The 57671-nt window shown below is 47.8% G+C and carries 48 protein-coding genes (2 of these 48 running past the window's edge); 25 read left to right on the top strand and 23 right to left on the bottom strand.

Annotated elements, in window-relative coordinates:
• Nucleotides 1-1573 carry the end of a S41 family peptidase gene (locus B5Z18_RS00650; RefSeq protein ID WP_079467489.1) on the top strand. 1694 nt of this gene lie to the left of the window's left edge, so only the last 1573 of its 3267 coding nucleotides appear in the window; its start codon lies off the left edge, out of view; it ends in the stop codon at nucleotides 1571-1573.
• 58 nt (nucleotides 1574-1631) lie between these two features.
• On the opposite strand, the gene B5Z18_RS00645 is transcribed toward B5Z18_RS00650, so the two are convergent.
• Nucleotides 1632-2615, bottom strand: a complete 984-nt coding sequence (locus B5Z18_RS00645; protein ID WP_143313452.1) for a DUF6268 family outer membrane beta-barrel protein — start codon at nucleotides 2613-2615, stop codon at nucleotides 1632-1634.
• Nucleotides 2616-2871: 256 nt separating this feature from the next.
• On the opposite strand from B5Z18_RS00645, the gene B5Z18_RS00640 reads away from it, so the two are divergent.
• Nucleotides 2872-4212, top strand: coding sequence for a DUF3472 domain-containing protein (locus tag B5Z18_RS00640; protein ID WP_079467487.1), 1341 nt, complete (start codon nucleotides 2872-2874; stop codon nucleotides 4210-4212).
• Between the two features lie 53 nt (nucleotides 4213-4265).
• On the opposite strand, the gene B5Z18_RS00635 is transcribed toward B5Z18_RS00640, so the two are convergent.
• Nucleotides 4266-5489 carry an alpha/beta hydrolase-fold protein gene (locus tag B5Z18_RS00635; protein WP_079467486.1) on the bottom strand — a complete coding sequence of 408 codons (1224 nt, stop codon included), beginning with the start codon at nucleotides 5487-5489 and terminating at the stop codon, nucleotides 4266-4268.
• Between the two features lie 159 nt (nucleotides 5490-5648).
• Between B5Z18_RS00635 and B5Z18_RS00630 the strand changes: the two genes are divergently transcribed.
• Nucleotides 5649-6218 carry a Crp/Fnr family transcriptional regulator gene (locus tag B5Z18_RS00630; RefSeq protein ID WP_079467485.1) on the top strand — a complete coding sequence of 190 codons (570 nt, stop codon included), beginning with the start codon at nucleotides 5649-5651 and terminating at the stop codon, nucleotides 6216-6218.
• Nucleotides 6219-6347: 129 nt separating this feature from the next.
• A complete protein-coding gene (locus B5Z18_RS00625; protein ID WP_079467484.1) occupies nucleotides 6348-6737 on the top strand; it encodes a RidA family protein in 390 nt (129 codons plus the stop codon).
• Between the two features lie 38 nt (nucleotides 6738-6775).
• Here the strand turns inward: B5Z18_RS00625 and fabF are convergent, their stop codons facing one another.
• The 3 genes from fabF to B5Z18_RS00610 form a co-directional block, all read right to left on the bottom strand.
• Complete coding sequence (gene fabF / locus B5Z18_RS00620; RefSeq protein WP_079467483.1) at nucleotides 6776-8017, bottom strand: beta-ketoacyl-ACP synthase II; 1242 nt, start codon at nucleotides 8015-8017, stop codon at nucleotides 6776-6778.
• Between the two features lie 6 nt (nucleotides 8018-8023).
• Nucleotides 8024-8581, bottom strand: a complete 558-nt coding sequence (locus B5Z18_RS00615) for a TetR/AcrR family transcriptional regulator (protein WP_079467482.1) — start codon at nucleotides 8579-8581, stop codon at nucleotides 8024-8026.
• A gap of 142 nt (nucleotides 8582-8723) precedes the next feature.
• Nucleotides 8724-11105 (bottom strand): ABC transporter permease, encoded by a 2382-nt coding sequence (locus B5Z18_RS00610; RefSeq protein WP_235015855.1) that lies wholly within the window; start codon nucleotides 11103-11105, stop codon nucleotides 8724-8726.
• Between the two features lie 282 nt (nucleotides 11106-11387).
• Here B5Z18_RS00610 and B5Z18_RS00605 point away from each other — a divergent pair, with 282 nt between their 5' ends.
• A complete protein-coding gene (locus B5Z18_RS00605; RefSeq protein ID WP_079467481.1) occupies nucleotides 11388-12710 on the top strand; it encodes a cytochrome P460 family protein in 1323 nt (440 codons plus the stop codon).
• Here the strand turns inward: B5Z18_RS00605 and B5Z18_RS00600 are convergent.
• Nucleotides 12707-15916 (bottom strand): AsmA-like C-terminal region-containing protein, encoded by a 3210-nt coding sequence (locus B5Z18_RS00600; protein WP_079467480.1) that lies wholly within the window; start codon nucleotides 15914-15916, stop codon nucleotides 12707-12709. The two genes, B5Z18_RS00605 and B5Z18_RS00600, sit on opposite strands and share 4 nt — an antisense overlap.
• A gap of 114 nt (nucleotides 15917-16030) precedes the next feature.
• On the opposite strand from B5Z18_RS00600, the gene B5Z18_RS00595 reads away from it, so the two are divergent.
• Both B5Z18_RS00595 and B5Z18_RS00590 read left to right on the top strand, forming a co-directional pair.
• Nucleotides 16031-17014, top strand: coding sequence for a glycoside hydrolase family 43 protein (locus B5Z18_RS00595; RefSeq protein WP_079467479.1), 984 nt, complete (start codon nucleotides 16031-16033; stop codon nucleotides 17012-17014).
• A 91-nt stretch (nucleotides 17015-17105) separates the two neighbouring features.
• Nucleotides 17106-19541: a TonB-dependent receptor gene (locus B5Z18_RS00590; protein ID WP_079467478.1), complete on the top strand. Its 2436-nt coding sequence runs from the start codon at nucleotides 17106-17108 to the stop codon at nucleotides 19539-19541.
• Nucleotides 19542-19588: 47 nt separating this feature from the next.
• Here B5Z18_RS00590 and B5Z18_RS00585 read toward each other — a convergent pair whose 3' ends face one another.
• Entirely contained in the window at nucleotides 19589-20836 is a 1248-nt protein-coding gene (locus tag B5Z18_RS00585) for an MFS transporter (protein ID WP_079467477.1), read from the bottom strand.
• Nucleotides 20837-20953: 117 nt separating this feature from the next.
• On the opposite strand from B5Z18_RS00585, the gene B5Z18_RS00580 reads away from it, so the two are divergent.
• A complete protein-coding gene (locus B5Z18_RS00580; protein WP_079467476.1) occupies nucleotides 20954-21841 on the top strand; it encodes a LysR substrate-binding domain-containing protein in 888 nt (295 codons plus the stop codon).
• 58 nt (nucleotides 21842-21899) lie between these two features.
• On the opposite strand, the gene B5Z18_RS00575 is transcribed toward B5Z18_RS00580, so the two are convergent.
• The 4 genes from B5Z18_RS00575 to B5Z18_RS00560 form a co-directional block, all read right to left on the bottom strand.
• Nucleotides 21900-22886 (bottom strand): helix-turn-helix transcriptional regulator, encoded by a 987-nt coding sequence (locus B5Z18_RS00575; protein WP_079467475.1) that lies wholly within the window; start codon nucleotides 22884-22886, stop codon nucleotides 21900-21902.
• Between the two features lie 25 nt (nucleotides 22887-22911).
• Nucleotides 22912-23976, bottom strand: coding sequence for a FecR family protein (locus B5Z18_RS00570; protein WP_159454131.1), 1065 nt, complete (start codon nucleotides 23974-23976; stop codon nucleotides 22912-22914).
• A 66-nt stretch (nucleotides 23977-24042) separates the two neighbouring features.
• Nucleotides 24043-24600, bottom strand: a complete 558-nt coding sequence (locus tag B5Z18_RS00565) for an RNA polymerase sigma factor (RefSeq protein ID WP_079467473.1) — start codon at nucleotides 24598-24600, stop codon at nucleotides 24043-24045.
• Between the two features lie 343 nt (nucleotides 24601-24943).
• Nucleotides 24944-26275, bottom strand: a complete 1332-nt coding sequence (locus tag B5Z18_RS00560) for a DEAD/DEAH box helicase (RefSeq protein ID WP_079467472.1) — start codon at nucleotides 26273-26275, stop codon at nucleotides 24944-24946.
• A gap of 96 nt (nucleotides 26276-26371) precedes the next feature.
• Here B5Z18_RS00560 and B5Z18_RS00555 point away from each other — a divergent pair, with 96 nt between their 5' ends.
• Nucleotides 26372-27298, top strand: a complete 927-nt coding sequence (locus B5Z18_RS00555) for an NADP-dependent oxidoreductase (RefSeq protein ID WP_079467471.1) — start codon at nucleotides 26372-26374, stop codon at nucleotides 27296-27298.
• 4 nt (nucleotides 27299-27302) lie between these two features.
• Here the strand turns inward: B5Z18_RS00555 and B5Z18_RS00550 are convergent, their stop codons facing one another.
• The gene (locus B5Z18_RS00550; RefSeq protein WP_235015854.1) at nucleotides 27303-27695 is read right to left on the bottom strand and encodes a winged helix-turn-helix transcriptional regulator; all 393 of its coding nucleotides are present in this window, start codon (nucleotides 27693-27695) and stop codon (nucleotides 27303-27305) included.
• A 99-nt stretch (nucleotides 27696-27794) separates the two neighbouring features.
• Here B5Z18_RS00550 and B5Z18_RS00545 point away from each other — a divergent pair, with 99 nt between their 5' ends.
• Both B5Z18_RS00545 and B5Z18_RS00540 read left to right on the top strand, forming a co-directional pair.
• Nucleotides 27795-28502, top strand: coding sequence for a DsbA family oxidoreductase (locus B5Z18_RS00545; protein WP_079467470.1), 708 nt, complete (start codon nucleotides 27795-27797; stop codon nucleotides 28500-28502).
• A 153-nt stretch (nucleotides 28503-28655) separates the two neighbouring features.
• The gene (locus B5Z18_RS00540) at nucleotides 28656-29612 is read left to right on the top strand and encodes an ion channel (RefSeq protein WP_079467469.1); all 957 of its coding nucleotides are present in this window, start codon (nucleotides 28656-28658) and stop codon (nucleotides 29610-29612) included.
• A 45-nt stretch (nucleotides 29613-29657) separates the two neighbouring features.
• On the opposite strand, the gene B5Z18_RS00535 is transcribed toward B5Z18_RS00540, so the two are convergent.
• Nucleotides 29658-31100 carry a sodium:solute symporter gene (locus B5Z18_RS00535; protein WP_079467468.1) on the bottom strand — a complete coding sequence of 481 codons (1443 nt, stop codon included), beginning with the start codon at nucleotides 31098-31100 and terminating at the stop codon, nucleotides 29658-29660.
• 174 nt (nucleotides 31101-31274) lie between these two features.
• Between B5Z18_RS00535 and B5Z18_RS00530 the strand changes: the two genes are divergently transcribed.
• The 3 genes from B5Z18_RS00530 to B5Z18_RS00520 all read left to right on the top strand — a co-directional run bounded on the left by B5Z18_RS00530 (nucleotide 31275) and on the right by B5Z18_RS00520 (nucleotide 34300).
• On the top strand, nucleotides 31275-32693 hold the full coding sequence (locus tag B5Z18_RS00530) for an MFS transporter (RefSeq protein WP_079467467.1): 1419 nt from the start codon (nucleotides 31275-31277) through the stop codon (nucleotides 32691-32693).
• A gap of 2 nt (nucleotides 32694-32695) precedes the next feature.
• Nucleotides 32696-33265, top strand: a complete 570-nt coding sequence (locus tag B5Z18_RS00525; protein WP_079467466.1) for a Crp/Fnr family transcriptional regulator — start codon at nucleotides 32696-32698, stop codon at nucleotides 33263-33265.
• Nucleotides 33266-33367: 102 nt separating this feature from the next.
• Nucleotides 33368-34300, top strand: coding sequence for a bifunctional helix-turn-helix transcriptional regulator/GNAT family N-acetyltransferase (locus tag B5Z18_RS00520; protein ID WP_079467465.1), 933 nt, complete (start codon nucleotides 33368-33370; stop codon nucleotides 34298-34300).
• Nucleotides 34301-34308: 8 nt separating this feature from the next.
• Here B5Z18_RS00520 and B5Z18_RS00515 read toward each other — a convergent pair whose 3' ends face one another.
• Entirely contained in the window at nucleotides 34309-34770 is a 462-nt protein-coding gene (locus B5Z18_RS00515; protein ID WP_079467464.1) for a DinB family protein, read from the bottom strand.
• Nucleotides 34771-34884: 114 nt separating this feature from the next.
• Between B5Z18_RS00515 and B5Z18_RS00510 the strand changes: the two genes are divergently transcribed.
• From B5Z18_RS00510 to B5Z18_RS00490, 5 genes are all read left to right on the top strand, one after another.
• Complete coding sequence (locus tag B5Z18_RS00510) at nucleotides 34885-36522, top strand: acyl-CoA carboxylase subunit beta (RefSeq protein ID WP_079467463.1); 1638 nt, start codon at nucleotides 34885-34887, stop codon at nucleotides 36520-36522.
• Nucleotides 36523-36591: 69 nt separating this feature from the next.
• The gene (gene rnhA / locus B5Z18_RS00505) at nucleotides 36592-37053 is read left to right on the top strand and encodes a ribonuclease HI (protein ID WP_079467462.1); all 462 of its coding nucleotides are present in this window, start codon (nucleotides 36592-36594) and stop codon (nucleotides 37051-37053) included.
• A gap of 69 nt (nucleotides 37054-37122) precedes the next feature.
• Complete coding sequence (gene aspT / locus B5Z18_RS00500) at nucleotides 37123-38838, top strand: aspartate-alanine antiporter (protein WP_079467461.1); 1716 nt, start codon at nucleotides 37123-37125, stop codon at nucleotides 38836-38838.
• Nucleotides 38839-39274: 436 nt separating this feature from the next.
• The gene (locus B5Z18_RS00495) at nucleotides 39275-42364 is read left to right on the top strand and encodes a SusC/RagA family TonB-linked outer membrane protein (RefSeq protein ID WP_079469924.1); all 3090 of its coding nucleotides are present in this window, start codon (nucleotides 39275-39277) and stop codon (nucleotides 42362-42364) included.
• Between the two features lie 11 nt (nucleotides 42365-42375).
• Nucleotides 42376-43866, top strand: a complete 1491-nt coding sequence (locus tag B5Z18_RS00490; protein ID WP_079467460.1) for a RagB/SusD family nutrient uptake outer membrane protein — start codon at nucleotides 42376-42378, stop codon at nucleotides 43864-43866.
• A 55-nt stretch (nucleotides 43867-43921) separates the two neighbouring features.
• On the opposite strand, the gene B5Z18_RS00485 is transcribed toward B5Z18_RS00490, so the two are convergent.
• Nucleotides 43922-44773: a hypothetical protein gene (locus B5Z18_RS00485; protein WP_079467459.1), complete on the bottom strand. Its 852-nt coding sequence runs from the start codon at nucleotides 44771-44773 to the stop codon at nucleotides 43922-43924.
• Between the two features lie 123 nt (nucleotides 44774-44896).
• Nucleotides 44897-45460, bottom strand: a complete 564-nt coding sequence (locus B5Z18_RS00480) for a methyltransferase family protein (protein ID WP_079467458.1) — start codon at nucleotides 45458-45460, stop codon at nucleotides 44897-44899.
• 97 nt (nucleotides 45461-45557) lie between these two features.
• On the opposite strand from B5Z18_RS00480, the gene trxA reads away from it, so the two are divergent.
• Nucleotides 45558-45854: a thioredoxin gene (trxA, locus tag B5Z18_RS00475; protein WP_079467457.1), complete on the top strand. Its 297-nt coding sequence runs from the start codon at nucleotides 45558-45560 to the stop codon at nucleotides 45852-45854.
• A 153-nt stretch (nucleotides 45855-46007) separates the two neighbouring features.
• Here the strand turns inward: trxA and B5Z18_RS00470 are convergent, their stop codons facing one another.
• The 4 genes from B5Z18_RS00470 to fbaA all read right to left on the bottom strand — a co-directional run bounded on the left by B5Z18_RS00470 (nucleotide 46008) and on the right by fbaA (nucleotide 49862).
• On the bottom strand, nucleotides 46008-47159 hold the full coding sequence (locus B5Z18_RS00470; protein ID WP_079467456.1) for a tetratricopeptide repeat protein: 1152 nt from the start codon (nucleotides 47157-47159) through the stop codon (nucleotides 46008-46010).
• A 46-nt stretch (nucleotides 47160-47205) separates the two neighbouring features.
• Entirely contained in the window at nucleotides 47206-47643 is a 438-nt protein-coding gene (gene smpB, locus B5Z18_RS00465) for an SsrA-binding protein SmpB (RefSeq protein ID WP_079467455.1), read from the bottom strand.
• Between the two features lie 101 nt (nucleotides 47644-47744).
• On the bottom strand, nucleotides 47745-48593 hold the full coding sequence (gene accD, locus B5Z18_RS00460; RefSeq protein ID WP_079467454.1) for an acetyl-CoA carboxylase, carboxyltransferase subunit beta: 849 nt from the start codon (nucleotides 48591-48593) through the stop codon (nucleotides 47745-47747).
• Between the two features lie 201 nt (nucleotides 48594-48794).
• A complete protein-coding gene (gene fbaA / locus B5Z18_RS00455) occupies nucleotides 48795-49862 on the bottom strand; it encodes a class II fructose-bisphosphate aldolase (protein WP_079467453.1) in 1068 nt (355 codons plus the stop codon).
• Between the two features lie 136 nt (nucleotides 49863-49998).
• Here fbaA and B5Z18_RS00450 point away from each other — a divergent pair, with 136 nt between their 5' ends.
• Nucleotides 49999-50811 carry an alpha/beta fold hydrolase gene (locus tag B5Z18_RS00450; RefSeq protein ID WP_079467452.1) on the top strand — a complete coding sequence of 271 codons (813 nt, stop codon included), beginning with the start codon at nucleotides 49999-50001 and terminating at the stop codon, nucleotides 50809-50811.
• Here B5Z18_RS00450 and B5Z18_RS00445 read toward each other — a convergent pair.
• The 3 genes from B5Z18_RS00445 to B5Z18_RS00435 all read right to left on the bottom strand — a co-directional run bounded on the left by B5Z18_RS00445 (nucleotide 50808) and on the right by B5Z18_RS00435 (nucleotide 53457).
• Nucleotides 50808-51245 carry a QcrA and Rieske domain-containing protein gene (locus B5Z18_RS00445; RefSeq protein WP_079467451.1) on the bottom strand — a complete coding sequence of 146 codons (438 nt, stop codon included), beginning with the start codon at nucleotides 51243-51245 and terminating at the stop codon, nucleotides 50808-50810. The genes B5Z18_RS00450 and B5Z18_RS00445 overlap by 4 nt on opposite strands.
• Before the next feature lie 67 nt (nucleotides 51246-51312).
• Nucleotides 51313-52089 carry a helical backbone metal receptor gene (locus B5Z18_RS00440; protein ID WP_079467450.1) on the bottom strand — a complete coding sequence of 259 codons (777 nt, stop codon included), beginning with the start codon at nucleotides 52087-52089 and terminating at the stop codon, nucleotides 51313-51315.
• A gap of 9 nt (nucleotides 52090-52098) precedes the next feature.
• Nucleotides 52099-53457, bottom strand: a complete 1359-nt coding sequence (locus tag B5Z18_RS00435; protein ID WP_079467449.1) for a pyridoxal-phosphate dependent enzyme — start codon at nucleotides 53455-53457, stop codon at nucleotides 52099-52101.
• A gap of 253 nt (nucleotides 53458-53710) precedes the next feature.
• Here B5Z18_RS00435 and bioD point away from each other — a divergent pair, with 253 nt between their 5' ends.
• The 4 genes in view from bioD to rnr are tightly spaced (at most 12 nt apart) and all read left to right on the top strand, a layout consistent with a single transcriptional unit that may run on beyond the window.
• The gene (bioD, locus tag B5Z18_RS00430; RefSeq protein ID WP_079467448.1) at nucleotides 53711-54355 is read left to right on the top strand and encodes a dethiobiotin synthase; all 645 of its coding nucleotides are present in this window, start codon (nucleotides 53711-53713) and stop codon (nucleotides 54353-54355) included.
• Nucleotides 54352-54927 carry a 5-formyltetrahydrofolate cyclo-ligase gene (locus B5Z18_RS00425; RefSeq protein ID WP_079467447.1) on the top strand — a complete coding sequence of 192 codons (576 nt, stop codon included), beginning with the start codon at nucleotides 54352-54354 and terminating at the stop codon, nucleotides 54925-54927. Before bioD ends, B5Z18_RS00425 begins: the two co-directional genes overlap by 4 nt.
• 6 nt (nucleotides 54928-54933) lie before the next feature.
• Complete coding sequence (lpxK, locus tag B5Z18_RS00420) at nucleotides 54934-56007, top strand: tetraacyldisaccharide 4'-kinase (protein ID WP_079467446.1); 1074 nt, start codon at nucleotides 54934-54936, stop codon at nucleotides 56005-56007.
• Nucleotides 56008-56019: 12 nt separating this feature from the next.
• A protein-coding gene (gene rnr, locus B5Z18_RS32660) for a ribonuclease R (RefSeq protein ID WP_200817181.1) crosses the window boundary here: on the top strand, nucleotides 56020-57671 show its 5' portion. The gene runs 1384 nt beyond the window's last position; 1652 of the gene's 3036 nt are visible here — the first part of the coding sequence; it begins with the start codon at nucleotides 56020-56022; the stop codon falls past the right edge of the window.

Raw genomic sequence — 57671 nt, 5'->3', positions numbered from 1 at the left:
AGAGAAGAAGGAGAAGCCTGCGGAAGAGAAAAAGGAAACCGCCACCAGCATCGACCTGGACAACATGGAAGCCAGGATGGTACTGTTGCCGGTGCCAGGCGGCAACTACTCCCGCCTCAGTGCAGTGAAAGGCAAGATCCTGTTCATTAGCAGCACGCCGCCCAGCGACGAGGAAAGCAGCGGTGAAGCCACCCTGCAATACTATGATATCGCCACCAAACAGGTGAAAACCATCATCAAAGATCCGGGCCAGTACGAACTTTCCGCCGACGGGAACAAAATACTGATCAATAACGGACCCTATGGCGTGATCGATGTAGCGGAAAATCAGAAAATTGATACCGCCATGCGGGTGGAAGAAATGGAAATGACCGTGAACCCCGCAGAAGAATGGAAACAGCTGTTTATGGACACCTGGCGCATGGAACGCGACTTCTTCTACGATCCCCGCATGCACGGTGTAAACTGGAACAATGTAAAAGATAAATACCTGCATCTCCTGGAAGGCGCCCGCACCCGCGAGGAAGTGAGCTTTGTGATCAATGAAGTGCTGGGTGAAATGAATGCGTCGCACACGTATAACTTTGGCGGAGATATTGAAGATGGCAAACATGAAAATGTAGGCTACCTGGGTGTGGACTGGCAGGCAGATGGTAAATACTATAAAGTTAAACGCATCATCCGCGGTGCGGCATGGAATGCGGAAGCCCGCAACCCGCTTGACGAACCGGGTGTAAACATCCACGAAGGCGATTACATCCTGGCCGTAAACGGTGAGCCGCTCACCACCGCGCAGGAACCTTACAGTGCGTTCCAGTCGCTCGCCGGGAAAGTAGTGGAGCTTACCTGGAACAGCCGTCCTTCGCTGGAAGGCGCTAAAACGGCGATTGTAAAAACTATCGGCAGCGAATACCGCCTGCGTCACCTGGCCTGGATAGAAAGTAACCGCAAACGTATTGCGGATGCCACCAATAACCAGGTGGGATACATCTTTGTGCCAAGTACCGGCATCGACGGGCAGGATGAGCTGATCCGCCAGTTTAACGGTCAATGGGATAAGGCAGCCCTTATCATTGATGAACGTTTCAACAACGGCGGACAGGTTCCTGATCGTTTTATTGAAATGCTGAACCGCAAGCCACTGGCTTACTGGGCCACCCGTAACGGTACGCCCACCCAATGGCCTTCTTATGCGCATTTCGGACCGAAGGTGATGCTCATCAACGGCTGGAGCGGTTCCGGTGGCGATGCGTTCCCGGATTACTTCCGCAAAGCAGGACTGGGCCCTATCATCGGCACCCGTACCTGGGGCGGCCTCATAGGCATCAGCAACACACCGGGGTTAATAGACGGCGGCATCATCACCGTACCATCGTTCCGGATGTTTAACAACGACGGCACCTGGTTCCGCGAAGGACACGGCGTAGATCCGGATATTGCAGTAGATGAAAATCTCGGCGATATGGCCAAAGGTGTTGATCCACAGCTGGAACGGGCCATCACAGAGATAAAGAGCCTGTTGCAAACAAAGCCTTACAAGGCGCCTGCACAGCCTCCTTACGAAGTGAGATAGAGACTTAATATAACTGAACGGTCGCTGTTTGTCTTAAACAAACAGCGACCGTTTTTTTTTATTGCTTGCGTGGCTGGAAATTCCACCGCAATCCGCCACTGAAAAAGTAGTTGGTGGCAAAGCGATGCATCGGCTTATCCGAAAACATCTCCGATAAATTCTTCTCCCGGAAAGTAGTACCGCTGTAAAGGATACTTCCGCCCGATGCCACAAAATCTATATGCCTGTTCAGGTGCCACGTATTCTCCAGTCCCACGCTTATTTCCGCATAACCCATCAGCCGTTTTTTATCCGGTGCATTTTCCACGTCGTACGAGGAACCGCGCATACGGAACGCCAGCGCCAGGTCTGTTTGTTTATTCAGACTGCTGGATACACTGATCTTCTCCGGGAAATTAACATCTATCCTGAACCTGCTGTCTGTTTGATACTTAATGAGCAATGCGGGCAACAGCATAGGCGTACCAAAGCTATTGGTAAACATAGCGCCTATACCATAAGAGAACCGCCGGTTATGTTGTTTTACAAATAATACGCCTCCGTTTATAAAAATATCTTTCCCATTGATCTTTTCCATATCGGTGAAAACCCCGCCGGATAACACACTCAGCATACCCCAGCGGTTACCGATACTCCTGAAATGTTGCAATGCCAGTTGTGTTTCCAGCAGTTCTTCCGGGAAGATGCGGTGATCATAATCTTCGTTAATCAGCTTGGTATAGCTGCCGGAGGCCGACAGGCTCCAGTTACGGACCTTTCCGGTAGCGGTATCCACATAGCTGCTCAGCATAAATACGGCGCCGAAATTATAGCGCTGCTGCGAGGTGGTGGACTTTGTTTTTACACTGTCTTCCGGCCTGATATAACGGGAGGGAGGCAGGTAATCCACGCTGATCCCTATACCGGGGCCATTAAGCGAAGTGGCGCCCAGCTGGGCCCACAGGCGTTGTGCGGGAGTAAATGCAAATAAGGCGAGTAACAAACAGGTATATCTTTTCTTTCGTTGCACTGGCTGTTGGTATATGCGTTGCTGATTCATCATGAAGGTGATATTTATTGCTTTAGAGGAAGACACCATGTACCCGGTGTACCCCTATGTCATCACCGTATTTATTTTTGGGAGATAAATAACACAATCGGCCCGCTTCTTAAAATACAGGCGTCATTACAATGTCATAATTGGCAGTTGTTATTTCCGTATAACTGTTGCAGTAACTAAATTCAAGGTATACCACGTAGAAGAGCGTACGAAAAAATCTGTGAGCCCATTTGTCTTTTTTAACCAAACATACAGTGCAATGAAACCAAAATTATCGCTTGCGTTCGCATTCGGATGCCTCACCCTCGCATCCTGTTCAAAGAACTATTTTGCCTCCGGCGAATCCCCGAAAGACAGTCTGTCGCCCGCCACTGTTAAGGCTTCCGGCATTACGGATATTGCCGTGGCATTGGGCAGCAACGCCTGGTTAACACAAAGCAGCGCCGGCGCTGCGGAAGTAGTGGTAGACTATGGCCTGGCCAACTGGACCAGCAGCAGTTCCGTATTCAGCGCTTACTTCCGCACCAGCACTACCGGCACGCTGCATCTGGCGTTGCGAGGAAAAGTACCCGGTGGCAGCAGTCAGCTGAAAATAACAGCAGCGGGCCAGTCGAAAACTATTACCGCTTCCGGCGGCAACTACCACACGATTGATGTGGGAGATTTCAACCTAACGGATACCGGCTATGTGAAAGTAGATTTCCAGGGCGTATCCAAAACAGGCAGCTACTTCGCCGACCTGTCTGACCTGTACATCAGCGGCACCGCCACCAGTGGCCGGCTCAACTACATTCAAACCGATGTATACTGGGGCAGAAGAGGCCCCTCTGTACACCTGGGTTATACACCGCCCGCAGGTAAAAGCGTTGAATGGTTTTATAATGAAGTAACGGTGCCCACCGGTCAGGACCCCGTTGGATCTTACTTTATGTCCAATGGCTTTAGCCAGGGATATTTTGGCATACAGGTAAACAGTACAACAGAAAGAAGGGTATTATTTTCAGTTTGGAGTCCTGCCGATACAGATGATCCCAACAGCATCCCGGATTCACTGAAGATAGAATTACTGCGCAAAGGCCCCAATGTACAAACAGGTTCCTTTGGCAATGAAGGCGCAGGCGGACAAAGCTACCTGGTATACAACTGGCAGGCGGGTACTACTTATCGCTTTTTAACTCGTGCTGTGCCGGTGGCAAATAATAAAACGGAATTCACTTCCTGGTTTTATGCCCCTGAAACCGGCGCCTGGCAGCTGATTGCCAGCTTCCGGCGTCCGCAAACCAACACTTACTTAACAGGGTTGTATTCTTTCCTGGAGAATTTCTCTACTGAAACAGGTTACATCGGCAGGAAAGCACAATACGGCAACCAGTGGGCAATGGATACCAACGGTACCTGGTATGAGTTAACAAAGGCGCAGTTTACAGGCGACGCTACTGCTGCATCCCAATCCCGTATGGACTTTGCCGGTGGCGTGGAATCTACAAAGTTTTACCTGCGTAACTGTGGTTTCTTCTCCAATTTTGTAAAGATCAATACACCGCTTACCCGTACACCGTCGGGTACAGCGCCGGTGATTAATTTTAATACCTTACCATAAACAAATAAAAAGGGGCTGTGACTGCAGCCCCTTTTTTCAAACAATAGTAACCCTCAACGTGACGGAGTGTTATTTACCATCTCCATCTTATCTTTAATTTCCTTTGTAAACCGGATGCTCAGTGCTTTTTTCCAGAAGATGTTGGCACGGACAGTATCTTTCATCTCCAGGTAATAATCTCCCATACCATCATAAGTGTTAAAGCTCTCCGGGTAATAATCTATGTTCAGCTGAAAGAACATTTTAGATTTATCAAAATTTTTCCGTTGCAGGTTAGCGTACCCGAATTCATTCATTGTAGTTTCGTAGGGACGTACGCGGTAGCCCATGTCTTTCGACAAGGTATTGAAGTGCGTGGTGATAAGTGTTTTCAGCGAGTCTGCCGGGCAGCTGTTATCAGTATAGAGATAAGTAGGAAAACGGTAATGCGGAAACAGGAATCTTAACCCGTCGTATTCTCCCACAAATGGTATCGAGTTATGGTCATCATCTTCATAATATTTATAACTCCATTTTAACTGGTTGCCGGGAAATTTTCTCAGGAGGTCTGTTAAGGTAAGGATAGCGCAGGTATGAACAGATCCCTGTGAGGTATCTTTTCTTAATTGCACGGTATCCAGTCCGGGTTTCATGGTATGCGCCACGGCCAGGTATAAACTTTTATTTTTAAATGGCTGTTGTAATTGCCGGGTGGCCTGTTGCAGTATCTGGCCTTTGTTCCAGAAAAGGCTCGGATCTATTGCAATGTAACCATTAAACAGTTCCCGGTGATGCAACAGGGTGTTCACTACCATCAGTCCGCCGAGGGAGTGCCCTATCAGTGTGCGGTAGGGAGCAGTAGCGTATTTTTTATCGATATAGGGAATGAGTTCTTTGCCGATAAACTCGGTGAAAGCCTCGCCACCGCCGGAGCCGGCATACACGGAATCGCGTGTGGGAGTGAGGTCGCGCGTACGGTTACGGCCCGTGTTCGGAATACCAACAATGATCATCCGCGGCAATGCGGTATTGCCGTTGATGGTACTGAGTTGCAGGATCATGGATTGAAGGGAAGAGAAGTGGAAGTCGCCATCCAGCACATACACCACGGGATAGGCGGGCTTTACAAAGTAGCTGGTATCATCCGGTGGCGTGTATATCCATAGAGGTCTGTTTTCTTTCAGCACAGCAGAATAGATGCTGTCGGGTTGCCCGAAGGAAACCAGGCTTTGTTTCAACTGGGCTGTTGCGCTGATGAAAGCACACAGTATAAAGAATGCCAGGGATAGTTTTTTCATACCGGGTTATTATTTATGGAAAGATGAAATTTTTAGGGCAGGTATTTCCCGGGTTGTGATGCAGGCAGGAATTAATGTGACGGAGTGCCGGATTTGTGGGATAAAAAGGTGATTGATATCAGCGGTTACTATAACTTTGTGACGCTATATTGCTGATATATGCTGGAAAAACTAAGGGAACATATAAAAAAAATAGTGCCGCTTACCGATGAGGAATTTGCGTTTGTGCGCGCTCATTTCACTATTGAAAAGTATAAAAAGCGTGAGTTTCTTATACAGCATGGGGAACGTGTAAAGTACTCTTATTTTGTAGTGTCAGGACTGATCATGCTCGTGTATGACGACGACTCAGGCAGGCAGCACATTGTTTCCTTTGCGATGGAAGATTGGTGGGAGAGTGATTTCCTGGCCTATTTCAATCAAACCAAAGCTACCATGTCGTTGCAATGCCTTGAAGATACGGCCGTGTTGTGTCTTTCGCTGGAGGACTACGAAAAGCTATGTGCCGGTCTTCCAAAGATGACCTATTTCTTTCTCAAAAAAGCGAATGGCGGTCACATTGGGTCGCAGCAGCGCATCTTGTCTTTCCTTACTTCCAATGCAAAGGAGCGCTATGAACAACTCCTTACACGATATCCTTCTTTATTTCAAAGAGTACCTAAAACCCTGCTGGCTGCCTACCTGGGCGTTTCGCGTGAAACCCTTAGCAGGCTTTGGCGTCCGTCCTGATCTTATTCTCCGCGGTTTATAATTGTGATGTTTGTCACACAAAGGAAGGGGGCATTGTTCTCATCTTTGCAGTGTACATTTTTTATTAACTGTTGTGCCGGCAGTGGCACAAACTAAAAGGATCAGCAAATGGAAAAACAGGTTATTAATCCGTGGCAGTGGCAGGATAAACGCAGTTATGTGCAGGCCGTTGAAATAAAACAGGCGGCAGGCACGCTTTATTGTTCAGGTCAAACGGCTATAGACGCCGACGGGCAATCAAGTAACGCTGACATGAAAACCCAGGTAATACAGGCGTTGGAAAATCTGGAAAAAGTGATCAGTGATGCAGGATACGAGTGCAGCGGTATTGCGAGGTTGAATGTATATACTACTTCATCCGCTGAGTTTTTGGACTGCTTTGATGTTTTCCAGGACTGGATAGCCAAGCATGGTATTAAGCAGGCGCTCACTTTGCTGGAAGTGAAGAGTCTTTTTGAAACATTAAAGATTGAATTTGAAGCTACGGTGGTGAAATAATGAAGAGAGAGGCCCGGTACGCTGCCGGGCCTCTTTTATTAAGCTTTTCTGAAAACAACAATACCATTGTGTCCGCCGAAGCCGAACGTATTGCTCATGGCTACGTTTACTTCTTTTTCTATTGCGGTTCCCAGTACAATCTGTAAGGTAGAAGGAATGGCGGCATCCAGTTCCTGCGTATTGATAGTAGGAGGGATGATGCCTTTCTGAATGCTCATGACGCTGACAATAGCCTCTATAGCGCCCGCGGCGCCCAGCAGGTGACCGGTCATGGATTTGGTGGCGCTGATGTGCAGGTGTGCCGGCGCGGCGCCAAACATTTTGCCGATAGCGGCTATTTCACTCAGGTCGCCTACCGGCGTAGAGGTAGCGTGCGCATTGAGGTAATTCACTTCTTCTTTATTCAACCCCGCGTCTTCCAGTGCCAGCTGCATCGCCCGCAGGGCGCCCAGTCCCTCCGGATGGGTAGCTGTCATGTGATAGGCATCGGCGGTCATAGCGGCGCCGGCAACTTCAGCATAAATATGTGCGCCCCTGGCTTTGGCATGTTCATACTCTTCCAGTATGAGCGCGCCGGCGCCTTCTCCCATTACAAAGCCATCGCGGTGTACATCAAAAGGACGTGAAGCGGTAGTGGGGTCATCATTGCGCACCGACATCGCTTTCATGGCGCAGAACCCGCCTACGGATGCAGGCGTAATGGGCGCTTCAGAGCCACCGGTTACAATTACCTTCGCCTTACCCAAACGGATATACGTTAACGCATCCATGATAGCGGTATTGGAAGTAGCGCAGGCCGATACCGTTGTATAGTTAATACCCATCAGGCCATATTTAATGGAGATCATGCCCGATGCCATATTGGTGATGAGCTTGGGTACAAAATAAGGGCTGAAACGGGGATTAAAATCGCCGGAAACATATTCGGTGACCTGCTCCTCGAACGTTTGCATACCGCCCTGCCCTGAGCCCCAGATCACGCCGGTATCAAAAGGGTCCATTGTGCTGAAGTCCAGCCCGGAATCTTTCACCGCCTGGTCGGCTGCTACCAGGGCATATTGTGTAAACGGATCGGTTTTGCGCACTTCACCTTTATCCAGCAATGCAGTGGGATCAAAGCCTTTCAGCTCATGCGCAAACTGTGTGCGGAAGCGGCTGGCATCAAAATGGCTGATGGTGGCAGCGCCGCTTTTACCGTTAACAAGACTATTCCAGAAATCAGTAACATTGTTACCGACAGGGGATACTGTCCCCATTCCTGTTATGACAACTCTTTTCATAGCTGGTTATTTATGACACAGGTCGTCCAGCAGCTGTTCCGCAATATGGCGGAAAGCCGATGGTCCCATCACCCTCGATAAAAGAAGGGACGCCTGCAAATTGGATATGATAATGAGCGCCCGCGTCTTGGCGGCGCCTTTAAAGTGAATACGTTTCTTTTTCCGGCCTTCTTCGAGGCAATGGCTAAGCCAGGCGAGGATGCCGTTGGCCATTTCCTGTACTTTCGCCTGCATAGCCGGTTCCAGCGTCTCAAAATCTGGTGCGAGAGAGCCCATCAAACAGATATTACCTTCCTTGCTGTGCCGCCGGAATACGTCTATCAGCTTCACCAGCTGTTCTTCTTCCGGCAAACTTTTCCACCTGTTTGTTTGCGCAATAAATTTCGCAACGTCCTGGTCCACTATTTCCACGCCCAGGTCGGCCTTTGCCGGGAAATGATAATGTACCGCTGCATTTTTTATTTCGAGCGGTCCTGAAATGTCCTTGTAACTAAAGGCATTAAACCCTTTAGTCCTTACCAGGCGGTCGGCCAGCGCCACTATTTTATCTTTTGTTTCAGACATATTTTGCCGTTTGCGGCACAAATATACTTACTTAGTAGTAAGTAAACAAATGTGCAGCTTTTTCACTTCTCAATGGCCCATAACAAAACGGGGAGGTTTGAGCCAAACCTCCCCGCAGGAACTATTGATATACGCGATGGCGTTATTCTGCTTTTAAACTGCTTACGGGATTCATCAACGCCGCTTTTATGCTCTGGAAGCTGATAGTGAGCAGGGCTATCAGCATGGCGGCGATGCCGGCCAGCACAAACACCCAGTAATGAATGGAGATGCGGTAAGGGAATTTCTGTAACCACTGGTCCATCGTATACCACGCCACCGGGAAGGCAATCAGCGCTGCAATACCCACCAGCTTCAGGAAATCGGCGGAAAGCAGCCGGGTAATACCGGATACACTGGCGCCAAGCACTTTACGGATGCCTATTTCTTTGGTTCTGCGCTCGGCGGTATAGGCAGCCAGTCCGAATAATCCCAGGCAGCTGATCACAATAGCCAGTGTGGCAAACAACCGGGAAAGCTGCTGCATCAGCGTTTCATTGGTAAACATGGCGTTAAACTGGTCGTCTACAAACTGGTAAGTAAACGGATAAGCCGGATTCAACTGCTTCATCACGTCGCCGATTTTATGAAGTGCGGCTTCCTTGTCCGCCCCTGTATTCATACGTACATACATCAGGTTGGCTTCATCAGGCATACAGTAAAATACCACGGGATCAGGCGTGCCATACATATTGCCATATACATAGTTTTTCACTACGCCGGCTACACGGGAATGAATTACAGAATCGGCACTGAATGGTGTGTTAATAGTTTTGCCTACGGCGCTTCCTTTACCCATCAACTGTTCCAGCGACTCTGTTATCAATACATCCATGCCGTTGGCAGCGGTTACGGGTTTAAAATCACTGCCTGCCACGATTTTCATACCCGCCGTTTGAATGAATTCCGGGCTCACGACCCGCTGCGAAATAAGAATGTTATCGGTGGGAGATTTCCCGGTCCAGCCGATATCACTGGTGTTGTTGCCGCCATACAAAGGAACATGATCCGCCAGCGCCGCATTTTCTACCATGCCGGTGGCCAGCAAAGCCGTTTTGATAGCTGCAAAGTTTTGCTTCATCGTACCCTGAAGCTGCATGGAGATAAGATTATCTTTATTAAGACCGAGGTTCCGCTTCTTCACATGCTGGATCTGCTGGTAAATAATGGCTGTACAGATAATGAGTGTAATGGAAATACTGAACTGCGCAATCACCAGCCCTTTGCGGATAAAGGCCGCGCTGCCGGTCTTGGATTTAATACCCTTTAACACAAAAACCGGGTTAAAGGAAGATAGGTACAGTGATGGATAGCTGCCTGCCAGCACGCCACATATCACCGTAATCCCCAGCAACCAGATGAGATGTACCGGCCTGTCCAGCCCCACGCTAAGGTGTTTATCTACCAGCGCATTAAACCCCGGCAACACCAGGAATAACAATAATACGGCCACCCCGGCCGCCAGCAGGGACATAAACAATGCCTCACTGATAAACTGTGTGATCAGCCTGCCTTTTCCCGCACCAACTACTTTGCGGATGCCTACTTCTTTCGCACGTTTTTCACTGCGGGCAGTAGCCAGGTTCATAAAGTTGATACAGGCAATGAATAGAATGATCCAGGCAATGAGCGAAAACAAACGGACATACTCTATACGGCCGCCACTTTGTTTTCCATCACTGAACTGGTCATGTAACCGCCAGTTGTTCATACTAAACAGGAATGCCTGGTTAATGGCGCCGGGACTGTGCGCTGCAATGAAGTTTTGAAGTTTATGGTTGATAGCGGTCAGGTCTGCATGAGGAGCCAGTTCGGCATATGTGTCAACAGAATTGGAGCCCCAGTTTTTCAGATATGGGTTTTGGGAAAAATAGATCTCAAAAGGAGCAACCCATTCAAATTTCAGCGTGGAATTTTCCGGGATATCTTTTATTACACCAGATACCACGTAGGGCTGCGCATTATCGACCGTAATAGTTTTACCCACTACATTCTTCGTGTCGCCAAAAAATTTCCGGGCGGTTTTTTCAGTAATAACAATGGAGTACAGCTGCGGAAACGGAACAGCAGCATTCCCTTCTGTAAAAGGAAACGTGAAAATATTAAAGAGACTGGCATCCACATAAATACCGGCCGCATACATTTTTTTATCCCCGAAGGTGAACAACAGGTTGGTGGCCTGTTCTGAGGTACGGCAGGTTTGTGTGATGCCCGGTATTTCTGTCTTCATGGCGTCAGCCAGCAGGGCAGGCGTAGAGGTAAATGTGCGGATATTACCATCGTAATTCCAGTTTTCCCACACCTGGTAGATCCGGTCTTTTTTTACATGCGAACTGTCGTAGGTAACTTCATCTTCTACCCACAGAAAAATTACACCGGCGCAGGCTAAACCAATCGCCAGCCCGAAAATATTCAGAAAACTGTAGGTTTTGTTTTTCCAGAGATGTCTGAACGTGATCTTAATATAATTTCTTAGCATCATCATATGTACACATTTGGGAGTAGTGCGACTAATTCCGACTAAGATAATGCCATAGCATTATGTGCTGATAATGAGTTGTTTGGGTAAATACTATTGTCCGTTTTTAAAGGGCAGGTGTCCGGATATGAACAGGTTTCGCCGGTCTGCTGCCGGGTTGCGACAACTATCTGCCCGGTTCATTGTTAAATAAGACTGATTCACACCCTCATTTGCCTGATTCACCTAAAAGTACTTGCTTGCGGTGACCACGTCATTTACTTTGCCACAAATATAAATAACAACACTATGAAACGGTACAAGAAATGGAAAGTAGTGCTGCTGATCTTGATGGGCTGCTTTATTGCCTTACAGTTTATCAGGCCGCGTATTACTCATCCGCCGGTGACAGGAGAACCGGACGTTCCGCCGGAAGTGAGTGCTGTGTTGAGGAAAGCCTGCTACGACTGCCACTCCAATGAAACGCACCTGGCCTGGTTCGATCAGATTTCACCCGCTATCTGGCTGGTGGCCGGTCATATTACAGAAGGCCGGAAGGTACTTAACTTCTCCAACTGGGATAGTATACCGAAAGACCAGCAAAAGGGCAAACTGTTTGAATCCCTCAACCAGATGCAGTTTAACGTAATGCCACTATCGCAGTACACCGCGCTTCATCCTGCGGCGCGCCTTACCAACGACGAAATCAGTATCCTGAAAAATTACCTGGCCACACAAATAACTCCGCTTAAACCCGATAGTAATAAGATAGCCGCCGCTGACCGTCAATACGCTGCCTGGCAGCCCGATAGCCCCATTGCAAAGGTATTGCCCGTGCCTAACGGTATCGCCTATATGCCGGATTATAAAAACTGGAAGGCCATCAGCAGTACGCAACGACTGGACAATGGCACCATGCGGGTAATTACCGGGAATGACATCGCCGTAAAAGCCATCCGGGAACACCAGACCAATCCCTGGCCCGACGGCACTGCTTTTGCAAAAATAGCCTGGGATGAACTCACCGATGCCGCGGGGAACGTCACCCCGGGGGAGTTTAAACAGGTAGAGTTTATGATCAAAGACAGCCATCAATATGCTGCTACCAAAGGCTGGGGATGGGCGCGCTGGAAAGGAACGGATCTGAAGCCTTATGGTAAAAATGCGATGTTCACAATGGAATGTGTTAACTGTCATCAACCCATGCGTAACAACGATTTTGTGTTCACTACACCAACACAGCACACGGCTGCATCGCTGCCCGATACATTGGGCTTAAAGATGAATGAATGGAAGGTGATCACCAGCGGTATTCAACAAGATCAGACCATGAGTACGCTGTATGGCAACGACCGCGCAATAGCCAGCGCCAGGAGAGGAGCCGCTACTTATCCTGCAGATGCCCTGCTTACATTGGTCACCTGGAAACAACAGCCGGATGATCATTGGTTTGGCGCCGTTATTCCCGGTATCGTAGCTTCCGTAGAACAGGTGCAGTTCCAGCCGGGTAACATCTCCCCGTTATATAAAAAATATAATGGCAAAAACCTGGTCGCTGATAAAACCAGTGAAGAAGAAATAAAAAGCAGGATCGCTTACATTATCCGCCAGCGGGCGTCTGTAATGCCTTAGGAAGTTTTCTTTGCTTTTTTAAGGGCAATCTTGTACTTGTCAGGAGTACCGGAAATATTGATATTCATAAAACGCACCTTTTTATCTTTATCCCTATACTCAATTTCATCTACCTGGTCTACATTCACTTCTTCCTGCTTCCGGCCAAAAAGGGCCTGGAAACCTACCTGGGTCACCATTTTCATGGGAATACGGAGGTAGTAGTTCATGCTCATATCCAGCGATTGATTGCCCGACACTTCGATATAGCCGAGCGAAGAATTGATGTTCATATTCGGGATTATCAATGTCCCGTTTTTCAGGGTTAGCTTGTTGCGGAGTGTATCAAAGCGTACCATGCGGAGGTTCTTGTCTTTGAAGTAACCCGCCATTGCCTGCATAGGACCAAAGTCCAGCAGGGTGCCATTGGTAATTTCAATATCCATCTGCGATTCCGTTTCACTCAGCACCGGCGTAAGATCGGGATGCATGCGTACATAACTTTTGATACTTCCGCTCAGTATACCTTTCAGGTTGTTGTTGAGCACAAAGTCCTGCCCGAAGTTATCAAACTTGATGAGCATTTTGGAGATGTCTACATTTTTGAGATAGATCCCGCTCCGGAAATACAGCTTCTTTGGATCAGCAGCATTGAACATGCCACGCATGGCAATATGCCCGCCTGCAATATTCATGGCAATGGTATCTACCTTTATTTTCTGGTCTTCCCGCATGTGAATATTGGCAAGCACATTTTTCAGCCACAGCTTTTTGTATTTGATCTTCTTTACATCCACCTGTGTTTCAAATTCTGAAAAAGGAATATTGAATACGTTGAAGCCGGTGGCATGGAGCGAATCATTTTCTTTTACCGTGGTACGTCGCGCCGGTGCGTTAGTGGCTACGGGGTGTTCGCTGAAATCATAGTTCATCAGCTCATCAATGTCCAGCATATCAGATTTGAACCGGAAGTAATTGCTGCGTTTTAACTGGCGTTTACTTTTACCGGTAGCATAACGCATGTTCAGGTTGAAATCGGTACGGCCTACTTTACCGGTAAGCGTATCCACCACAATAAAGCGGTTATGACCGTAGCGTATACGGCCGGTTACATTTTCCACTTTAATAGGATGTTGTTTCAGTGTGCCGGAAATATTGGCGATGCGGGCATCTATCTTTTTAAAAACAGTATCATATTTTATACTCATTTTACTCCGCAGCCATACGTTGTTGGCTTCTTCATACCAATATCCCTGCGGAATAAATTTATGGCCACGTTCACTGATGAGGTCATTCACTGCGAGGCGGTCCGACTTAAAGTCGAATGCCACTTCGGTGTTTCCTTTTTTAATTTTATCAAACCAGATGAGATAATTATTTAACCTTCCTTTGAAAGCAAAGCTGGTGCTGTCGATGTTTCCACTAAAATTAGTTACCCGTAAACTGGTGTCGTTGATCATCACCGCTGCATTAAAATCGTGCAGGGCGTGCGGATACTGCTGGAATTTTGCATACAGCTTCTCTACTTTGAAAGTCCCTTTGGGCAAAGGATTGGGGTGTAGCAATTCTTTTACAGATGTTTCAAACGCCAGGCCAATGTTAAACCCGGTAATTACTTCTTTGGATAAGATGGGATGGGTGGAATCAAACTTATATAATTCTCCCAGTTGCAAACGCTTGCTGGAAGCGCTGAAGTTTACAGCTACGGGTTTATTCTGCTGGTGAAACAGCGCCGGTACATCACTGATGGCGCCCTGCGCCAGTATATCGGAGCTGCCTATACGAAAAGCAATGGAATCAAGGTGTAACCGTCCCTGCTCAATTTGCGCATGCACATTCATATTGCGCACCGGCAGGTGATAGCCGGGAATGCGGAATTCAAGATTTTTAACCGTGAGTTCACTTTGCACGCCGTCTTTCAGTTTAGCCAGGCTTTCCTCCGGTATCCGCATATCCACTATTTCCCGGAAGTTCATGTTCAGCTTTATTTCACCGCTGATCTGTTCCAGGTCTTTAATGCCGAGGAATTCCCCTACAAAGCGAAGGTTCAGTTCAGAATATAACTGCATCAGGATTTGCGGGTCGGTGAAATTTTTCATCACGAAGTTACCTTTGAACACGCCGCTTCCCGGTTTGGCGTTGAAGTTCAGGATATGCAGTTCGGATGTTTGCAGGTTGTGTGCGGCGCCGTTGGTATAAAATCCTTTAAAGCCCAGCTGGTCTACTTTCCGGTCAATTTTCTTATTCTGGAACCATACATTTTCGCAGCCAAAATTAAACTCCATCAAAGGCATGACGCCTTTTCCAATGGCGCCTTTGATGATGCCATCGAAAAATACGCGGCCATCGTGGCGGTATTTTTCCAGCATCGCGGCTACGTCTGCGGGCACCATTGCCAGCAGGAGGTTCAGATCCGGCTTATCGCCTTTTACCTTCAGGTCTGCATAATGTTCACTCACTACTCCCTGCAGTTGCAGCGAGGCTTGTTCCAGCCGGATGGTGCCGGGAGGTAAGGTCAGTTGTTTTTTTTGCTTGTCGTAAACAGCAGCCAGTTTAAAGTTCAGTTGTTTGTGCCGGAAGAGCGTGGTATCTGTTTTTCCGGTAATATCTATTTCCAGCTTACTGTCCATATCGATGGCGATACGGGCCGAATCCATAGAGAAAGCTGTTTTGATCTTATCTATATGGGTATTCACTTTCAAACCGGATGCGCCGTCGACGTAAGTGACATCAATATTTTTCAGGATTATTTTTTTGAGATCCAGGCTGAGATCCTCACTGGAATCGGCCGGTGTAGCGGGGCCGCTGCTTTTAAATTCATGGGCTTTGATCAGATCCACGTCGCCGTTGGCATAACGGGCTACATGCACCCGTCCGTTGGCCAGCGCAATAATGCGGGCGTTGTAATGTTGCCGGAGGATATCCGGTAAGCTGAAGCCCACGTACAGGCGTTCTACCTGGTACAGTGGTTGCCCCTGCATCTTTTTATCTGCAAAAAAACGAACGTCGTGGAGGGCAATAGAAATATATGGGAAGTTGCTGAATGGAGAAATACTACTTTTTGTGATGACCAGCTCTCCCGCAAACTGCTTATTCAACTCCTTCACCGCCATCTGCGTGAGCCGCTCCTGTTGGCTGTATAAGATACCCCCGGCTATTGTCATCACCAATAAAAAAATACCCGTAATGACCAGGAACAGCCTGATTATTTTTTTTCCCCGCTTCATGTAAATGCCTTTCTGAACGATAAAATTATGAAAAAATATAGCAGAAATTTGTTATCTCTTAAGAACGGCGTGCGATTTTTATTATTTTTAACGATTCATAAAAAATCTGGTTACATGAAAAGATTGATAGCCCTGTTGTTGCTCGCAGGAAGTACGCACGTTACAATGGCCCAGCAGAAAAAGCTGGACAAGTTATCCGGAAACCCTGTATTCCCAGGCTGGTACGCCGATCCGGAGGGAGTGCTATTTGGTAAGGAGTACTGGATTTATCCTACTTATTCTGCTGCTTACGAAAAGCAGGTGTTCTTCGATGCTTTCTCATCGCCCGACCTGGTTACGTGGACAAAGCATCCGCGCATCCTCGACACTGCTTCCATAAAATGGGCGAAACGTGCCGTATGGGCGCCGTCGATAATAGAAATTGCGCAAAAGTATTACCTGTTCTTTGGCGCCAACGACATACAAAGCAATGAGGAAACAGGGGGGATCGGTGTAGCGGTGGCTGATAATCCTGCCGGTCCGTTTAAAGACTATCTCGGCAAACCATTGGTAGATAAGATCATCAACAAGGCGCAGCCTATTGATCAGTATGTATTCCACGACAGCGATGGTAAGTACTACCTGATCTACGGCGGATGGGGACATTGCAATATTGCACAGCTGAAGCCCGATTTAACCGGCTTTATTCCCTTTGCAGACGGCACTACCTTTAAAGAAATCACTCCCGAAAAATATGTGGAAGGACCTACTATGTTCAAAAAAGATGGTAAGTATTATTTCATGTGGTCTGAAGGCGGCTGGACAGGCCCCGACTACAGCGTAGCCTACGCCATCGCTGATTCCCCGATGGGTCCGTTCAAAAGGATCGGGAAGATCCTGGAACAGGATGCCACTATTGCCACCGGCGCCGGTCATCACTCGGTAATCGGCATTCCAAAGGAAAACCGCTGGTATATTGTTTATCACCGCCGGCCGTTAACAGAAAAAGCGGCTAACTCCCGTGAAACCTGCATTGACCGGATGTATTTTGATAAAGACGGTTATATCAAGCCAGTGAAAATCACCCGCGAAGGCGTTACCAAAGCGGTGATACATTAAACAATTTCCCTATCGCGTAAATAAAATTCCGGATACGATTATCTTGCCGGTCTTGTCTGCTCCAATTTTGCACCATCAAAAAAAGCAAAATATGATCAGGCAAACCGGCTTATTTTTTTCATTAATAGCATTCCTTTTTTCACCCGTATGCCTGCGGGCAGAAGAGGAGAATGCTGGTACCATCAGGGGAAAAGTGGTAACCACAGATGGTAAGCCAGCCAGCGATGTAGTCATCGTTTTACAGGAAATCAATGAAACCGTTATATCAGAAACGGATGGATCTTTTGTATTTAGCCGTATTAAACCGGGTAGCTATCACCTCACGGTAACCCTGATGGGCTATACACCGATAGAAGAACAGGTGGTGGTAAATGCCGGGAAAACCACCAACATCAGGCTGCAGCTGGCCGTTACCAGCAAAGCCCTTAAAGAAGTGGTGGTAACCGGTAACCATAATAAACTCATCAGAACATCCAGCTACGATGTGGCAAAAATGCCGCTGAAGAACCTGGAAAACCCGCAGGTATACAGCACCATCACAAAAGATCTCTTACAGCAACAGGTAATTTTTTCGGTGGATGATGCACTGAAAAATGCCCCCGGTCTTACCCGCATGTGGGACGCCACCGGCAGAGGCGGCGATGGTGGCGGTTATTATAACCTCCGTGGCTTTATTACGCAGAGTAAACTGCGTAATGGCCTGGCAGGTAATGTGACCGCTAAAATTGATGCGTATAACCTGGAACAGGTAGAAGTCATCAAAGGACCATCCGCTACGTTGTTTGGTAACAGCCTCACTTCCTACGGCGGCCTCATTAACCGCGTTACCAAAAAGCCTTACGACCATTTCGGCGGAGATGTTACCTATGCGATAGGCAGCTACGGCTTTAACCGCATAAGCGCTGATGTAAACACGCCGCTGGACAAGGAAAAGGATGTATTGCTGAGAATCAATACCGCTTATAACTACGAAGGCAGCTGGCAGGATTATGGCTTTAACAAGAATTTTTCCTTTGCGCCCAGCTTGTCCTACCGGGTTAATGACCGTTTGTCATTCCTCTTCGACGCGGAATACTCCACCGGGCAGAATACCGGTCTGGGTGTGTTTTTCTTCCCTTATATGCAGCCAATAGCAGACCTGGGCACCAACCGCGCGGATGAACTGAAAATAGATTATAAACGCGCTTACGTTAAGAATGACCTGTACCAGACTTCCCGTAATACCAATATTTTCGGGCAGATGAAGTACAAGTTGTCTGACCAGTGGACCATGAGCACCAACATCAGTTCTACCAACAGCTTTTCAGACGGTCCTTCTCCCTATTTTTATCTCCTGTCTGATGCCGCAGCTACCGGGGTGGCCGGCGCCAAAGGAAGTAACTATATTTCTCGTAACGACCAGTTTACGGATAACAGCAGAGACGGCATCCTGGAAATACAACAGAACTTCAATGGAGATTTCAGGATCGGCAGCCTGAGAAACCGTTTCGTAGGCGGATTGGATTACTTCCATCATAATGCCAACCAGTTCTTCGGTGGCGGCACTTATGATACCATTCCTTCTCACGGCGATATTCCAACGTATTCCAATTTTAACCGCCGTAACATGGATACCTTGTATGCCAACCACGGCCTGGCATTTACTTTCCCTATCAGGAATCTTACCAATACCTACAGCGCATACATATCGGATATGTTGAACCTGACCGACAACCTGATGATCATGGCTGCTCTCCGCGTGGATTATTTTGATAATAAAGGCAGCTACAATGATGTAAAAGGCATTTATGAAGGAGGTTATAACCAAACGGCTTTCTCTCCAAAACTGGGAATCGTGTATGAGCCTTTAAAAGACCGGATCTCCATATTCGGTAACTATCAGAACGGGTTTACCAACCAGGTGGGTACGAGTGCTGCGGGTAAAGCGTTTAAGCCGGAACAGGCCAACCAGCTGGAAGGCGGCGTGAAGTTACAGTTGTTAAATGGCCGTATCAACAGTACGCTCAGTTACTACAATATCAAAGTAAAAGATGTACTTCGTCCGGATTTGGCGAACCCCAATTTTTCTGTACAGGATGGAACACAGGTGAGTAAAGGGTTTGAGGCAGAAGTAATTGCGAATCCTTTCCAGGGCTTTAACATTGTGGCTGGTTTTGCCTACAATGATTCCAAATATGAAGCAGCAGCCAAAGATGTGGAAGGAATGCGTCCCGGCACTGCTGGTGCGCCTTCTGTAGCTAACCTCTGGCTCAGTTATCGTATATCCGCCGGCGTAGCCGACGGTCTTGGTTTTGGATTTGGTGGTAATTATGCCAGTGATAATAAGATAGTGAACGACAGAACAGTCGGCACTTTTATATTACCATCGTACACCGTGTTAAACGGCAGCATTTTCTACGATCAGCCCCGTTTCCGGGTGGCGGTTAAAATGGATAACATTACCGATAAGCACTACTGGATCGGTTATACTACTGTGAATCCGCAGAAGCTGAGAAGTTTTACCGGAAGTTTGTCGTTTAAGTTTTAATAAAGAAGAAGCCTGGGCTGTATATCATCACAGTTCAGGCTTTTCGTTTATGCCGCTACGCCGGCGCGATTATCTCCCTGTATTTCGTAGTGTTGAATGCGTAGTTTTTTACGATAATATACAAAGACGACAGTAGCCACGGCGCCCGCCAACCCCGCTACAAATACCGTTAACCTCGGACCAATAAAATGCGCCAGCAGGCCGGTGAGCAAACTACCCACAGGAATGATCCCCTGGAAAGCCATGATATAATAACTGATGGCCCTTGCGCGCATGGTGGGTATGGCATGCGTTTGAATATAAGTGTTAATAGACGACGTTTGTGCCATCATACCCACACCGGAAAGCGCCATAAATACCAGTGCCAGCGGCAGCCACCCCGACAGGGACAATAGTAACACGCTCAATGAAAAAATAAGGCTGGCCGTAACCAGGATCTTTACCAGGTCTTTTCCCGGTTTGAGTTTCGCCATGTAAATGGCGGACGCGATAGAACCAAGACCGGCAGCGCTTTCAAACCAGCTGAATGTTTTGGCGTCGCCGTTGAAAATATCTTTGGCAAATACCGGCATCAGGGTATTAAAAGGGATCACAAACAGGCTGCTGGCTGAAAGCATCAGCAGGAGCGACGACAGGTCCTTATCGCCCGCGATATAATGAAAACCTTCCTTCAGTTCGGCCCAAATGCTCTGGTCGGACCGGAGAACGGGCGGCAGCACAATTTTCATCATCCACAAAGAAATCAGCACCGGTACATAGCTCAGGAAATTGCTCACAAAGCAGATGTCTTCACCGAAAGTACTCAGGATTATCCCTGCCAGCGCTGGTCCCGCGATCCGGGCAAAGTTGGCCATCGTGGAATTGAGCGCAATGGCGTTGGGAAGGTCTTCTCTTTTTTCTACCATTTCCACCATCAGCGATTGGCGGCAGGTAACGTCAAAGGCATTGATAACGCCTTGTACCAGCGACAGGAAAATGATGCCTGGTATATTGTAGTAACGCAGCAGGATCATGAGCGCCAGCACGCCTGCCTGCAGCATGGAAATGATCTGGGTGATCATCAGGATCCGGTACCGGTTGTGCCGGTCGATATAACTACCTGCGTACGGCGACAGGAGCAGGGAAGGAATTAAACTTACAAAGCTCACCACGCCCAGCAGCACTGCGGAGTTAGTGAGACGGTATACCAGCCAGCATACGGCTGTTTTTTGCATCCAGGTACCTATGAGTGAAACTGATTGTCCGTAGAAGAATAACCGGAAATTCCGGGATTTTAAAGCACGAAAAGCATCCATCTGAAAATCATATTTAGGGTATTGATCCGTTATTAAACTGGTGCAAATTTCGGTAAGAGAAGTATATTTGTGAAATAGATTGTTTTAATGATATCCATTGGTAAAAACGATTAGTGTATGGAACTCCGTCAACTGATGTATTTCGTGAAGGCCGCAGAAATGGCGCATTTTACAGAAGCGGCAGCGACGTTGTACATTACCCAGTCTACGTTATCGCAGCAAATCAAGCAGTTGGAAAATGAACTGGGCATGTTGTTGTTCGACCGGATCGGCAAGCATGTTCATCTTACAGAGGCAGGCGGGGTTTTCCTGCTGCATGCCCGCCAGATCCTGCTCGATGTAGAGAAAGGTAAACAGGCCATCCAGGATCTGCAGAATATGCTGAGCGGCGAATTACGTATAGGTGTTACGTATGCCTTTACTTCGTTCCTGTTGCCGGCGCTGGCTACTTTCCCGGTGAAGTATCCCGGTATCAAAATATACGTGGAATACGGCACCACCGAGCAGCTGGAAAACAAGCTGCGTGCGTCTGAGCTGGACCTGGTACTGGCTTTTCACCAGGAAGCTTTTTACAAAGACCTGGAAACGCGGGAGCTGTTCCGCTCCAGGATTGTAGTGGCGGTGTCTAAAAAGAATAAGCTGGCGGGATTAAAAAAGATCAACCTGCAAAGTTTGAATGGCATGGACCTGATCTTTGCTTCGCGCGGTTTCAGCGCGCGTGATTCGCTGGATGAGATATTACAGAAGAATAAAATTCAGCCTGCGGTAAAGATTGAAATGAATGATGTGCATTCTATTTTATCGCTGGTAGAGAAGGGGCATTGGGCCACTTTACTCAATGAAAGAGCGTTGCTGGGATGGAAAAACCTGGTGGCCATTCCTATTGAAGGGAAAGAGTTGCAGCGGAGGGCGTACATTATCTGGCAAAAGGAAACTTATCACAAAAAGGCGGCAGATCTGTTTATAAAAGAATTACTGAAGGAGTTGCCGTCTGCGGGGAAGTAGTGCCATATGGCACTCAGCAGCAGCGCATGGCTGCCGCCGGGTGGCCACAAGTAAGGGGTTATTGTGCGGTTCGCAATTCTGCGATATTGCATTTATAATATTTTTCAAACTCCGTTGACAGTTCTTCCCAGCCGCTATATTGGGTGAGGCTGGCAATATGGGTGAGTGTATGGTTTGTTTCGATGAGCATTTTAAATACAAAGGCCATTTTCTCCTGCAGGATGAGTTCTTCCACGGTGATGAGGAGTTCCTGTTCAAATGGCGCTTCCAGGAACTCCGGCGCTACGCCAAACCTGTCGCAGAGTGCTTCTTTGTCGGTCACTTCCGCCGGATGATGAATAATATAACCGGCTATTTCCCGCAGCTTCTCCCGGTAGTGTTCCATCAGCATCAATGAGGGGGGACCTTGCAGGTAACGGAGATAGGTAGCGTAAAAGTCGATGGCATTGCGCCGGAAGAAAACATCCGCGGCCTCGCCTACTGCTTTAAAGCTCCGGATCCGGTGCATGATCTGGTAGTTGACTTCATTCAGATGATAGGGTGGCGCTTTTTTCACGGGCTGTTTATCCACCGTTGGTTCTTTCAGGTTCAGCACTTTGAACAGGGGAAATTCAGCCACTAAATATTTTACCAGCGGGAGGTGAAGGTTTATGTGAAAGCTGATCACAAATTCCTTTTCTGTAACCAGGGTAGCGGTATCGGTAGCGCCACGGTGGACATTCATTTCTCTTTTAGCCAGCTTCATTTTCATGGGAAAAGCGGCGGCATTTTCAGCAAAACCTGAAATGCCAACGGCTAAACAGGCTTTGTCCGGCGCTACAGTGGTGAGTTTCACGCCCTGTTTCAGATGAACAAGGTGGTAATGGACAGATAACTCGTTGAGTTGAATCTGCTGATCCATGATCACCCCGTTTTCATCAATATCAGTAAAGCATTTGGCATTAGGGATCAGTTGGGACTGCAGGTAGCCGGGCACCTGTTCATACGTTGTGCAAACTCTTTTCCCCGGATTGATCAGCAGGTACTTGGTTTCTGGTTGACTCATGGTTATTTTCCTTTGATATTGCCTATTATTTGAAATGCAGTGTACTATCTGCGGTAAAATAATAATCAGTACCTGTGGTAGCTTTTATCCCTTCCAGGAAGAAGCTCATAGGTGTACTTTTATCCAGCAGACCGGTGAAGGTTCTGCTGGCAAGGTCAGGGTGATCCAGTGAAGCGCGGACGCCATACCACCGGAAAATGGCATTACATATTTCATCCAGGTGGGTATCAGAAAAGCAGTAGAGTCCTTTCTGCCAGCCCAGTTCCACGGTTGCATTAAAAGGTTGTGTATCAAGGGTAGCGGCTTCTTTGTTGAAGATGGCCTGCTGTCCGGGTTTCATGGTAACTGTTTTTTTGCCGGCCTTCATCCGCACCTTTCCTTCTACCAGGGATACTTTCACCAGGCCGCTGTCGTAGCTGTTGATATTAAAGCTGGTACCCAATACTTCCACGGTGCTGTTGGGCAGGTGTACGAGGAATGGTTTACCGGCGCGCCGGGCGATATTCAGATAAGCTTCCCCGTTAAGCGTGATTTCCCTGGTGGCGCCTTTGAAGGTAGCCGGGAATTCCATCGTAGTGGCAGCATTGAGCGTAATAACGGAACCATCAGGGAGGGCTACTTCATAGCTTTTCCCGTGCGGTACTATCAATGCGTGGATCCCTTGCGGAAGATCGTCTGCTGCGTTGAGATACAGCGTATTGTTTTTATTGGGAATGGGTTTGCCGCCAATGGTAACACTGCCGGCTGTCTGCGTCAGGTTAATGGTAGGCTGGCCGGTGATTTCCAGCAGTACATCTTTATTGATGGCAGCCACCGGTGCAGGTTTGGGACTGGCGAAAAAGTCCCACTTCCACGCGGAAAATGCAATAATGGCAATCACCGCAGCTGCAGCGGCCCAGGGAAGTAATATGCGGTACAGCGGCCTCTTCTGCTTAAAATCAATCACCTCCAGCCACGGGGCAGGAGGGGGCGGGATCTGCATCATGGAAAGTTTTTCCCACTTCTCCCTTACTACTTCATCTTCTTCAATCAGTTCCTCCAGCAATTGGTCATCTGCTGCGGAAATTCTTCCCGCAAGCTTTTCAGTCATTAGCCTGTATATTTCTTCTGCGCTGTTCATGTACACTATTAACCGTTTATTTAATCGGGCGGGGTATTAAAAAAGGATTTTTTTTAAAGATGCCCTTAAAGTTTTCAGCGCGTTGGCTACCTGTTTTTTTACAGTTTCTTCACTGGTGTCCATGAAGGCTGCTATTTCTTTTCGCGTTTTGTGTTCCTGGTAAGCCAGCCGGAATGCCACCGACTGGCGTTCCGGGAGCTGACTGATAGCGGTTTCCAGCTGCTCTTTCAGCTCGTTGGTTTCTAACCTGCTTTGAGGCATGGTGTAGGTTTCAGGCAGCATGATATCCTTTAACCTTTTGTTCCGCGTGGCATCTTTGGCAATTTTATTTAAACAGCGGTTCCGGACGCTGACAAAGAGAAAATTTTTGAGAGAACTGGTAGTACTCAGGTCAATCCGCGCACTCAGGTCCTTTTGCCAGAAATCGACAAAAAAGTCCTGGACAAGCTCCTGGGCCTCTGTTTCGTTTTTTAGAATAGTATATGCAGTCACGTACAGCCATTGACGGTAGCTCTCATAGAAATATTGGAAAGCGGAAACACTGCCCGATTTCAGTTGTGCAAGCAATTCTATATCGTTGATAGATGCACTCATGCTGGGATTTAGTTGATAATCGCAGGCCCGGTGCCGGCTGCTGTTGTCAAATGGTTACTGATACGCGGTAAAGGAAAATACGTCAGACAGGCAGAAACAGCATGGCTATTTTAAGCAATGAGGAAAAACTACCCGTAAAACAACTGATTTTAATACAATAACATGCACACTACAGAATATATTCGATCAGGGGGGATGGCCGGATTTGTAATAAGAAGTAAAGTTTGTTAATGAATTGTTATTCCATTATTTCTAGAAGCTGTCTCAGGTGTTTGAAAACAGGGAAGGGTAGCGGGAAATCGCGGGTTATTTCGTGCAGACTGCACAAAATAACCCGCAGTAACTATTTCTTTTTGGCGCCCCTTTTCTTGGGTTTGCCATATTTCAGCATCATCTTTTCTTTGTGGGTCACCTTTTTGTTGGTCTTCATATTTTTGGCCAGCTTCTGGTGAAAGGCCGGGCCTACATCTTCCCGCTTGGGCGCCTTTACCAGCGTATTCCGCATGTGTATCTTCGGTTTTTCATCTTCCGTTAATACATCAGAAATTACCAGGTCTTCGGGTAATGGCTGCACGGGGATCGCATAATTCATCAGGCTTTCAATCCTTGCGAGGTCTTCTGTTTCCGCGTCTTTGGTAAACAGGATCGAAATACCTTTTTTATCTGCCCTGCCGGTTCTGCCTATACGGTGAATATAGTTTTCCGGTACCTCCGGTGTATCAAAGTTGATCACATGGGTAACTTCGGCAATATCAAGTCCGCGGGCAATGATATCCGTGGCAATCAGGAAACGGTATTCGTTCTGCTGAAATTTGCGGACGGTATTAAAACGATGATTCTGTTCCTTGTTGGAGTGAATGATACCAACCTGGCCGGGGAATTCTTTCTCCAGCTGCTCATGCAGATCATCCGCCAGTTGCTTGGTGGCGGCGAAAATGAGGGTTTTGGTCATGCTCTTATCGTCCGTGATCAGCATTTCCAGCAGGTTCACCTTCGTGTAAAAGTTAGGAACCCGGTACACGATCTGGTCGATATTTTCAAGCGGGGTACCGGTGGGTGCGGCTTCTATTCTTACCGGGTTATTAAAATGTGTTTCAATCATTTTCTCCACGTCTTCCGTAATGGTAGCAGAAAACATCAGGTTCTGCCGCTTCTGGGGCAGCAGGTCCATAATATTTCTTAACTGCGTCCGGAAACCGAGGTTCAGCATTTCATCCACCTCATCAATGATCAAACGCTTTACCAGCTTCACTTTTAAAGCTCCGCTGAGAATAACGTCATACAGGCGACCCGGGGTAGCCACCAGGATATCCAGTTTGTCCTGCACGGCCTCCATCTGGGGATTCATATTCACGCCGCCATAAATGCCCAGCACCGATACGTTCATGTAGGTAGTGAGCTTTTTAACGGCTTCCACCACCTGTACTACCAGCTCCCTGGTAGGCACAATGATCAGCACCGTGGGATATTTCTCTTTCGAAAATTTAAACTGCCGTAAGGTGGGCAACAGGTAAGCGAAGGTTTTACCGGTACCTGTTTGCGCAATTCCGCACACATCCTGTCCGGACATGATAACGGAAAAGGCGCGCTGTTGTATGGTGGTAGGTCTTTTATAACCTAATTCGTCTATCGCGTTTAATAATGGGGTGTTCAGGTTTAAATCACCAAAAGTCATGATACTACTATAATATGAACGGCAAAGGTAAAGAATTACCAATTATGGATTTGTCCTTTGTAATTCTTATTTCAATACATTAGCATAAAAAAAGCTATGAAAAACCTCCACATACCGGCTATTTGTGTACACGCATATGGAGGCCCTGAGCAGTTGCAACTGCAGGAAGTGCCCGTTCCGGTGCCGGCAAAAGACCAGGTATTGATTAAAGTAGTGGCCAGTGGCGTAAATCCTATCGACTGGAAAATAAGGGAGGGTTTTATGAAACATCCTTTGCCTTATATACCGGGTGTGGAAGCTTCCGGTATTGTTACCGCTGTGGGAGAAGGCGTATTTGGCAAGAAAATAGGCGACGAAGTATATGGTTCAGTAGATGGTTCTTATGCCACCTACGCTATTTCAACGGCGGAGTTGCTGTTCCGCAAACCACCCGGCGTATCTTTTGAAGAAGCCGCTACAATGGCAGGGGCCAGAACAGCCTGGGGCGCACTGTTTGATGTAGCCGGCCTCGTAAAGGGACAACGCATCCTCATACATGCAGGAGCAGGCGGGGTAGGGCATTTTGCCGTACAACTGGCGTTTAATGCCGGCGCCTACGTGATTGCAACGGCCAGTGAAGAGAATCTCGACTTCGTTACCTCGCTCGGCGCCAATGAAGTGATTGATTATAATGCAGCGCCTTTTGAAACCCAGGTGGCGCCGGTGGATATTGTATTTGATACCGTTGGGGGAGATGTCACGGAAAGATCGCTGGCTGTGCTCAAACCGGAAGGACTATTGCTATGTATCGTGCAAATGCCTGACGCTGAAAAGATGGCAGCAGCCGGCGTGCGCGCGTTATGGGGCGGTACCAAAACGCTGGCATCGATGCAGGAGGTGCATAAGCTGCTGGATAAAGGATTGATCCAACCCTACGTCCGCAAAGTGTTTCACTCCCTGTCGGAAGCCGCCGCGGCGCAAGAGTACAGCAAACATGGCGGTAGCGGAAGAGGGAAAATAGTACTGAAGATATCTGAAGGATAAGCAGTTATTTGCCGAGTATTTTTTTCCGGTGCTGGATGCCCCATTTCTGCAGGGCAATGATTACACTGTCCAGCGTGGCTGCATAAGGCGTTAAGGTATATTCTACTGATACCGGCTGCGTATCATACACGGTTCGCTTTACCAGCTTATGCGTTTCCAGGTCTTTCAGCTCTTTGGAAAGCACTTTCGACGTTATTTTCGGAATACTGCGCTCTATATCACGGAAACGTTTATGTCCGCGGGAAACAGCTATAATAATGGGCAGTTTCCATTTTCCGCTGATCACATCCAGCGCATCTCTTACCGGCATAATTACTTTATGGCAATCAGTATGAGCGCTGTTTTCTGTTTCTGGCCGGCCGCAATCAATTGTGAGTTCTTCTGTTTTCATCTGCATACAGTTGGTTACCTTTTGTAAAGCACTTACTTTCGGGAAACTGGTTACTTTTTGATAGCAAATATATTAACTTTGTTGGTAGAACCTAAATTAAAAATGATGAAAGTAGAAATATGGTCAGATATCATGTGCCCGTTTTGCTATATCGGCAAACGGAGATTTGAAGCAGCACTGGAGAAATTTCCGGGGAAAGATGATATTACCGTGGAATGGAAAAGCTTTCAGCTGAATCCTTCCCTTAAATCCCAGCCCGGAAAGGACGTATACGACTATGTAGCAGAAATGAAAGGACAGTCGCGCGAATGGTCGTTAACCGTACACGACCAACTGGCAGGAACTGCCCGCGAAGCTGGTCTTACCTATAACTTTGATAAAGCCGTTATCGCCAATTCTTTTGACGCCCACCGCCTCATTCAGCTGGCCAAACAACAGGGCCTCGGCGACGCCGCAGAAGAACGCCTGTTTTACGCCTATTTTACCGAAGGTAAGGATGTGAGCAATCATGCCACCCTGCTGGAACTGGGCGTGGAAATCGGGCTGGATAGAGCCGCTGTGGAAGCCGTACTGGAAACTTCAGAAATGGCAGCGGCAGTGAATAAAGATGTGGATGAAGCACAGCAGCTTGGAATCAGGGGCGTACCGTTTTTTGTACTGGACCGCAAATACGGCGTGTCCGGCGCACAACCGGTAGAAGCATTCACACAAACCCTGGAACAAGCCTTTGCAGAATGGAAAAGCACGCAACCGGTAAATACACTCGATACCTTATCCGGCCAGGTTTGTACACCAGACGGAGATTGCCAATAGTTTGATTTTTTATAAGGGAGTTGGCTGGTTAGCAGGAATGTTGGCCAGCCAATTTTTTTCACACCCCAACCGTTAACACCATCCAAACACGATCATCCTGATTCATAATTTTCCTCACTTTTCTTCTTAGCTTTACACCTCAAATATCCATTTATGGCGCTTCTGAAAAGAATAAACCCTTTTTCCAGGCAAAACGACGACACCGGTTTCGGTACCAATGCAAATGGCTATGGCGGCCGGTTTATTAACCGCGACGGAAGCTTTAACATACGCCGCGAAGGACGTTCGTTTATGCAACGTTTTAATATTTATCACGCCCTATTAAGTGTTCCCGCCTGGCAGTTCGCCCTGGTGATCCTGCTATTTTATTTCTCCATAAACCTGCTCTATACAGGCATTTACTGGTGGATAGGCACAGAAGGATTTCAGGGAATCATCGGTAAAACCAGCTGGGAAAAATTTAAAGAAGTATTCTTTTTCAGTACGGAAACCTTTACCACCGTGGGTTATGGCCGCGTTAACCCGGTGGGCGACGGCGTAAACTTCGTGGCAGCCATTGAAGCCATGACGGGCTTCCTCTCTTTTGCGGTGGCTACCGGTCTTATCTATGGCCGCTTTTCAAAACCACGCGCACACCTGTTGTTCAGTGATCATGCACTGATTGCCCCTTACAAGGATAAAACAGCCCTGATGTTCCGCTTTGCTTCTTACAAAGAAAATCATACCCTCACCAACGTGGAAGTACTGGTAACAACAGGTTTCCAGGTGCAGGAAAACGGGGAGGCGGTATATAAGTTTTACAACCTGGCATTGGAGCGAAGTAAAATTGAAACCCTGTCTATGAACTGGACGGTGGTACATCCTATTGATGAAAACAGTCCGTTTCTGGGGTTCACGGCGCAGGACATGGAAGTGGCCGATGCAGAGCTATATGTAACAGTAAGGGGCTTTAATGATGTGTACTCCAATACGGTATTGCAGCGCACCTCTTACACCTACCAGGAAATTATTTACAACAGGAAATTTGTGCCGATGTACCGGGAAAGCGATAACGGGAAAACAACCGTGCTGGAGCTGCACCACCTGAACAAAACAAAAACAGTAGAATAGTTTATACCCGGATGCGGTGATGATCACTGCATCCGGGTAATATCGTCAGTCTTTACGGGAAATCAGCAATAATCCCAGGAAAGTAAACAGCCCGTTGATGATCAACAGTTCCAGCCCTATCTGGAATTTACCAAAAATGTGCGTCTGGTACACATCTACCACCAGGCAAAGCAATGGCGCAGCCACACAAATCACCGGCACCAGTGCATCATGCACCTTGCGTTTGGTTAAAATGCCAAAAGCAAAAAGCCCGAGCAGCGGTCCATACGTATAAGTAGCCACTTTCAGGATCACGCCTATCATGCTCTGGTTATTCACCCATTCAAATACCATTACAAAAAGCAGGAAGATAAATGCCATCATCAGGTGAATACGCTGACGGTATTTTTTCTTTTCTGCTTCGGTCCAGTCGGTACGTTTTTGCATATCGAGGATGTCGATGCAGAGGGAAGAGGTGAGGGCTGTCATCGCGCCATCGGCACTGGGAAACAATGCAGAGATAAGCGCAATGATGAAGATCACGGAAATCACCGGCGGCATATGATGCAATGCCAGCTCCGGGAATAATTTATCGCCGGTGGCAGTAACCTGTTGCTGCGCGCCATATAAATGAAGTAAACCACCCAGGAAAAGGAACAGGCCAATAACGATCACCATAATAAAAGCCAGCGACACCATGTTCTTCTTCGAGTCTTTTAAAGTTTTTACAGAGATGTTTTTCTGCATCATCTCCTGGTCAAGACCGGTCATAGTGATGGTGATGAAGGCGCCCGCCACAATCTGTTTTACGAAAAAGAGCTTGTCGTTCGGATCGGTATTAAAGATCTTTGTCAGCCCCCTTTCACCCATGGCCGTAAAACTTTCTCCCAAACTAAGGTTCATGGTATGCAGGATATATCCTACGCAAATTACCAGTCCGGCCAGCATACAGGTAGTTTGCAGGGTATCGGTATATACAATTGTTTTTACGCCGCCCTCATACGTGTACAGCAATATCATAAATAAGATGATAATGGTGGTTAGCCAGAAAGGCACGCCAAAACTGGAGAGGATGGCATCCTGTAAAATCCTCACTACCAGGTATAGTCTTGCGGTTGCGCCCAGCGTACGGGAGAGGATAAAGAAGGAGGCGCCGGTTTTATAGGCACTTCTTCCAAAGCGGCTGTCGAGGTAATTATAGATAGATGTTAATTGCAGCCGGTAATAAAGCGGTATCAATACATAGGCAATGGTAATGTACCCGATAAAATACCCCAGGGTGATCTGCATATAGGAAAAGGCGTCGCGCCCAACGGCGCCGGGCACACTTACAAAAGTAACCCCGCTCAGTGAGGTGCCTATCATTCCAAAGGCCACCAGCATCCAGTTACTGTTGCGGTTACCGATGAAAAAGGAGTCGTTGTTGGAATTGCGGCCCGTATACCAGGCTACCACCAGCAGGATGACGAAGTAGGCAATGACGAATGAGAATAATAATCCTGGAGACATAAATCAAATTTAATCAAGATACTACTTTCCCGCTAAAGGCGCAAAAGAGCGAAAACGCAAATATAATATCTTCCGGACTTCACCGGGGATGGAAATTCCGCTGCTGATTTTTTGACGTGGATCAATTTTCAGGGAAAAGGTTAGGGGCATCTTTGCGTCATCAAAAAAAACAATATGTCTGATTTAACAATGAAAGCCCCGCCGGTGGCGGAACAGCTGTTGCCCGGTTCATGGGGCGTGAAGGCGGCAGTAACCGGTATCGCCCTGATCCTTTTTATGGTAAACCTCGATACCAGCATCGTCATCGTGGGATTGCCGGTATTAATAGCACAACTCCATGCATCTTTTGCGTCGGCCCAATGGGTAGTGCTTAGCTATATGTTATTGCTCACCGCACTGATTGCAGGGGCTGGCCGCCTGGGAGATATTTTTGGCAAGAAGAAATTATATCTCGCCGGTATTGCGCTGTTCACGGTGGCTTCACTGGGTTGCGGCATTGCGCCGGGAACCGGTACCCTTATTGTGTGCAGGGGCTTACAGGGTGTTGGCGCGGCCTTCTGCCTCTCGCTGAGTTTTGCTATTGCCGGCGATATGGTACCAAAAGCCCGGCTGGGCAAAACAATGGGCTGGCTTACCATGATGGTGCCACTAGGCATCGCTTCCGGCCCTACCTGCGGCGGCATCCTCATTTCCACGCTGGGATGGCAGTCGATGTTCCTGGTAAATATTCCCATCGGCGTAGTGGCGTATACGTTAGTACGCAGGCATGTACCGGTGGTGGCGAAGGCGGCGCGGCAGCGAACCGACTGGACCGGCATGATCCTTCTGGCAGGCGTACTGGTTTGTTATTGTATGGGTATGACCTTTATGGAGGATAAAGGCCCGCTGAGCCAGCCGGTATTGTTGTTGCTGGCAGGGTTCGCAGCCGGACTGGTGTTATTTATAAGATATGAAAAGAAAGTACCGCAACCATTTCTGCAACTGCAGCTGTTCCGCAATTCCCTGCTCAGTGCCAGCCTGCTGGCGGCCTGGCTGGTGTATACAGTGATCATGGCCACCGTAGTGCTGTTGCCCTTTTACCTGGTAAATGAAGGACATTACACACCATTACAAACCGGGTTGCTGATGTCTTTTGGTCCGCTGGTAACCGCGGTGCTGAGTGTATTTGCGGGCAAGGCCGCCGACCGGTTCCATGCCCGTAAGGTAATGCTGGCAGGCGTACTGGTAATGGTGGCCGGTTGCCTGGCCATGAGCAGCCTTAGCACCGGACAGGGGATCTTTGGTTTCCTGTGGCGCATCGGGCTGATCCAGCTGGGACTCACTTTTTTCCAAACACCCAATAACACGGCCGTGATGGAACTGGCAGCGCTGGAGCAACGCGGACTGATGAGCGGGTTGTTATCGCTGGCACGCACCACCGGCCATATAACGGGAACGGCTGTACTGGGAGCTGTGTTCGCGCTCCTGGTCAAAAGCGGCACTATCACACACGCCATCTCGGTTGTATTCCTGGTGGCGGCCGTGCTGGTGGCAGTCGCTGCTTTATTGATATATTTGGTGCTGAGAACACAAGGACGCCGTAATAACGCCTGATCATGTACGAACAATTATCCGCTTTTATACTCAGTAAAATCAGTGTTACCGACGCACAACTCGGCGTAATACTATCACACTTCAAACCGTTGCAGGCTGGCCGTAACCAGCTGCTGCTAACGGAAGGAGAGGTGGCCAGGAATATCTTTTTTGTTGCCGGCGGCTGTATACGGATTTATTTCATTGATGAAAACGGGCAGGAAGCCACCCGCTACCTGGCTTTTGAAAATAATTTTGCCTGCGGCCTGATGAGCTTTATTGCACAGCAAACCTCCCACGAATTTATACAGGCAGTATTGCCTTCCCAGTTGTTGTCCATTTCCCGCAACGATTTTTATTACCTGCTGGATACAATTCCCTCCTGGGAGAAATTTTACCGGAGCTACCTCGAAAATGCCTATGTAATCAATACGAGCCGGCTGATGTCTTTTATCACGCAAAGCGCCGGTGAACGGTATCGCCGGCTGCTGGACGAAAGCCCCCATATCGTGCAACGCCTGCCCAATAAACTGGTGGCATCTTACTTAAATATCTCGCAGGAAACCCTCAGCCGCCTGAAATCAAAACGCTGATATTACCCATCGCAATCCCTTCTTTTAAATACTTGACAAAGGCAAATAATAAATTTGCTTTTGTCAAGTATTTATTTACTTTTGTCTGGAAAACAAGTAAGTATGACTGTCGAATCTCCGGTTGTAGGTGATATCCGTCGCTTTAACCGTTTCTATACCGGCATGATCGGGCTATTGAACCAGCACATCCTGGACAGCAACCTGTCGCTGTCTGAAGTAAGGGTTTTATTTGAAATAGGGCAGCTTGGAAAATGCACGGCGGGGCAATTAATAGCCATCCTGAAAATTGATGGTGGGTATCTCAGCCGCCTGCTGAAAAAGTTTGAGAAGAACGGGTGGCTGAACAGGCAGCAGTCTACCGCCGACGGACGTACGTTTTTTCTTTATCTCAGCGCCGCCGGTAAAAAAATGCTGGCCGGCCTGGAAGATAAATCTAACCGGGAAATTCAACAGATCACCGGTCATCTCTCTGAAAAACAACAACAACAGGTGGCCGGCGCCATGAAAACCATTGAACAGGTATTATCTGCGCAACCGGGCGAACAAACTTCGGATATCCATATCCGTTATAACCTCCAGCCGGGGGATGTAGGATACCTTATCTACCTGCACGGGCAATTGTATGCGAAGGAATCAGGGTATAACCTGGAGTTTGAGGCATATGTTTGTAAGACGTTCTATGAATTTCTCCCCACCTATAATCCGGCCAAAGACAGGATGTTTCTCGCTACCGTAAACGATCAGATTGTGGGTTCCGTAGCCATCCTGGGATCTTCCCGCCACCTGGCGCAGTTGCGCTGGTTCCTCATCCATCCCGATTTTAGGGGTAAAGGTCTTGGCAAGAAACTATTACAGGAAGCACTGGCCTTCTGTAAAGAAAAACATTACCAGAAAGTATACCTGATGACTACCAGCATGCAGGAAACCGCCATTGCCCTGTACAAGAATGCCGGCTTCCGCAAAACGGGCGAAAAATACCTGCAACTGTGGGGGCAGCAGCTGTATGAACAGCGTTACGACATGGATTTATTTTAAGCTTGCCATCAGGCATATTTGTGCAGCAGTACGATTTGCCCCAGGTGATACGCATCATGCTCAGCGAGTCCCTGTATGTAATAAATGGCCCTATGTTCCGTTCCCGGAAAGGTGTCAAACAGCTCTTTCTCCGGGAATTTGCGGATGGTAGCGGCCATCAGCTCAAAAGAATGCGCCAGCCGGTGTTTGGTTGCCTCCCAGTTTTCTTCCCCGTGGTTTTCCGGCATATAAAAATCAGGCAGATCCCCGTCCTGCTCCGGCGCCTCATTGTGCATGTATCGCTGCACCCGCTGGTGCCAGAAAATCACATGGTTAACAATCTCCCAGGTATTATTGGATTCCCCGAAAGATTTTACCGCCTGTTGCGCATCAATACGCGAAAGATGCTCCTGGAAGGTAACATCAATCCAGGGCGCGCCATTGTAAAGATTTTCAAGCGATAAGGCTAAATGCTCCAGTAATAAAGACATACAATAGGATTTTTATTTTAAAAGATATCCGGCGCCAAACACCGGTAGCCTTCCCGTTATTCGTAATTTACTGAATTCTTTCCCTTATTTTTAAAGAATATAAAAACCATCGTTATGGATCAGCAGCAACTGGAAACCAACAAAAATGAAGATGCTATGCGGATGGCAATCAGCACCATGAAACAACGCCTGGGCGTAATAGAACAGGGCGGAGGAAAGAAAAGCCTGGAGAAAGTGAGACAAAGAGGTAAGCTCACTGCCAGGGAACGCATTCAATACCTCATCGATAAAGACACCCCCTTTACCGAAATCGGTGCATTTGCCGCCTACGACATGTACGAAGAATATGGCGGATGCCCCGCAGCAGGCACCGTAGGAGGAATCGGGTATGTAAGCGGCCGGCAATGTATGATTGTGGCCAACGACATGACCGTAAAGGCAGGGGCCTGGTTCCCCATGACCGGTAAAAAGAACCTGCGCCTCCAGGAAATCGCTATGGAAAACAGGCTGCCGGTCATCTACCTGGTAGACAGTGCCGGCGTATTCCTTCCCATGCAGGATGAAATATTCCCCGACAAAGAACACTTTGGCCGCATCTTCCGTAACAACGCCCGCATGAGCGCAATGGGCATCACGCAAATCGCTGCAGTAATGGGCAGTTGCGTGGCCGGTGGCGCTTACCTGCCTATCATGAGCGATGAAGTGCTCATGGTGGAAGGCAACGGCTCCATCTTCCTCGCCGGACCTTACCTCGTAAAGGCCGCCATCGGGGAAGACGTAGATGCGGAAACGTTAGGAGGCGCCGTTACACATACAGAGATCTCCGGCATCGCCGATTATAAATTCAAATCTGATGAGGAATGCCTCGATCAGATCAAACGCATTGTAAGCAAACTCGGTCACACCGGTAATGCTGGCTTCGACCGGGTTGAACCGCAGCCACCGGCAAAGCCTGCCGATGAACTGGACAGCGTGCTGCCGGCCGACAGCTCCCGGCCCTATGATATGCTGGACATCATTGACCGTATTGTAGATGCCAACACACTCGACCAATACAAACAGGACTACGGCAAAAGCATCATCTGCGGCTACGCCCGCATCGATGGCTGGGCGGTAGGCATCGTTGCCAATCAACGTAAAATTGTAAAAAGCAAAAAAGGCGAAATGCAAATGGGGGGCGTTATCTACAACGACAGCGCCGATAAAGCAGCCCGCTTCATCATGAACTGTAACCAGAAAAAAATTCCCCTCGTATTTCTACAGGATGTAACAGGATTCATGGTAGGCAGCAGAAGCGAACACGCCGGTATTATCAAAGACGGCGCTAAACTGGTGAATGCCGTGGCTAATTCCGTGGTGCCAAAAATCACCATCATCATTGGTAATTCCTATGGCGCCGGCAACTACGCCATGTGTGGTAAAGCCTATGATCCCCGCTTTATATATGCCTGGCCATCCGCTAAAATTGCGGTGATGGGAGGAGAGCAGGCGGCCAAAACATTATTGCAGATCCAGGTGGCTTCTCTCAAAGCAAAAGGACAGGTGATCACACCCGAAGAAGAAGCCCGCCTGCTGAAAGAAATTACCGATAAATATTACGCGCAGACAACTCCCTACTACGCCGCTTCCAGGTTGTGGGTAGACGATATCATTGATCCCGCCGATACCCGGATAAGAATTGCAGAAGGTATTAAAGCAGCCAACAACGCACCGGTGGAACAGCCTTTTAGTGTAGGCGTATTCCAGGTGTAAGGAACGGAGGGGAAAGTGTTCGATCCCCTCCGCACTTTTCCTTATCTTCGCGCTTCTTTAAAATTGAACATGGCTGAACTGGTAGTATATACAGATGGTGCATCCCGCGGTAATCCCGGTCCGGGTGGGTATGGCGTAGTACTCATATGGGGAAACGTCCGGAAAGAATTATCACAGGGCTACCGTAAAACGACCAATAACAGGATGGAACTGCTGGCCGTTATTGTTGCGCTGGAAGCACTGAAGAAGGATGGACTAACAGTAACTGTTTTTACAGACAGCAAATATGTAGTGGATAGTATTGAGAAAGGATGGCTATGGGGCTGGGTGAAAATTAATTTTAAAGACAAAAAAAATAAAGACCTCTGGCTGCGTTTCATACCGTTGTATAAAAGACACCAGGTAAAAATGCAATGGGTGAAAGGCCACGCCAGCAACCCTTTCAACAACCGCTGTGATGAACTGGCTACAGCAGCGGCCGACAGCGGCAACTGGCTGATTGATGAAGGTTTTGAAAAAGGATTGGCCTAAAGAATAATACCTGCCCTGAACCAACCGGTGATCATAATTGTAGTATAAGCGCAATCTTAAATTCCAATTATGCTCCCCTGGTTGATAAACACGTTACAGAAATACCCCGAAATAGCGGTGATGCTAACCCTCCTGACCGGCTTCCTGGTTGGCAAGGTGCATATAAAAGGTTTTACCCTCGGTACCGTTACCGGTGTGCTGTTGGTGGGGATTGCCATCGGCAGCTTTCACATCAGTATCCCGTCAGAAACAAAATCTATTTTCTTTCTCTTCTTTTTATTTTGTACCGGCTATGGTATCGGTCCGCAGTTTTTCCAGGGACTTAAAAAAGATGGATTGCCACTGGCGTTGTTTTCATTTATAGTATGCTGCAGCAGTTTGTTATTTTGCTGGGGGCTGGCTTCCCTGCTGCGTTTTGAAACAGGTACTACCGCAGGGCTAATGTCCGGGGCTAATACCTGCTCTGCTATTATCGGCGTGGCGTCAAATACCATCAATGAACTCAATATTACAGACGATGAAAAAAATACGCTCATCAACCAGATCCCGGTGGCGTATGCGGTTACCTATATTTTTGGTACCGCCGGTACCAGCTGGTTCCTTTCTGTAATAGGCCCGTGGTTTATGTCTGGCAGCCGTGCCAAGCTGATAGAGGAAACAAAGGAGCTGGAAGAAAAAATAACAGATGCTGGTGCAGAAGAAGAGGAGAATGTTACCAACGCCTACGACCAGGTAGCTTTCCGCGCTTATCTTGTTAACCCGGAACTTACCGGTGATGGTAAAACCATCCGTGAATTAGAAGACATCTTTCATGATAGGAAAAGACATCTCTACATCCTGCGCATCAGAAGAGAAGGAAAGCTGATGGAAGCTTCCCCTGATTTTATAATTAAGCCGGGAGATATTATTGCGGTGGGTGGCCAGCGTGCGGCGGCCATTGCGTCAGCATCCCTGTTGGGAAAAGAAGTAGCCGATGAGGAACTGCTCACGTTCCCGGTACAGTCAGTAACCGTGATCATCACCAGCAAAGCCGCCAGCAACAAGCCCCTGAAGGCATTTGCAAAACACCCGGATTTTCATGGTATCAGCGTGCGTAAAATTTTACGCGCCGGTATTGAGATGCCGCTGCACGCATCTACCGTGATACAAAAAGGCGATGTGGTAGAACTGGTGGGTATCCAGGAAGACCTGGACAAGGCCATTGCCATCATTGGCTATAAAGAAAGGGGAGGCGTGGAAACAGATATTGTTTACCTCGCAGCCGGCATTGTGGCGGGTGCTTTATTTGGCAGTTTGAGCGCACATATCGGTAACGTTCCTGTGGAGTTGAGTACCAGTGGCGGCGCCCTGATCGCAGGGCTGGTATTCGGCTGGATGCGCGGAATCCATCCACGGTTTGGTTACATCCCGGCTGCATCACAATGGGTGCTTACCAAACTGGGACTGCATGTATTTATCGCCATCGTTGGACTGAGCGCCAGTGAAGGATTTTTGCAGGGACTGAAAGAAGAAGGTGTCACACTTTTCCTGGCTGGTGTAGTGCTAAGCCTGCTGCCAATGATGCTGGCGCTGTTCCTGGCAAAGTATGTATTTAAATTTCATCCGGCTATTGGTCTTGGCGCCTGCGCCGGCGCGCATGACGAATCCGCGCCGCTGCTGGCAGTACAGGATGCTATCAACAGCAAAGTGCCCGCACTGGGATATACCGTGGCATATGCAGTAGCCAATATTACACTCACCACTTCAGGCGTTATCATCGTGCTGCTGATGCACAGAGGCAGTTGATGTTCTCCGCTCATCACATTTTTTAACAATGAAACCCGCGTCTGTACTGAAAATCTATTCTCATGAAAAATCTTTTCTTCAACATTTTTAACAATTCTTTTGTTTTTAATTATGAAAGCATATAGCTTTGCGTCCCATTAGTCTATAGGAATTATAGGATAATAGAACGGAATGAATTTAAAGATTTGCTTATGGAGAAGATTACCCAACCATATTGTTTATGCAACTATTGTTGTTGCCATCATTAAAAATCAGCAATAAATATTTGTCTGCTTAACCACAGCAGGTTACAACGATCAATAACTGTTTCCGGAACTCCGTCTGTACCGGCGTTAAAAAACAATGGGATACAATGCTGCAATGCCTGTTCAATAACAGACAGGGATGGGTATTGCCAGGAAAAACCAGATCACTGCAAAACTCTCAACATTTTACTATGTTACAACGACTACTTCTCTTTCTACTGCTCATTGGACCCGTGGCAGTATTTGCACAAACACGTACGGTGACCGGTCGTGTTTATTCCGCGAAAGATAATTCGCCCTTACCAGGCGCCTCGGTGGTAATTAAAGGAACTACCAACGGCGTGGTGAGTGATCCTGAAGGTAACTTCAGGATCCAGGTAACTGATCCTGCCGCCACCACGCTCGTGATCCGCTTCATCGGCCTGGAACAACAGGAAGTGCCTATCAGCACATCACCCATCAATGTTTCACTCCGTTCTTTAGGGAAAGATATTGATGAAATTGTAGTAGTAGCCTATGGTACTGCTAAAAGAAGTTCCTATACCGGTTCTGTTTCGCAGATCAAAAGCGATGAACTGGTAAACAGGCAGGTATCCAGCGTTACCAAGGCATTACAGGGCCTCGCAGCTGGTGTGCAAAGCACGTCTACCAGTGGTCAGCCGGGTTCCGATGCTACCATCCGTATCCGCGGTATTGGTTCCATCAACGCATCCGCTGATCCGTTATACGTGGTAGACGGAGTGCCTTACGGAGGTAGCCTGAATGCACTCAATCCCTACGACATAGAATCCATCAGCGTTCTGAAAGACGCTGCTTCCAGCGCGCTGTACGGCTCCCGTGGCGCCAATGGTGTGATCATCATCACCACCAAAAAAGGAAAGAAGCAGGGAAGTAATATAGACGTTCGCGTTAGTCAGGGTTTTTCAAAAAGAGCAGTGGATAATTACGACCGGGTAAGCACCGATCAGTATTTTGAAATGTACTGGGAAGCCATCCGCAATGGCGGTCTTACCAGCGGCTTATCACCCGCTACTGCCGCCGCCCAGGCCAGCAGCAATCTCGTAAGAAGGGTAGGGATTAACCCCTATGGCACCGCTTTCCCGCAGCCGGTAGGCACCGACGGGAAACTGGTAGCAGGCGCTAAAGCCCTGTGGAACGATAACTGGGACGATGCCATGCAAAGAACCGGGAAACGTACCGAAGCAGATGTAGCACTCAGCGGTGCTACCGAAAAATCAAGATACTATGTTTCCGGGGGATACCTGAACGACCAGGGTATTTATCTCGCTTCCGGTTTCAAACGTTATAACCTCCGCAGCAACATTGATATTGATGCCAAGAAATGGTTAAAGGTAGGACTGAACCTGAATGGTACGCACTCCGAACAGGATGCGCCTCCTTCGGAAGACAGCCGCTCCGATAACTATGTAAACTACGGCCGCCTGATGTCAAATTTCTATCCTATTTATGAGCGCGACCGGTCCACCGGCGCCTATATCCTGGATGCCAACGGTAATAAGATCTTTGACTACGGCAGCTACCGTCCCAGTGCTGCAAACACCAACACCAACCTGGTGGCTACCTCCGCTATCGATAAACACCGCCTCACCCGCGATGATTTATCTGCCCGTTTGTATGGCGAAGCCACTATCTGGCGCGGACTTAAATTCAAATCAAGTTATAACGCCGATTATACCGCCAAACAACAATATGACTACACCAATCCCAACCTGGGCTTTGATGCAGAAGTAGGCGGAACCATAGAACGGTTGAATACCCGCGTGTTCAGCTGGACATTCAACAACATTTTCACCTACGAAGAAACATTTAATGAAAAGCATCACCTGAACCTGCTGGCAGGCCAGGAAGCCTACAAATACACCACTACCTTTTTGGATGGTCAGAAATCCGGCTTCTCCCTGCCTGGACTGGAAGAACTCTCGGATGCCTCTCTCATCACGGGTTTGCAGGGATATACCGATACTTACACGCTCTCCAGTTTCCTGGGCAGGGCTGAATATGACTACGTAGGAAAATACTTTTTATCTGCTTCCCTTCGCCGCGACGGATCTTCCCGTTTCGCACCCAATCACCGCTGGGGTACCTTCTGGTCTGTAGGCGGTTCCTGGAAATTGACAGAAGAAGATTTTCTTAAAAACAATTCCTGGCTTAACCTGCTTACACTCCGCGCCAGCTACGGCGGACAGGGGAACGATAACCTCGGGGACGATGCATTCTATAACTACTACCCGTTGCTGAACGTAAACAGTAACCTCGGTGAAGGCGGTACCTACCGCCGCCAGGTATACAACCCGAACCTGCAATGGGAAACCAACCTGAACTTAAATATTGGTGTTGACTTCAGTATGTTTGGAAATCGTTTAGGCGGTACCGTAGAATACTTCCAGCGCAAATCACAGGACCTGCTGTATTCCCGTCCTATGGCGCCTTCCGTAGGTTATTCCGCTGTGGATGAGAATATCGGCGCGCTGAAAAATACCGGTGTGGAAGCTTCCATACACGCAGTGCCCGTGAAAACAAAAGAGTTCAGCTGGACCATTGATCTGAACGCCACACACTATAAGAATAAGATCACCGAGTTACCGCAGAAAGAAATTATCAGCGGTACCAAAAAACTCATGGTAGGTAAATCTATCTATGATTTTTACCTGAGAAAATGGGCTGGCGTAAACCAGGAAACAGGTTTGCCTATGTGGTACATCGATAATGCAGATGGCACCAAAGGCACTACCGGCACCTATTCCTCCGCTACGCAGTATTACAATGGTTCCTCCCTGCCGGATGTATACGGCGGTTTTACCAATACATTCACCTACAAAGGGTTTTCACTTTCCTTCCTGATGGTGTACAGTCTTGGTGGTAAAGTACTGGACCAGGATTACCTGTTCCTGCTGGGTACAGGTACCTCTGCAGGCCGTCCTTTCAGCACGGAAATGCTGAACCGCTGGACGCCGGACAACAAGATAACGGATGTGCCTAAACTGACTACCGTACAAACCAACTGGACATCCGTATCCGACCGGTTCCTGTATGATGCCAGCTATGCCCGCCTGAAAAGCCTGAACATCAGCTACAACCTTCCCAAATCACTAATGGAGAAAGCACATCTTAATAATGTACTGGTATATGTACAGGGAGAAAACCTGTTCACGATCTATAACCACCAGGGGCTGGATCCGGAACAATCGGTAGGAGGTACCACCTACTATCGTTACCCGGCCATTAAATCCATTTCTGCAGGTATTAATCTGAGCTTCTAAAAATTACGACCATGAAAAAGAATATATTCTTAATAATAATCGCTGCTTTGGTATTGGGCGCCTGCAACAAGGATTTCCTGGATACCAAACCAACCAATGCCGTACCGGACGACCAGGTGTTTAATACTGCCGACAACGTGGAAACCGTGATCAATGGTACCTGGGCATATATGTTTGAAGAGTTCTTCACCTTTGCAGTGCCTGGTTATAAATCCATTCATCTCACCAGCGACGCGATGGGCAGCGATATCGCGGTAACCCAATCGTATGGACTACGTGATTCCTATGGATACACTGAAATGACAGACAACACCAAGAACCGTGTAAACGCTTTCTGGACCATTCTGTACAAGGTGATCGACAACTGTAATAATGTGATCGCAAAAGTGGATAATGCCACCGGCGATGCCGATAAGAAACAACGTCTTAAAGGCCAGGCATATGCGCTGCGTGCCAATTGCTATCTCACGCTGGCATCTTTCTACCAGTTTAACAGAACCGGTACCGAGAAAGCCATTCCCATCTACACAGAGCCATCCGGCCCAACCACTGCGGGAAAGGCCAAATCAACGGTGGCAGAAGTGTACAAACAGGTAATTGATGACCTGCAGAAAGCATTGCCGCTGCTGCAGAATTATCAACGCAATGCTACCCAGAAATGGAAAATTGATCTCAACGTAGCCAATGGTTTACTGGCCCGCGCATACCTCTACAATCGTCAGTGGACAAGCGCCATCACCGCTGCTGTTGCTGCCCGTAATGGTTATCCGCTGATGTCGGGCGATGATTACAACAAAGGCTTCAGCGATATCAACAATGGTGAATGGATCTGGGGACACGCGCAAACGCCCAACCAGAGCAACGCCAGCTACAACTTCCATTTCCTCGATGTTTCCAGTCCGGCCTCATACTACCAGAGCTTTATGGCAGATCCTTACTTTAAGAACTTCTTCGACAGCGCAGATGTACGTTTCCGCTTATTCGACTGGGATACCCTGCCTGACCAGGAAGGCTACCTGCGCTACAAGAAATTCCGTTTCCGTGACGCCGGTGCATTGGTGGGCGACCTGGTGCTGATGCGCTCCGCAGAAATGTACCTGATAGAAGCAGAAGCTTATGCACAAAGCGGCAACACTACCAAAGGCGCAGAAGCCCTCAACGTATTGCGTGCAGCAAGGAATGCCACGCTTTATAAAGGCGGCGGCAGCCTGGTAGACACTATCCTGGTGGAGAGAAGAAAAGAATTGTGGGGAGAAGGATTTTCACTGTCTGATATTATTCGTACAGGCGGCACCGTAGTAAGGAAGCCTTTCCTCTCTTATAACGGGCAGGATAGTATTATCAGCGTGCCGAGAGGTGATGGTACCTTTGTGAAAGTGTCTGCACAGGGGCATCTGACGCTGAAACAACCGGATGGAACACCGTTCGTGCCGTACAGTAAATACTACCTCTTTGCTATCCCGATTACAGAATTACAGAATAATCCGAACATCAATAATTAAGGATCATAAAAAAAGCCTCCGGAATTTTCCGGAGGCTTTTTTTATACGGATGTAATTATTTATTCAGATCTGTGTATTTATAAGCAGAAATATAATCGGCTTTGGCAGAACTCTCTGCCGGCGTTTTATGCCACATTGTATCGGCCACGGTCAGCCCTTTATCATTTGCGGACCTGGTGTAGTTATAAATATGAGACACCACATTTTGCGCATTAGCTACAGTATACGACGTCTGCTCATTTGCAGAAAGCAGCGGAATATCAGGATTATCTCCTTTCATCAGTAAAAAGTTAGCCAGGGACTTGTAGGGATTAGCCACGTTATTATAAGTGTATTTCCGGATACTCACTAACTCCAGGTTATAAGTTGTAGGATTAGCGTTGAACTCCCTGGCCTCTGTCACATTGTTATTCTGCCAGGTATATTCCCATGATTTATTATTGCGTTTGTCTGCCCTCACCTGGAAAACTTTTACCACTTTATTATTTTCATATACCAGGGAATCGTAGCTGGTAGCAGAACGGCCCGGCTCAAAAAAGCGGACCAGCTGATCACCCGAATAGGTGCACTCATAAATAGTTTCAGCTACTCCCGTTTTTGATTCCTGCAAGGTCATTTTTGTAACTTTCTGCTGATTGTATATAAATTTAACCAGTGCATAATAAGTTTCATTTTCACCGGCAATTTCTTCCAGGGTATTAAATGTTTTGTCGGTGTTATAAGTCATTACCATACTGTCTTTATCACCAAAAGTAGCTCCGCTGTTGTCAATATCCCTGACAACAATGCCGGTAAGGTACCAGTCTTCGGTTTTAGGAGGATCAGGTGTAACAATGTCGGATTTATCGTCTTTACAGCTGGCAGCAAAAAATGCCAGGGCAGCCATGCCCAGGAGAACTTTTTTCATAGGATAATCTTCGGTTTAAGTATGTATTGGGTTTATCGTGTATTGGTGACAGTTAGGTTTATGACTGCAATTTAGAATCAAACTTTTTAATTTGAGGGAGAATTTTTATCATGAAAAGAATTACTAATATATCCACGGAATGATCCGGCTGGTATGCTTCATATAATCGGTGTATTCTTCTCCAAACTTCTCGCTCAGTACTTTTTCTTCTATCTTCATCCGGTAAACAAATGCCACAAAAACGGGGATGAACACAATGGCTAATCCCAGCCAGTTATTCTGCGATAACCCGAATCCCAGGAAAGACAGCAGGGAACCGGCATAGGAGGGATGCCGCAATATGCTGTACAGTCCATCCTTTTTGATATGATGATCTTTCCGGATAGTTACATTTACGGTAAACAACCGGCCCAGCTGCGCAATGGCCACAAAGCGAAGCACCATTCCCAGCAGTATAACGCTAAGGCCTATACGATTCATATCAGGCCCCGGAAGAATCAGGTAAGATGTTTTTGCAGATACCAATACAGAAATATTGATGAACACAATAATTACGATCCAGATAAAAGCGAGGCTGCCCTGATCCTGTTTTTTCTTGTCGTCTGCGTCCTTGCCACGGAGAATGCGGTGCAGCAGTATTTCAGACAGGAACCAGGCAAAATAAATAATGGTGGATAGCACGTTCATAGACCAACAAATAAGACGGGATTATATTTGTAATATATATTATATTTTCTGATTTTCAAAAAGTCGTAATTTGGGGGAGCAATTTAAAACTTGTGTTATGGAGAACCTGCAGGCAATACTCGCTTCACCCACCCCTGTACTGATTGATTGTTTTGCTACCTGGTGTGGTCCCTGCCAGATGGTGCCGCCTATCCTGAAAGAAGTAAAGGATAAAATGGGAGAACAAATCAGGATTATCAAGATTGATATAGATAGAAACCAGCAGCTGGCCGCTCAATGGCAGATTGCCAGCGTACCTACATTGTTGCTTTTCCGCGAAGGAAAACTGATTTGGCGGCAGAGCGGGGTAGTGCCCGCGCATCAGCTGATACCGCTGTTAAAGCAAAAGATATAGTCATTATTACTTCCGGGATGCTTCTCCGGTGCTTCGGACTTGCGTATCTCATGGATCATCCATGCACTATCCATACTGTCAGCATGCACTCCTCATGCACTATTGATGCACTGTTCATGCACTCCCCATGCACTATCTCTCTGTTGGAGTCCGCTAAATCCTATTATAAAAACTTTGCAGATCTCTCGCCAGCTGGTCATAAATAGGCCGGGTAAATTCCATAAATAAGTCCGTAGGCGGCGGTGGCGGCATATCCCGTCCTCCCATCAGTTGCTTGTCCTCATCACTGAGCGCCCTTTCATCTCCCTTAAAGGTACCAAACTGGTTGAGCCAGGTGTAGCTGCCGGGAATACGGTCGGTTCGCAGTAGTTGTCCGTTGCCGGTGTTGGTGATGCGGTAATCCAGCAACCCTTTTGAGACCACTGTTTTTTTAGTGATATAGAGCGTGGCTTTCACCGTTTTGTAGATGTTAAACTCTTTACCGATAGAGTCCTTCGTGGTACCCACCACAATTTCTTTTGAAACATCGCGCTGGATGCGGTCTACATAGGTTTGGCCCACTACGAAGTCAAAAAAGCGGAGTTCAATATATTCATCGGGACGGAGGTTGCCATTGCGAACCACCCGTTCATCGTAAAATTGTACAAACTGGTTGATATTGCGCTGTTGCAGGTTACGCACCAGGTAATCACGGAACTGATCGGCGCTGAACTGGTAATAGGGGGAGCGCACTTCAATTTCACTCACTACCACATTGATTACTCCCATCTGGTAAGCCTCATCCCGCCGTTGCTTGGTATCCCGGTAATTGGGGATCAGTTTCAGCGCTGCGCCAAATTCGTCGTATGCCTGGCGGGCACTGGCCTTATCGCCTTTGTCCAGTAAAGCCATGCCCCGGTCGTACCGCATTTCTGCGGCGTTTTCCTGGGCGCCGGTGATGGCGTCGCGGTAATCCTTCGGCTGCACCAGTTTAAGGGCAGCAGGGGAGCTGTGAATGGCGTTATAGAGGGTTTGTAAGGCCCGGTACTCATTCCGTATGTTTTCCCACTTGAGTTGGTTATTGGAACGGAGGTATTCGTTCACGCGGTCTTCCCGCACCAGTAGTGCCTGTTTATAGGCATCAGGCAGCATCCGTGTGGCGGTGGCATCCTGCGGTTTACGCTGCAGTTTTTTCACGAAAGTGGTAACAGCTTCATCGTATCTGCCTTTGTTATATAGTTTTTCACCCGATTTACAGGAAAGAATACAGGTGTAGAGAAGGATGGCGGTAATGCTCAGTAACTGCCTGAATGCTTGCTTTTTCAATGGGGAACTGTTTTATAAGGATATGCTTTGCCTGCCGGCGCTGTATTTATTTGAATTGTCTTCTAAGCTCCCTGTCTGCCTCCCTTGCTTTGATAGAGTCGCGTTTGTCGTGGAGCTTTTTACCTTTACCGATCCCAATCTCCATTTTTGCCAGGCTTTTATCGGTAATGAACATACGAAGTGGTACAATGGTATAGCCCCGTTCTTTCATTTTGTTTTCCATCTTTCTCAGTTCCCGCTTGGTAAGCAGCAGCTTACGTTCACGCAGCGGATCATGATTGGAGGAAGTACCGTGCGAGTATTCTGCAATATGCAGGCTCTTTACGTACAATTCTCCTTTGGAAAAATAGCAGAAAGAATCATTAAAGCTCACCTTACCTGCACGGATCGACTTGATCTCTGTACCAAGCAACACCATCCCTGCAATAAATTTATCTTCTATTGCGTACTCAAAATATGCCGATCTGTTCTTTAATTCTGCCATTTGCGCTTTAATATGAGCTGTTAGTTTTTAGCCTTCAGTTGTTAGCTGCGGCGGGAGAGATCCATACCATTGCTAACAATTGAAGGCTAAAAGCTGTTGTCTTAATTTTTAAAGATGGTCAGCAAACTTGCCAACTTCGTTTTCAGTTCTTTTCTATCCATGATGAAATCCAGGAAACCATGTTCCAGCAGGAACTCAGCGCTCTGGAAACCAGCAGGTAAATCTTTTTTAATGGTTTCTTTAATGATCCTGGGTCCTGCAAAACCAATGAGTGCGCCCGGTTCCGCAATGTTAAGGTCGCCCAGCATTGCGTAAGAGGCGGTTACACCACCAGTGGTAGGATCCGTCATTAAAGAGATGTAGGGGAGTCTTGCATCCGCCAGCTGTGTAAGCTTGGCCGATGTTTTAGCCATCTGCATCAGGGAGAAGGCGCTTTCCATCATACGGGCGCCGCCTGATTTGGAGATGACCATCAGCGGCATCTTGTGGATGATGCAGTAGTCGATAGAACGGGCTATCTTTTCACCTACTACGGAACCCATAGAGCCCCCGATGAAGTTAAAATCCATACAAGCCACTACCAGGTCGTTACCCAGCACCTTGCCGGCCCCTACGGTCATCGCATCTTTCAGTCCGGATTTCTTCTGCGCATCCTTCAGCCTGTCGGCGTAAGGCTTCAGATCTTTAAATCCCAGGAAGTCGGTCGGGTATATATTTGGGAACAGTTCCTCGAACTGATTGTTATCAAATATGATCTCAAAATACTCTGCAGAGTTAATACGGTTGTGATAATTACACTTATCGCAAACATAGTAATGTTCCTTCAGATCCTTTACGGTGGTGGTTTTTTTACAGTTAGGACACTTGTGCCACAAACCATCCGGTGCTTCTTTCTTTTCACTGGTGGTGGTAGAGATGCCTTGTTTAATTCGCTTAAACCAGCTTGACATATTTTACTATTAGATTAGAAAATAGTGGTGCAAGATACGAATTATCGCATAAAGCCAAAAACATATAGGGAAAAGTATAAAGTTTAAATCAAAAAGCAAAAAGCCATTGTAGCGGAGATAATAACATATACATATAATATATGATCGCTTTTATCCCGGTTACAACAGCTTTTTGCCTTATACGTTCAGCTTAATGCTAAATTATGCGTTCCTGTTAATACAGTTCAGATCCCTGAACGCTTCTTCCAGGCGCTTAACAAAGGTTTCTTCACCTTTACGCAGCCATACGCGCGGATCGTAGTATTTCTTATTTGGTTTGTCAGCGCCTTCGGGGTTACCCAGCTGGCCCTGCAGGTAATCTTTCTTCGCTTCGTAGAAATCATGAATACCTTCCCAGAATGCCCACTGCATATCTGTATCGATGTTCATTTTGATAACGCCATAACCCAGTGCTTCAGTGATCTGGTGTTTTGGAGAACCGCTACCACCGTGGAATACATAGTAAACTGGCTTAGCGGCTGTTTTATATTTCTCCTGGATGAATTCCTGGCTGTTATGCAGGATCACCGGACGGAGTTCTACGTTACCCGGAGAGTATACGCCGTGAACGTTACCAAAAGCAGCAGCTACCGTGAAACGGGGACCTACCTTTGATAAAATTTCATACGCATAAGCTACTTCCTCAGGCTGGGTATACAGCTTGGAGTTGTCTACACCGGAGTTGTCCACACCGTCTTCTTCACCACCGGTTACGCCCAGTTCGATTTCGATGGACATACCCAGTTTGTTCATTCTCTCAAAATATTTATGAGAAATTTCAATGTTTTCTGCAATCGGTTCTTCGGAAAGATCCAGCATGTGAGAGCTGTACAGCGGTTGACCGGTTTGTTTGAAGAACTGTTCGCCGGCATCCAGCAAACCATCGATCCATGGTAACCATTTTTTAGCAGCATGGTCGGTATGCAGCACTACCGGAACACCGTAATATTTTGCTACTTCATGTACGTGTTTAGCGCCGGAAACACCACCTGCAATGTTCGCCTGCAGTTTGTCGTTCGGCATGCCTTTACCGGCAAAAAATTGTGCACCACCGTTAGAAAACTGAATAATAACCGGTGAATTTACTTTAGCAGCTGTTTCCAGTACCGCATTCACGGAGTTAGTTCCCACAACATTTACGGCAGGCATAGCAAATCCGTTGTCTTTGGCATCGTTATACAGCGCATCCAGCTCTTCGCCGAATAGTACGCCAGCTCTGTATTTTCCCATACTCTGATATGTGTTTAATTTTTTAGGAAAGCAAATATAAGGAGTTAAATAGAAGATTTATAGCGAAAAGTAAGCGCTTACGTATTAATTCTACCAACAGAAAAATGTATTTTAACCGGTATTAATCCGGTTCCGTATGAAATTATTTCTGTTTTTCCTTGCAGGCGTATTCCTGAAAATATCCGTTGCTACAGCGTCTGCGGCCAATGTTTCGGATTCGTTGCTATATTTTACTTCCTTCGACAGCACCCGTATTCATTATACAATAACAGGTACCGGCGCACCGGTATTATTGGTACATGGTTTTATTGTGAACGGGGATTCCTGGAAGAAAACAGCTTTGTACGATTCCCTGCTGGTACACGGGTATAAGGTAATTACCCTCGATCTGAGGGGAAACGGTGCGTCGGACCATCCGCACGACAGTCTCGCTTACCTCGACGATGCAGAAACAAAAGATATCATGGGACTCATGACCCATCTTAATATTAATAACTACCAGGTGGTAGGCTATTCAAGGGGAGCTATTATTGTTGCGCGCCTGCTGGTGCTGGATGCCAGGGTACGCAGCGCGGTAATGGGCGGTATGGGTACGGCTTTTACGGATCCCGCCTGGCCACGCCGCCGGCAGTTTTATGAAGCCCTCTCGGGGAAAGATGTGCCCGAACTGGCCGCTATGGTTAAATATGTACAACAGGCCGGACTGGATCAGCGCGCCCTTGCCATGATGCAGTTTGGCCAGCCCTCCACTACACCACAGGAGCTGGCCGGCGTGCATCAGCCGGTATTGGTTATCGGGGGGGATAAAGACGAAGATAATGATACCGGTGGCGCTCTCGCAGCTATGATGCCGGCAGGAATGCACGGCACCGTAACCGGAGATCATAATTCAGTAGTACGCGCCGTACCATTCGCTGAATGGGTGCTCGACTTCCTGCAGAAACACTAACTAACGGTGAGTACATTACCATCTACCTTGATGGTGTAAGCCGTTAATGCAGCAGTAGCCGGACCTGTATTCACCGCCCCGGTAGTGGTATACCGGCTGCCATGACCACAAGGCGCATTACATTCTATTAATTTAGACGTGTTGTTAAAGGTAGCAACGGTGCATCCCTGGTGGGTGCAGGTGCTGGAAAGGGCCGTGAAAGCCGATGCAGTATTGCCGGAACCGGTACGGATAATGATCACCCCGTTGGAGATCCTGAAATCGCCCACATTGGTGAGGTCACTGCCGAGGTTCAATGTTAGCTTTGCGTTGCCGCCGCCCGGGGGAGTTGGGCCAGGATCATTACTGCCTCCCTTGCTGCAGGCAGCCAAACCGGCTGTACATACTAATGCCAGCGTTAATCCAATGTTGGAAACAAAATCTCTTCTTTCCATAAAATGCGTTTTAGTTGATCGTTATCCTGTTTACGCAAGTGAAAAGAAGAAAGTTGCCTCAGGCGATTTAATTTTCTATCACCGATTGAAAGTAGGCGGGCGCCTCTGCCAAACGGCTGCCATACCAGGAAAACATTTCCCCGTCAACCAGCTGGATACGCGCTTCCGGCAAAATGGCCTGCAATTCTGCTATATGTTTTTCTTTGAAAGGATACGGTTCAGACGACAATAACACCCTGCGGCACCCGCTGCCGGCCAGCTGACTGGCAGTAACAGCCGGATACCGGGGCAGATCGCCGAATATATTGTGAAATCCGCATAACTGCAACATCTGGTGAATGAAGGTGTCGCCACCAGCTACCATCCAGGGATCACGCCAGATAAAATAAGCGGTGGGAACAGGCGCTGCAAGCGGCTGCAGTGAGGCAAAGCCGGCTTTTACCCGGGAAGTCAGGTCAGCGGCGGCCTGCACACGATTGGTGATGGCGCCGATGCCGGTCATCATTTCATAAGCATCTTCCAATGTTTGGATATTACTCACCCATACGGGGTAATCCTTCATCAGCGGCTCCACATCAGTGGCCAGGTTTTCTTCTTTATTGGCAATGATCAGATCGGGAGCAAGCTGCCGTATGATGTCGGCATGAACATTTTTGGTGCCACCCACCCGTGTTTTCTCCCTGAACCACGTTAACGGATGTACGCAGAATTTAGTAATGCCTACCACTTCCTTTTCCAGTCCGAGGGAATACAATAACTCCGTTTGGGATGGCACCAGTGAAACGATCCGCTGTGGCGGATGGTCAAGCGTTATCTGCCTGTTGAGCTGATCGGTAAACAACATGTGGTACTTTTATCTGCCCAATGCCTGTATGATATCGTATTTTGTAACAATGTGGTGGTTGCCGCTGTCGTCTTTCGTAAGTACCGCGCCATTTTCCCGGTTGATGTATACGGAAAGCTTTTCAATAGGCGTGTCCTGGCTCACCAGCGGGAACGATGGCTGTATTACCTGGCTTATCAGTGCATCTTTCAGGTTGGCATCATCGATCAGGCGGTTAAACAACCCGTTTTCAGAAATGGACCCAATCAGTTCACCGCCCTGTTCTACAGGTATATGCTCGATATCATATTTTTTCATCCGGGCAATGGCTTCGCTCACTTTTTCATCTGCGCTGATCGTTACCAGTGGCTGGTTCCGGCGGCCGTTCACTACATCTTTCACTGTTTTTACATCCAGGAAACCACGCTCCAGCATCCATTGGTCGTTATATATTTTACCTACATAGCGGCTACCATGATCATGAAAGATAACTACCACCACATCTGTTGGCTTCAGTCCTTCTTTCAGCTGTAGCAGCCCGGCTATGGCTGATCCGGCGGAATAGCCAACAAAGATGCCTTCTTCTTTGGTGATGCGGCGCGCCATCACGGCTGCATCTTTATCAGTTACTTTTTCAAATTTGTCGATCACCTTCATGTCGTAATTCTCCGGCACAAAATCTTCCCCGATACCCTCTGTAATATAAGGATACACCTCGCTCATATCCAGCTGGCCGGTTTCAAAATACTTCTTCAGTAAGGAGCCATAACTGTCTATAGCCCATACTTTAATGTCCGGATTTTTTTCTTTCAGGTATTTCCCGGTGCCTGTAACGGTGCCACCAGTGCCGGTAGCCACTACCAGGTGCGTAATTTTCCCGTCGGTTTGTTCCCATATTTCCGGACCGGTTTGTTCGTAGTGCGCATCGCGGTTAGCCAGGTTATCATATTGATTCACATAAAATGAATTGGGCACTTCGGTGGCCAGTCTTTTGGACACGGAATAATAGGAGCGGGGATCTTCGGGTTCCACATTCGTAGGACAAACAATTACTTCGGCGCCTACTGCTTTCAGGATATCCACTTTTTCTTTGGATTGTTTATCGGTAGTGGTGAAAATACACTTGTATCCCCTGATAATGGCCGCTAGGGCCAGGCCCATACCTGTATTACCGGAAGTACCTTCAATGAGGGTGCCGCCGGGTTTCAGCAATCCTTTCTCTTCCGCTACATCCACCATTTTCACGGCCATGCGGTCTTTAATAGAGTTGCCGGGGTTAAAAAACTCCACCTTCGCCAGTACGGTGCAGGGAAGGGAAGCGGTTACGCGGTGCAACTTTACCATCGGGGTATTGCCTATCGTTTCGAGTATATTATCACAGTATTTCATAAAAAATGAGGTTGTATGGTTACGAAAATACGGAATTGAACCGAATCGCCTTCGGCGATGCGGATTTTGTCTTTCTCAGGATTAGACTGATTACTTTGATTTTACTTTTTTGATTTAAAGAATCGGGGAGATATAAGTGAATATATACCGCTTATATCTCCCAAAATCATTTAAAATCCAAAGTGATCAAATCCCTAAATCAGCATAATCAGTCCAATCCTGAGAAAGACAACATTCGCGTATATTTGCGGCAATGAGTGAACGGATTTTTATAACAGGAACAGGTACGGGTGTGGGCAAAACCATTACTGCGGCCTGTGTTACGGAAGCATTGGCTGCCGATTACTGGAAACCCATTCAAACGGGTTTAATGGAAGGCACAGATACAGATACGGTATCCTCCTTGTTGTCAAATAAGGTGTCAGTTTGTCACCCGGAAGCCTGGCGGCTGCAGGCGCCTGCCTCTCCGCATCTGGCGGCGCGGCTGGAGCATTGCACCATCGATATGGCGCGTATCCTGCAGCTGGCAGACCAGTACCAGCCGGTTAGCCGGCCATTGGTGATGGAAGGCGCGGGGGGGCTGATGGTGCCCATAAACGAGGAGCTGTTTACACTCGACCTGATAGTGGCCCTGAAAGCCAGGGTGCTCATTGTGGCGCAGAATTACCTGGGCAGTATCAACCACGCGATGCTCACTGCAAAGATGCTGCAACATACAGGCGTGCCCGTTATCGGATGGGTGTTTGGCGGCGACCATCACAGCAATGAGGACGATGTGGTAAAGTGGAGCGGTTATCCTAAAGTTGGCCGCATCCCGCTGACAGATACGGTAGATAAGGCATTCGTTCAACAACAGGCACAGTTGTTGTCAACCTCGCTGCATAGTTTACTGGCATGACCACGAAAAAGGATATACGAAAACATTTCCTGGAGCTGCGGCTTAACCTGGACGAACCCACTGCCCTTGCACTGAATGAGCAGTTGCTGGCGAATGCCCGTCAGCTCGATTACAGCAACGTCAGGAAAGCGCATATCTTTCTCCCTATCTCTGAAAAAAAAGAAGTAGATACCTGGCCCCTGGTAAAATGGGGGAGAGCCCAATGGCCGGAAATGGAATGGGTGCTTTCCCGCTCGGACATGAAAACCGGCGAGATGAATCATTATCTCTGGAAAATCAATACCATACTGGTAAAAAACAAGTTCGGCATCCCGGAACCGGACCATGGGGAAGAGGTACCACCGGAAAATATAGACCTTGTATTTGTACCTTTGCTGGCCTTCGACCGGCACGGGCAACGGGTAGGATACGGCAAAGGCATGTACGACCGTTTTCTTAAACAATGCCGGCCGGATGTGCGTACCATCGGCCTCTCGCTGTTTGAACCCGTGCTGCAGATAGAAGACGCGGATTCGTGGGATGTACCGCTGCATACAGTGGTGACCCCGGATCACATTTATCAATTTAAATAAACAACCGTGCTTAAATACCTGAATATTCTTTTATATCCTTTTTCCCTGCTGTATGGCCTGGTGATGTGGTTGCGGAACAGATTTTATGATAAAGGACTGCTCACTGCCGTGGAATTTGACCTCCCTGTGATCGCCGCGGGCAACCTGTCGGTGGGAGGCACTGGGAAAACCCCGCACGTGGAATACATGATCCGCCTGCTGAAGGATCATCTGAAAGTTGCCACCCTCAGCCGGGGGTATAACCGCCGTACCAGCGGCTACATCCTGGCCGATGAAAGAAGCACTGCCGCCGATATCGGGGACGAACCCATGCAGTTTCATGATAAATTCCCGGATATCAAGGTATGTGTGGGGGAAGAAAGGATGCTGGCCATCCCGCAGCTGCTGGGAGATGAACCCGATACCCAGGTGGTGCTGCTCGATGATGCTTTCCAGCACCGTTCCATAAAACCCGGTCTTAATATCATGATCACCGATTACAGCCGGTTGTTTACCCGGGATCATGTAGTACCTTTTGGCCGTTTAAGGGAAGGAAGACAGGGATATCACCGGGCCGACTGTATTATTGTATCCAAGTGTCCGCCGGCCATGAGCAAGGAAGAGAAGCTGGCCCTGGAAAAAGAAATTAAACCATTGCCTCATCAGCGGCTCTTTTTCACTACCTTGCAATACGGCGCCTTGTCCGATATGATCACCCATCACCCGGTGGCCCTCCCCAAATCAGCAACCGTATTGCTGGCGTGTGGTATAGCAAGGCCCGAACCATTGCTCGAAGAATTGAAACGACGTTACGAACAGGTATACCTCTTGTCTTTTCCCGATCATTATTATTATACGGAGAAGGATATACTAAAAATAAAAAAAGAATGCAGCGACCTGCCCGGCACAGAAAAGATTGTTATTACCACAGAAAAGGATGCGGTAAGATTACATCTGCTCAAAGGAATGCTGGCAGAACAAAATCTGCAGATTGCTGTTATTCCGGTGGAGATTGCATTCCTCTTCGGAGAAGCAGAATTATTTAATAACTTTATTTTTGACTACATAGGCCGGCACCTGCCAGCGCCCGGTCAACAATAACTTACGACTAACATGAGTAGAAAAAAGAAAAATAAAAAAGGCGGTAATCATAACCCTAACAACCCCCAACAAAGCCATAGCCAGAAGAAAACCTTTAAAGGCATATTGGAAGTAACAAGGTCCGGAATGGCCTTTGTGATCGTGGATGGCCTTACCAAAGACATCATGGTGAAGCAGAAGAACCTGCATACCGCCCTCGATAAAGATGAAGTACTGGTGGATGTATTGAAAGCAGCCCATAACGACGGCCGCATGGAAGGCATCATAACGGACATCCTTAAACGAAATAAAACCGAATTTACCGGTACCCTGCAGGTCAGCAAAAGCTTTGCTTTCCTCATCCCCGAAAAAGGATTGTTTATGCCGGATATTTATATCCCCGCTAACTCCCTCGGAGAAGCGAAAAGCGGCGATAAAGCCGTGGTGAAAATAGTAGCGTGGGGAGAAAAATCACGCAAACCCGTAGGCGAAATCGTGGAAATCCTGGATGCCAGCGATACCAACGACCTGGCCATGAAGGAAATCCTCATTGAAGCAGGATTCCCCCTCAGCTTCCCTAAAGAGGTAATAGCCGAACTGGATACCATCCAGGAAAATATTTCTGAAGAAGAAGTAGGTAAACGGAAAGATATCCGCAAAATCCTCACCATGACCATCGATCCGGTGGATGCCAAAGATTTTGACGATGCCATCTCCATCCGGTTACTGAAAAACGGTTTGTATGAACTGGGAGTGCATATTGCGGATGTAAGTCATTATGTACTGCCTGGCACCGAACTCGATAAAGAAGCCGATAAACGGGCTACCTCTGTGTATCTGCCCGACCGTGTATTACCGATGCTGCCGGAAAAGATCTCCAACGAACTCTGTTCCCTGCGTCCGCACGAAGATAAACTGACCTTCTCCGCCATGTTCCAGATGAACGAAAAAGGAGAGGTGAAGCAGCACTGGATTGGTCGCACTGTGATCCATTCTGATCACCGGTTTACCTACGAAGAAGTACAGGAAATCATAGAAGGCAAATCTGACGGTCCGTATAAGAATGAAGTGATGTTGTTAAACCGCATCGCCCAAACCCTGCGTGGACAGCGTTTTGCGCATGGCGCCATTAACTTCTCCTCACAGGAAGTACGCTTTAAACTCGATGAAACCGGCAAGCCTATTGGTATTGTCATCAAAGAAAGCAAAGAAGCGCACCAGCTGATCGAAGAGTTTATGTTGCTGGCCAATAAGACCATTGCTGCATATGTGGGCAAGCTGCGGATCAATAAACAGCCTATCCCGTTCCCTTACCGTGTGCATGATACGCCCGATCCGGAAAAGCTGAAAGTGTTCGCACTGTTCGCCGGAAAATTCGGTTATAAGTTCGATCTCAGCACACCGGAAAGTATTGCCAGCTCTTTCAATAAAATGCTGGCACAGGTGAAAGGCAAACCGGAACAACCGGTGCTGGAAACGCTGGGCATCCGTACAATGGCCAAAGCCATTTATACGGTGAATAATGTGGGGCACTATGGTCTTGGTTTCGAGGACTACTGCCATTTCACTTCCCCCATCCGCCGTTTCCCTGATGTACTGGTGCACCGCGTACTGGCGGAATGCCTCGCTAACAGCGTGCGTCCCGACAAGCAGATGGAGCAGAAGTGCAAACACAGCTCTGAAAT

The sequence above is a fragment of the Chitinophaga ginsengisegetis genome (assembly GCF_900168065.1).
Lineage (GTDB): Bacteria > Bacteroidota > Bacteroidia > Chitinophagales > Chitinophagaceae > Chitinophaga > Chitinophaga ginsengisegetis.
The sequence above is the reverse complement of the archived record's forward strand: the minus strand, read 5'-3'. Positions and strand labels throughout refer to the sequence as shown.

What these genes read in the sequence shown, in the direction of transcription:
- B5Z18_RS00610 (WP_235015855.1), bottom strand. Translation starts at nt 11,105, where the DNA reads ATGATGATGCTAAGAAATTATATTAAGATCACGTTCAGACATCTCTGG.
- B5Z18_RS00485 (WP_079467459.1), bottom strand. Translation starts at nt 44,773, where the DNA reads ATGAAAAAAGTTCTCCTGGGCATGGCTGCCCTGGCATTTTTTGCTGCC.
- bioD (WP_079467448.1), top strand. Translation starts at nt 53,711, where the DNA reads ATGAGTGAACGGATTTTTATAACAGGAACAGGTACGGGTGTGGGCAAA.
- B5Z18_RS00605 (WP_079467481.1), top strand. Translation starts at nt 11,388, where the DNA reads ATGAAACGGTACAAGAAATGGAAAGTAGTGCTGCTGATCTTGATGGGC.
- fabF (WP_079467483.1), bottom strand. Translation starts at nt 8,017, where the DNA reads ATGAAAAGAGTTGTCATAACAGGAATGGGGACAGTATCCCCTGTCGGT.
- B5Z18_RS00490 (WP_079467460.1), top strand. Translation starts at nt 42,376, where the DNA reads ATGAAAAAGAATATATTCTTAATAATAATCGCTGCTTTGGTATTGGGC.
- B5Z18_RS00560 (WP_079467472.1), bottom strand. Translation starts at nt 26,275, where the DNA reads ATGACTTTTGGTGATTTAAACCTGAACACCCCATTATTAAACGCGATA.
- B5Z18_RS00520 (WP_079467465.1), top strand. Translation starts at nt 33,368, where the DNA reads ATGACTGTCGAATCTCCGGTTGTAGGTGATATCCGTCGCTTTAACCGT.
- B5Z18_RS00495 (WP_079469924.1), top strand. Translation starts at nt 39,275, where the DNA reads ATGTTACAACGACTACTTCTCTTTCTACTGCTCATTGGACCCGTGGCA.
- B5Z18_RS00435 (WP_079467449.1), bottom strand. Translation starts at nt 53,457, where the DNA reads ATGAAATACTGTGATAATATACTCGAAACGATAGGCAATACCCCGATG.
- B5Z18_RS00540 (WP_079467469.1), top strand. Translation starts at nt 28,656, where the DNA reads ATGGCGCTTCTGAAAAGAATAAACCCTTTTTCCAGGCAAAACGACGAC.
- B5Z18_RS00450 (WP_079467452.1), top strand. Translation starts at nt 49,999, where the DNA reads ATGAAATTATTTCTGTTTTTCCTTGCAGGCGTATTCCTGAAAATATCC.
- B5Z18_RS00535 (WP_079467468.1), bottom strand. Translation starts at nt 31,100, where the DNA reads ATGTCTCCAGGATTATTATTCTCATTCGTCATTGCCTACTTCGTCATC.
- B5Z18_RS00570 (WP_159454131.1), bottom strand. Translation starts at nt 23,976, where the DNA reads ATGACTGAAAAGCTTGCGGGAAGAATTTCCGCAGCAGATGACCAATTG.
- B5Z18_RS00575 (WP_079467475.1), bottom strand. Translation starts at nt 22,886, where the DNA reads ATGAGTCAACCAGAAACCAAGTACCTGCTGATCAATCCGGGGAAAAGA.
- B5Z18_RS00645 (WP_143313452.1), bottom strand. Translation starts at nt 2,615, where the DNA reads ATGATGAATCAGCAACGCATATACCAACAGCCAGTGCAACGAAAGAAA.
- B5Z18_RS00530 (WP_079467467.1), top strand. Translation starts at nt 31,275, where the DNA reads ATGTCTGATTTAACAATGAAAGCCCCGCCGGTGGCGGAACAGCTGTTG.
- B5Z18_RS00630 (WP_079467485.1), top strand. Translation starts at nt 5,649, where the DNA reads ATGCTGGAAAAACTAAGGGAACATATAAAAAAAATAGTGCCGCTTACC.
- smpB (WP_079467455.1), bottom strand. Translation starts at nt 47,643, where the DNA reads ATGGCAGAATTAAAGAACAGATCGGCATATTTTGAGTACGCAATAGAA.
- rnhA (WP_079467462.1), top strand. Translation starts at nt 36,592, where the DNA reads ATGGCTGAACTGGTAGTATATACAGATGGTGCATCCCGCGGTAATCCC.
- B5Z18_RS00600 (WP_079467480.1), bottom strand. Translation starts at nt 15,916, where the DNA reads ATGAAGCGGGGAAAAAAAATAATCAGGCTGTTCCTGGTCATTACGGGT.
- B5Z18_RS00515 (WP_079467464.1), bottom strand. Translation starts at nt 34,770, where the DNA reads ATGTCTTTATTACTGGAGCATTTAGCCTTATCGCTTGAAAATCTTTAC.
- B5Z18_RS00625 (WP_079467484.1), top strand. Translation starts at nt 6,348, where the DNA reads ATGGAAAAACAGGTTATTAATCCGTGGCAGTGGCAGGATAAACGCAGT.
- B5Z18_RS00525 (WP_079467466.1), top strand. Translation starts at nt 32,696, where the DNA reads ATGTACGAACAATTATCCGCTTTTATACTCAGTAAAATCAGTGTTACC.
- B5Z18_RS00590 (WP_079467478.1), top strand. Translation starts at nt 17,106, where the DNA reads ATGATCAGGCAAACCGGCTTATTTTTTTCATTAATAGCATTCCTTTTT.
- B5Z18_RS00640 (WP_079467487.1), top strand. Translation starts at nt 2,872, where the DNA reads ATGAAACCAAAATTATCGCTTGCGTTCGCATTCGGATGCCTCACCCTC.
- B5Z18_RS00550 (WP_235015854.1), bottom strand. Translation starts at nt 27,695, where the DNA reads ATGCAGATGAAAACAGAAGAACTCACAATTGATTGCGGCCGGCCAGAA.
- B5Z18_RS00555 (WP_079467471.1), top strand. Translation starts at nt 26,372, where the DNA reads ATGAAAAACCTCCACATACCGGCTATTTGTGTACACGCATATGGAGGC.
- B5Z18_RS00615 (WP_079467482.1), bottom strand. Translation starts at nt 8,581, where the DNA reads ATGTCTGAAACAAAAGATAAAATAGTGGCGCTGGCCGACCGCCTGGTA.
- trxA (WP_079467457.1), top strand. Translation starts at nt 45,558, where the DNA reads ATGGAGAACCTGCAGGCAATACTCGCTTCACCCACCCCTGTACTGATT.
- B5Z18_RS00565 (WP_079467473.1), bottom strand. Translation starts at nt 24,600, where the DNA reads ATGAGTGCATCTATCAACGATATAGAATTGCTTGCACAACTGAAATCG.
- fbaA (WP_079467453.1), bottom strand. Translation starts at nt 49,862, where the DNA reads ATGGGAAAATACAGAGCTGGCGTACTATTCGGCGAAGAGCTGGATGCG.
- accD (WP_079467454.1), bottom strand. Translation starts at nt 48,593, where the DNA reads ATGTCAAGCTGGTTTAAGCGAATTAAACAAGGCATCTCTACCACCACC.
- B5Z18_RS00425 (WP_079467447.1), top strand. Translation starts at nt 54,352, where the DNA reads ATGACCACGAAAAAGGATATACGAAAACATTTCCTGGAGCTGCGGCTT.
- B5Z18_RS00585 (WP_079467477.1), bottom strand. Translation starts at nt 20,836, where the DNA reads ATGGATGCTTTTCGTGCTTTAAAATCCCGGAATTTCCGGTTATTCTTC.
- B5Z18_RS00445 (WP_079467451.1), bottom strand. Translation starts at nt 51,245, where the DNA reads ATGGAAAGAAGAGATTTTGTTTCCAACATTGGATTAACGCTGGCATTA.
- aspT (WP_079467461.1), top strand. Translation starts at nt 37,123, where the DNA reads ATGCTCCCCTGGTTGATAAACACGTTACAGAAATACCCCGAAATAGCG.
- B5Z18_RS00635 (WP_079467486.1), bottom strand. Translation starts at nt 5,489, where the DNA reads ATGAAAAAACTATCCCTGGCATTCTTTATACTGTGTGCTTTCATCAGC.
- B5Z18_RS00580 (WP_079467476.1), top strand. Translation starts at nt 20,954, where the DNA reads ATGGAACTCCGTCAACTGATGTATTTCGTGAAGGCCGCAGAAATGGCG.
- B5Z18_RS00510 (WP_079467463.1), top strand. Translation starts at nt 34,885, where the DNA reads ATGGATCAGCAGCAACTGGAAACCAACAAAAATGAAGATGCTATGCGG.
- B5Z18_RS00440 (WP_079467450.1), bottom strand. Translation starts at nt 52,089, where the DNA reads ATGTTGTTTACCGATCAGCTCAACAGGCAGATAACGCTTGACCATCCG.
- B5Z18_RS00545 (WP_079467470.1), top strand. Translation starts at nt 27,795, where the DNA reads ATGAAAGTAGAAATATGGTCAGATATCATGTGCCCGTTTTGCTATATC.
- B5Z18_RS00595 (WP_079467479.1), top strand. Translation starts at nt 16,031, where the DNA reads ATGAAAAGATTGATAGCCCTGTTGTTGCTCGCAGGAAGTACGCACGTT.
- B5Z18_RS00480 (WP_079467458.1), bottom strand. Translation starts at nt 45,460, where the DNA reads ATGAACGTGCTATCCACCATTATTTATTTTGCCTGGTTCCTGTCTGAA.